The sequence below is a fragment of the Streptomyces sp. CB01881 genome, assembly GCF_002953255.1.
In the GTDB taxonomy this organism is placed as follows: Bacteria; Actinomycetota; Actinomycetes; order Streptomycetales; family Streptomycetaceae; genus Kitasatospora.
Genome location: NZ_CP026498.1, coordinates 5,416,740 through 5,474,410 on the forward strand (window position 1 = coordinate 5,416,740; position 57,671 = coordinate 5,474,410).

The 57,671-nt window shown below is 72.2% G+C and carries 45 protein-coding genes and 1 pseudogene (1 of these 46 only partly in view); 26 read left to right on the forward strand and 20 right to left on the reverse strand.

The features are described from left to right. Positions 1–237: pseudogene (locus tag C2142_RS39765) on the forward strand (L-serine ammonia-lyase, iron-sulfur-dependent, subunit alpha); the annotation flags it as partial. Positions 238–306: 69 nt separating this feature from the next. Here the strand turns inward: C2142_RS39765 and C2142_RS13450 are convergent. From C2142_RS13450 to C2142_RS13465, 4 genes are all read right to left on the reverse strand, one after another. Next, a complete protein-coding gene (locus C2142_RS13450; RefSeq protein WP_148642854.1) occupies positions 307–714 on the reverse strand; it encodes a PIN domain-containing protein in 408 nt (135 codons plus the stop codon). Next, positions 699–941, reverse strand: a complete 243-nt coding sequence (locus tag C2142_RS13455) for a type II toxin-antitoxin system prevent-host-death family antitoxin (protein WP_148642855.1) — start codon at positions 939–941, stop codon at positions 699–701. The genes C2142_RS13450 and C2142_RS13455 overlap by 16 nt, the downstream gene beginning before the upstream one ends. Before the next feature lie 104 nt (positions 942–1,045). Next, complete coding sequence (locus tag C2142_RS13460; protein WP_148642856.1) at positions 1,046–1,801, reverse strand: trypsin-like serine protease; 756 nt, start codon at positions 1,799–1,801, stop codon at positions 1,046–1,048. 104 nt (positions 1,802–1,905) lie between these two features. Then, positions 1,906–2,157, reverse strand: a complete 252-nt coding sequence (locus tag C2142_RS13465) for a hypothetical protein (protein ID WP_148642857.1) — start codon at positions 2,155–2,157, stop codon at positions 1,906–1,908. Positions 2,158–2,304: 147 nt separating this feature from the next. Here C2142_RS13465 and C2142_RS13470 point away from each other — a divergent pair, with 147 nt between their 5' ends. The 3 genes from C2142_RS13470 to C2142_RS13480 are packed head-to-tail and all read left to right on the forward strand — an operon-like array spanning position 2,305 to position 4,322. Further along, positions 2,305–3,612 (forward strand): helix-turn-helix transcriptional regulator, encoded by a 1,308-nt coding sequence (locus tag C2142_RS13470; protein WP_148642858.1) that lies wholly within the window; start codon positions 2,305–2,307, stop codon positions 3,610–3,612. Positions 3,613–3,651: 39 nt separating this feature from the next. Beyond that, a complete protein-coding gene (locus C2142_RS13475) occupies positions 3,652–3,891 on the forward strand; it encodes a CopG family transcriptional regulator (RefSeq protein ID WP_148642859.1) in 240 nt (79 codons plus the stop codon). 2 nt (positions 3,892–3,893) lie between these two features. Continuing rightward, complete coding sequence (locus C2142_RS13480; RefSeq protein WP_346766377.1) at positions 3,894–4,322, forward strand: PIN domain-containing protein; 429 nt, start codon at positions 3,894–3,896, stop codon at positions 4,320–4,322. A 102-nt stretch (positions 4,323–4,424) separates the two neighbouring features. Here C2142_RS13480 and C2142_RS13485 read toward each other — a convergent pair whose 3' ends face one another. Further along, positions 4,425–5,924, reverse strand: a complete 1,500-nt coding sequence (locus C2142_RS13485; RefSeq protein WP_148642861.1) for an MFS transporter — start codon at positions 5,922–5,924, stop codon at positions 4,425–4,427. Positions 5,925–6,054: 130 nt separating this feature from the next. Here C2142_RS13485 and C2142_RS13490 point away from each other — a divergent pair, with 130 nt between their 5' ends. Then, positions 6,055–6,783, forward strand: coding sequence for a TetR/AcrR family transcriptional regulator C-terminal domain-containing protein (locus C2142_RS13490; RefSeq protein ID WP_148642862.1), 729 nt, complete (start codon positions 6,055–6,057; stop codon positions 6,781–6,783). Positions 6,784–7,162: 379 nt separating this feature from the next. Here C2142_RS13490 and C2142_RS13495 read toward each other — a convergent pair whose 3' ends face one another. From C2142_RS13495 to C2142_RS13510, 4 genes are all read right to left on the reverse strand, one after another. Then, the gene (locus tag C2142_RS13495; RefSeq protein ID WP_148644762.1) at positions 7,163–7,579 is read right to left on the reverse strand and encodes an ATP-binding protein; all 417 of its coding nucleotides are present in this window, start codon (positions 7,577–7,579) and stop codon (positions 7,163–7,165) included. A 258-nt stretch (positions 7,580–7,837) separates the two neighbouring features. Next, positions 7,838–9,091 carry an Ig-like domain-containing protein gene (locus C2142_RS13500; RefSeq protein WP_241002558.1) on the reverse strand — a complete coding sequence of 418 codons (1,254 nt, stop codon included), beginning with the start codon at positions 9,089–9,091 and terminating at the stop codon, positions 7,838–7,840. A 213-nt stretch (positions 9,092–9,304) separates the two neighbouring features. Continuing rightward, complete coding sequence (locus C2142_RS13505; RefSeq protein WP_241002559.1) at positions 9,305–10,582, reverse strand: Ig-like domain-containing protein; 1,278 nt, start codon at positions 10,580–10,582, stop codon at positions 9,305–9,307. 230 nt (positions 10,583–10,812) lie between these two features. Beyond that, entirely contained in the window at positions 10,813–11,997 is a 1,185-nt protein-coding gene (locus C2142_RS13510) for an Ig-like domain-containing protein (protein ID WP_241002560.1), read from the reverse strand. A 372-nt stretch (positions 11,998–12,369) separates the two neighbouring features. On the opposite strand from C2142_RS13510, the gene glgX reads away from it, so the two are divergent. From glgX to C2142_RS13525, 3 genes are all read left to right on the forward strand, one after another. Next, on the forward strand, positions 12,370–14,583 hold the full coding sequence (gene glgX, locus C2142_RS13515) for a glycogen debranching protein GlgX (protein WP_148642864.1): 2,214 nt from the start codon (positions 12,370–12,372) through the stop codon (positions 14,581–14,583). Positions 14,584–14,680: 97 nt separating this feature from the next. After that, positions 14,681–16,522, forward strand: coding sequence for an ABC transporter ATP-binding protein (locus tag C2142_RS13520; RefSeq protein ID WP_148642865.1), 1,842 nt, complete (start codon positions 14,681–14,683; stop codon positions 16,520–16,522). Further along, positions 16,519–18,363, forward strand: coding sequence for an ABC transporter ATP-binding protein (locus tag C2142_RS13525; RefSeq protein WP_148642866.1), 1,845 nt, complete (start codon positions 16,519–16,521; stop codon positions 18,361–18,363). The genes C2142_RS13520 and C2142_RS13525 overlap by 4 nt, the downstream gene beginning before the upstream one ends. A gap of 70 nt (positions 18,364–18,433) precedes the next feature. Here the strand turns inward: C2142_RS13525 and glgP are convergent, their stop codons facing one another. Next, on the reverse strand, positions 18,434–21,220 hold the full coding sequence (gene glgP / locus C2142_RS13530; RefSeq protein ID WP_148642867.1) for an alpha-glucan family phosphorylase: 2,787 nt from the start codon (positions 21,218–21,220) through the stop codon (positions 18,434–18,436). Positions 21,221–22,272: 1,052 nt separating this feature from the next. On the opposite strand from glgP, the gene C2142_RS13535 reads away from it, so the two are divergent. From C2142_RS13535 to pyk, 8 genes are all read left to right on the forward strand, one after another. Further along, complete coding sequence (locus tag C2142_RS13535; protein WP_148642868.1) at positions 22,273–24,228, forward strand: alpha-1,4-glucan--maltose-1-phosphate maltosyltransferase; 1,956 nt, start codon at positions 22,273–22,275, stop codon at positions 24,226–24,228. Beyond that, positions 24,225–25,949 (forward strand): maltose alpha-D-glucosyltransferase, encoded by a 1,725-nt coding sequence (gene treS, locus C2142_RS13540; RefSeq protein ID WP_148642869.1) that lies wholly within the window; start codon positions 24,225–24,227, stop codon positions 25,947–25,949. The genes C2142_RS13535 and treS overlap by 4 nt, the downstream gene beginning before the upstream one ends. A 265-nt stretch (positions 25,950–26,214) precedes the next feature. Next, positions 26,215–27,702, forward strand: coding sequence for a phosphotransferase (locus C2142_RS13545; RefSeq protein WP_148642870.1), 1,488 nt, complete (start codon positions 26,215–26,217; stop codon positions 27,700–27,702). Between the two features lie 203 nt (positions 27,703–27,905). Then, positions 27,906–30,299, forward strand: a complete 2,394-nt coding sequence (gene glgB / locus C2142_RS13550) for a 1,4-alpha-glucan branching enzyme (RefSeq protein WP_241002561.1) — start codon at positions 27,906–27,908, stop codon at positions 30,297–30,299. A gap of 114 nt (positions 30,300–30,413) precedes the next feature. Beyond that, the gene (locus C2142_RS13555) at positions 30,414–31,097 is read left to right on the forward strand and encodes a hypothetical protein (protein WP_162002467.1); all 684 of its coding nucleotides are present in this window, start codon (positions 30,414–30,416) and stop codon (positions 31,095–31,097) included. Between the two features lie 131 nt (positions 31,098–31,228). Beyond that, positions 31,229–33,391, forward strand: a complete 2,163-nt coding sequence (gene pta, locus C2142_RS13560) for a phosphate acetyltransferase (RefSeq protein WP_148642872.1) — start codon at positions 31,229–31,231, stop codon at positions 33,389–33,391. Further along, positions 33,388–34,602 carry an acetate kinase gene (locus C2142_RS13565; RefSeq protein ID WP_148642873.1) on the forward strand — a complete coding sequence of 405 codons (1,215 nt, stop codon included), beginning with the start codon at positions 33,388–33,390 and terminating at the stop codon, positions 34,600–34,602. The genes pta and C2142_RS13565 overlap by 4 nt, the downstream gene beginning before the upstream one ends. A gap of 108 nt (positions 34,603–34,710) precedes the next feature. Further along, positions 34,711–36,138 carry a pyruvate kinase gene (gene pyk, locus C2142_RS13570; protein ID WP_148642874.1) on the forward strand — a complete coding sequence of 476 codons (1,428 nt, stop codon included), beginning with the start codon at positions 34,711–34,713 and terminating at the stop codon, positions 36,136–36,138. 83 nt (positions 36,139–36,221) lie between these two features. Here the strand turns inward: pyk and C2142_RS13575 are convergent, their stop codons facing one another. From C2142_RS13575 to C2142_RS13590, 4 genes are all read right to left on the reverse strand, one after another. After that, entirely contained in the window at positions 36,222–37,619 is a 1,398-nt protein-coding gene (locus C2142_RS13575) for a hypothetical protein (protein WP_148642875.1), read from the reverse strand. Continuing rightward, positions 37,616–38,200: a DUF6114 domain-containing protein gene (locus C2142_RS13580; protein WP_194235778.1), complete on the reverse strand. Its 585-nt coding sequence runs from the start codon at positions 38,198–38,200 to the stop codon at positions 37,616–37,618. Before C2142_RS13580 ends, C2142_RS13575 begins: the two co-directional genes overlap by 4 nt. A gap of 133 nt (positions 38,201–38,333) precedes the next feature. Further along, positions 38,334–38,999: a DUF6230 family protein gene (locus C2142_RS13585; protein ID WP_148642876.1), complete on the reverse strand. Its 666-nt coding sequence runs from the start codon at positions 38,997–38,999 to the stop codon at positions 38,334–38,336. A 722-nt stretch (positions 39,000–39,721) separates the two neighbouring features. Continuing rightward, positions 39,722–40,717, reverse strand: coding sequence for a tetratricopeptide repeat protein (locus tag C2142_RS13590; RefSeq protein WP_148642877.1), 996 nt, complete (start codon positions 40,715–40,717; stop codon positions 39,722–39,724). A 366-nt stretch (positions 40,718–41,083) separates the two neighbouring features. Here C2142_RS13590 and C2142_RS13595 point away from each other — a divergent pair, with 366 nt between their 5' ends. Beyond that, the gene (locus C2142_RS13595) at positions 41,084–41,779 is read left to right on the forward strand and encodes a TetR/AcrR family transcriptional regulator (RefSeq protein ID WP_241002562.1); all 696 of its coding nucleotides are present in this window, start codon (positions 41,084–41,086) and stop codon (positions 41,777–41,779) included. Positions 41,780–41,870: 91 nt separating this feature from the next. On the opposite strand, the gene C2142_RS13600 is transcribed toward C2142_RS13595, so the two are convergent. From C2142_RS13600 to C2142_RS13610, 3 genes are all read right to left on the reverse strand, one after another. After that, a complete protein-coding gene (locus C2142_RS13600) occupies positions 41,871–43,556 on the reverse strand; it encodes a methylmalonyl-CoA mutase family protein (RefSeq protein WP_148642879.1) in 1,686 nt (561 codons plus the stop codon). 194 nt (positions 43,557–43,750) lie between these two features. Beyond that, positions 43,751–44,092: a DUF3817 domain-containing protein gene (locus C2142_RS13605; protein WP_148642880.1), complete on the reverse strand. Its 342-nt coding sequence runs from the start codon at positions 44,090–44,092 to the stop codon at positions 43,751–43,753. 122 nt (positions 44,093–44,214) lie between these two features. Further along, complete coding sequence (locus C2142_RS13610; protein ID WP_148642881.1) at positions 44,215–44,742, reverse strand: MarR family transcriptional regulator; 528 nt, start codon at positions 44,740–44,742, stop codon at positions 44,215–44,217. Between the two features lie 492 nt (positions 44,743–45,234). Here C2142_RS13610 and C2142_RS13615 point away from each other — a divergent pair, with 492 nt between their 5' ends. Both C2142_RS13615 and C2142_RS13620 read left to right on the forward strand, forming a co-directional pair. Beyond that, positions 45,235–46,872 carry a M4 family metallopeptidase gene (locus C2142_RS13615; RefSeq protein WP_241002563.1) on the forward strand — a complete coding sequence of 546 codons (1,638 nt, stop codon included), beginning with the start codon at positions 45,235–45,237 and terminating at the stop codon, positions 46,870–46,872. A 449-nt stretch (positions 46,873–47,321) separates the two neighbouring features. Further along, positions 47,322–48,935 (forward strand): M4 family metallopeptidase, encoded by a 1,614-nt coding sequence (locus C2142_RS13620; protein ID WP_148642883.1) that lies wholly within the window; start codon positions 47,322–47,324, stop codon positions 48,933–48,935. A 100-nt stretch (positions 48,936–49,035) separates the two neighbouring features. On the opposite strand, the gene C2142_RS13625 is transcribed toward C2142_RS13620, so the two are convergent. Continuing rightward, positions 49,036–49,374, reverse strand: coding sequence for a DUF3817 domain-containing protein (locus tag C2142_RS13625; protein ID WP_148642884.1), 339 nt, complete (start codon positions 49,372–49,374; stop codon positions 49,036–49,038). 267 nt (positions 49,375–49,641) lie between these two features. On the opposite strand from C2142_RS13625, the gene C2142_RS13630 reads away from it, so the two are divergent. From C2142_RS13630 to C2142_RS13650, 5 genes are all read left to right on the forward strand, one after another. Next, the gene (locus C2142_RS13630; RefSeq protein WP_148642885.1) at positions 49,642–50,424 is read left to right on the forward strand and encodes a DUF2127 domain-containing protein; all 783 of its coding nucleotides are present in this window, start codon (positions 49,642–49,644) and stop codon (positions 50,422–50,424) included. 86 nt (positions 50,425–50,510) lie between these two features. Beyond that, complete coding sequence (locus C2142_RS13635; RefSeq protein WP_148642886.1) at positions 50,511–51,149, forward strand: AIM24 family protein; 639 nt, start codon at positions 50,511–50,513, stop codon at positions 51,147–51,149. Then, positions 51,149–51,799, forward strand: a complete 651-nt coding sequence (locus C2142_RS13640; protein WP_148642887.1) for an AIM24 family protein — start codon at positions 51,149–51,151, stop codon at positions 51,797–51,799. Before C2142_RS13635 ends, C2142_RS13640 begins: the two co-directional genes overlap by 1 nt. A gap of 299 nt (positions 51,800–52,098) precedes the next feature. Next, positions 52,099–52,881, forward strand: coding sequence for an AIM24 family protein (locus tag C2142_RS13645; RefSeq protein ID WP_174315698.1), 783 nt, complete (start codon positions 52,099–52,101; stop codon positions 52,879–52,881). A gap of 144 nt (positions 52,882–53,025) precedes the next feature. Then, positions 53,026–53,541, forward strand: a complete 516-nt coding sequence (locus C2142_RS13650; protein WP_148642889.1) for a MarR family transcriptional regulator — start codon at positions 53,026–53,028, stop codon at positions 53,539–53,541. Between the two features lie 100 nt (positions 53,542–53,641). Here C2142_RS13650 and meaB read toward each other — a convergent pair whose 3' ends face one another. Together meaB and C2142_RS13660 are read right to left on the reverse strand one after the other, a co-directional pair. Next, positions 53,642–54,598 carry a methylmalonyl Co-A mutase-associated GTPase MeaB gene (gene meaB, locus C2142_RS13655; protein ID WP_148642890.1) on the reverse strand — a complete coding sequence of 319 codons (957 nt, stop codon included), beginning with the start codon at positions 54,596–54,598 and terminating at the stop codon, positions 53,642–53,644. Between the two features lie 71 nt (positions 54,599–54,669). Continuing rightward, positions 54,670–55,863, reverse strand: a complete 1,194-nt coding sequence (locus C2142_RS13660; RefSeq protein WP_148642891.1) for an acetyl-CoA C-acetyltransferase — start codon at positions 55,861–55,863, stop codon at positions 54,670–54,672. A 265-nt stretch (positions 55,864–56,128) separates the two neighbouring features. Here C2142_RS13660 and mce point away from each other — a divergent pair, with 265 nt between their 5' ends. Continuing rightward, positions 56,129–56,572, forward strand: a complete 444-nt coding sequence (gene mce / locus C2142_RS13665) for a methylmalonyl-CoA epimerase (RefSeq protein ID WP_148642892.1) — start codon at positions 56,129–56,131, stop codon at positions 56,570–56,572. A gap of 527 nt (positions 56,573–57,099) precedes the next feature. Then, positions 57,100–57,671, forward strand: the 5' portion of a protein-coding gene (locus C2142_RS13670) for a hypothetical protein (protein ID WP_148642893.1). It continues 3,889 nt past the right edge of the window; only the first 572 of its 4,461 coding nucleotides appear in the window; the start codon lies at positions 57,100–57,102; the stop codon falls past the right edge of the window.

Below are 57,671 nucleotides of genomic sequence, written 5' to 3' on the forward strand. Positions count from 1 at the left end.
ACAACCTCGGCCTGCGACCCGGTCGGCGGCCTGGTCCAGATCCCCTGCATCGAGCGCAACGGCATGGCGTCCGTCAAGGCCGTCACCGCCGCCCGGATGGCCCTGCGCGGCGACGGCCGCCACCACGTCTCCCTCGACAAGGCGATCAAGACCATGAAGGAGACCGGCGCCGACATGAAGATCAAGTACAAGGAGACGAGCCGCGGCGGCCTCGCCGTCAACGTCATCGAGTGCTGATCCCCCTCCCGCCCACGCCCGGGCCCCCGGAACGGTCGCGTTCCGGGGGCCCGGGCGTTGTGCGGGGCCTCAGCCGGACGGGCGTAGCGTGATCGCCTGCACACCCGGCAGGCCGGCGAACGCGGCGGACAGATCGGCCGTCACCACGGTTCGCGCAGTGGCCACCGCCGTCGCCGCGATGATCAGATCGTGCGCGCCACGGGGCTTGCCCTGTCGTCGGACGTACGCCATCAGCCGCGCGTGGATGCGGGCCGTGTCGGGCGTGTAGTCCTCCACCGGAATGACCGCCAGGATCGCGTCGACGAAGTTCTGCCGCCCCGGCCGGCGCAGGTCGTCGGCCAGTTCCACGCCGAGGTGGAGTTCGGCCGCGGTGACCGCGGCGATGGCCACGTCGTCGGCAGGATCGAAGAGATCCGCCCCCGGTGAGCGTTCGGCCCGGATCAGGACGCCGGTGTCGAGAATCAGTCGCCGGGCCACTCGGTCACCTTGTCCTTGAGCAGGGTGCGCGCGGATGACACGTCCGCCGCGAAGGTGTCGTCGGCCCGGAAACTTCTCAGGACGTCGTTTATGGCGGCACCGTTACCCGTGGGGGCCGGGCCGATCACGGCGATTCGCCGGCCGCCGCGGGTGACCACGATCGTCTCCCCGTGCTCGGCCGAGTCCAGCACGGCGGCAAAGCTCCGCGACGCCTCTGTTGCAGTCATCAGCCTCATGGAATCAGATTATCTGAGACAGTCCACGGCGTCGACGGCCGGAGCCGACCCGCCGTGGCACCTGTCCCGCGCCCGTCTCGCGCCAGCTCTTCGCCCTAGCGCAGGATCTCCGCCGGGACGTCGGTGGCGCGGGTGAAGACGGAGAGCGGCTGCTGGTCGTCGCAGTAGTGGTTGCCGGTCGTGACGATGCCGAGCACCACGCCGTTCACGACCAGCGGCCCGCCCGAGTCGCCCTTGCAGACGCTGTCGCTCTTCCCCGGCTTGGGCACGCCGCAGGCCTTGAGGGCCGGGGTGTCGCCGGGCCAGGTGTAGGGGCCGCAGTCGGCGAGCGGCGCGAGGGCGAGCGTCGCCTGCTTGAGGCGCGTGCCCGGCCCGTCGGTGCCGGTGCGGCCGAAGCCGTAGACGGTGGCCGTGGCGCCGTCCCGGTACAGCCCCTCGTCGCGCTGCCGCGCCACCCGGACCGTGCGGTGGGGAAGCGGCCGGTCCAGGGTGATGACGGCCGAGTCGTGCTGGAGGCCGTCGGTGTACCGGGGGTCGAGCTTGTAGCTCTTCACGTGCCGCACCTGCCCGGTGGAGCTCGTCAGGTCGGTCCGGCCGGCGATCACCCGCAGCCCGGCCGGGTTGCCCGCCTCGGCGATGCAGTGGCCGGCGGTGAGCACCTTGGTGGGCGCGATCAGGGCCCCCGTGCACCACTGCTCGCCGGCCGGGGTCTCCAGCGCCACGACGAACGGGTTGGCCGCGGTGGTGGTGTGGGAACCACCGTGCACGGCGGCGGCCGGCGAGGCGGCGGCGGCCACCAGACCGGCGGCGACCAGCGGGATGCTCATGTGGATTCGCTTCGGCTTGCGCATGCGGACGGACTCGCCTTCTCTTCTTCGCTTCGGATGACTGCTGAGGGTTGCTGTCGGGATTGCCGCCGGGGCGGCCGGTCGAGGTTGCCGCCGGGGTCCCGGGGTCACTGCCGGACGGCGTCGGCCGCGGTCGGCCGCCACGTGCCGACCGAGGGGCCGCGGACGAAGACCTTGGCGTTGACGGTTACCGTGGTGCCGCCGTCGAACGTGACCATGAGTTTCAACGCGTTGGCGCCGCTTCCGGGTGCACCGGGCCGGACCAGCTCGACCGCCTCGTAGCCGGACTCCCCCGGCTTGAGGATGTTGGGCCCGCCGCCGAGGGCGTGGTCGGTTCGGGCGCCGCACCGTCGGGCCACGGGCTGCCGCTGACCGCAGACTGTCTCCCGGTCCGTCCCGGCCGCCAGCCCCGGCGGGCAGTTCGGGACGCTGGAACGGCGGCAGGTACCGTGAGCTGCGATTTCGGGGCAGCCTGGAACGCCTGGCCGGGACGAGGGGATGCCGACATGAGCGTGGAGACGGACGAGTTCGCGGCGATGCTGCGTGCGCTGAAGGACCGTTCGGGCCGCAGTTACGGCACGCTCGCGGCCCGGCTGCACGTCAGCACCTCCACGCTGCACCGCTACTGCAACGGCGCCGCCGTCCCCACCGAGTACGCGCCGGTGGAGCGGCTCGCGCGGGTCTGCGGGGCGGGCGCCGACGAACTCGTCGAGCTGCACCGCCGCTGGATCCTCGCGGACGCGTCCCGCCGCAAGGAGCCGTCCGCGCCGGCCCCCGCCCCCGATCCCGCGCCCGCTTCCGGGGCCACCCCCGGGCCCGCGTTCGAGGCCTCGCCCGATCCCGCGCCCGCACCGGCAGACGACCACCCCGACCGCGCGGACCACGCCGACCTCGACCGTGCCGACGACCGGCGGCCCCGCCGGCTGCCCAGGACCCGCGTCCTGCTGAGCGCGGCCGCCGTGGCCGCCGTCGCCGCCGCGGTGATCCCGGTCGTCGCCCTGACGACCGGCACCGATTCCCCGCACGCGAGCCTCCCGCCGTCGGCCGCCACGCCCGCGCCCGCCCTCGCACCGACGCCGTCACTCACGCCCACGCCCACGCCCACGCCCCAGGCGCCCGCCCCGACGGCACAGACCCCCGAGGCCACCGCCACCCCCTCGGCGACGCCGACCCCCGAGGACGACAAGCCGCCCTTCCACGTGAGCGTCCTGACGGACAACTGGGGCAGCGCCTGCGGTCAGTGGTTCCTCAGCCCGAAGTCCCCGCGCTCCGTGCCCGCTCCCCCGGAGAACCAGCAGACGGACAGCTGGGCCGCCGCGCAGAACGCCCTCCCCGGCGGGCACCTGCGCCTGCAACTGACCGCCCAGGGCTCCGAGGCCAAACCGGTCGTCCTCCAGGCCTTGTACGTGCACGTGGTCGACGTCAGGCCGGCCCCGAAGTGGAACGCCTACATGATGGGCTCGGGCTGCGGCGGCGAGCTGACCCCGGCGGCCTTCGCCGTGGACCTCGACGCGGCGGCCCCGCGTTCGGTGCCAGTCCCGGCCATGGAGGGCAACGTCAAGGGCAGGACCACCAACTTCCCCTACACCGTCTCGGCCACCGACCCCCAGGTGCTGAACATCGACGCCGGCACCGTCTCCCAGGACGTCTCCTGGTACCTGGACGTGGCCTGGAGCAGCGGCGACCGCCAGGGGAAGTTGCGGATCGGCGACCGCCAGGACAAGCCCTTCCGCACCGCCGGCCTGAAGGGCGCCCCGGCCTACTTCTACAAGGACGACCACACCGGCTGGTCCCCCACCACCACCGACCGGTGATCCGGGCCGACCTCGTGGTACATGTGTTAGCGTCGGTACATGTCTATGAAAAGGACGAACGTCTACGCTGATGCAGAGGATCTCGCCCTGATCAAGGAAGCCGCGCTTCGTCGCGGCATCCCGGAGGCCGAGATAATCCGCGAGGGGATTCACCTGGCAGCCATGGCGAATCGCGTCTGGGACGAGCCGTTCGACTGGCCCACCTTCGAGGGCAGCGGCTCACCCGTCACCGGCCAGGATGTGACCGACGCCGTCGTGAAGGGCGCCGCCGAACAGTGATCGTGATCGCCGACACCTCCGGCATCATCGCGGCATCCGACCGCAACGCGCCCGAGGCCGCCGCGTGCCGGGAAGTGCTCCGTCATGCCGGGACGGTGATCGTCTCCCCGCTTGTGCTCGCCGAGGTCGACCACCTGGCCAAGGTCCGGTTCGGCCCTTCCGCCCGAAGCGCGATCAACACCTTCGTGCTGGAGCAGGCGCGCCATCTCCGGTTCCAGATTCCGCACACCGGCACCGAAGTGCTGGAAACAGCGCATGCGGTCCAACGCCGGTACGCAGACCTCGATCTGGACCTGGCCGATGCGGTGAACGTCGCCCTTGCGGCCGAGTACCGCACGGACGCGGTAGTGACACTTGACCGGCGCGACTTCCGGGCGCTCCGCCCGCTCACCCCGCACAAGGCCTTTCGGCTGCTCCCGGACGACATGTAGCGACGACTCCCCGCCCCTGGACGGCTCAGGGGGCCGCCCCCCGGCGGACGACGGAAGGCCGGCACCCCTCCCCGGGGTGCCGGCCTTCCGTCGGGCTGGGGCTCAGGCGACCAGCTCCGCCTCCTCCGCCGCGAGCTCCGCGACCCCGGGCTTCTTGTCCCGCATCACCAGGGCGGCCAGGACGGCCGCGGCCAGGATGCTGACCGCGCTGATGGTGAAGGTGGTGGACATCGAGGAGGTGAAGGCCTCCCGGGCGGCGTGGACGAGACCCGCGTCGCCGTTGGCGGCGGCCAGCGCGTCGCCGATGGAGCGCTTGGCCTGCTCGGACGAGCCGGCGGGCATCTCGTGGGCGAAGCGGCTGGAGAGCAGCGAGCCGAGGATGGCGATGCCGAGCGCGGTGCCGGCCTGCTGGATGGTGTCGTTGAGGGCGGAGCCGACGCCGGCCTTCTCGGCGGGGATGGTGCCCATCAGGGCGCCGACGGCGGCCGGCATCGCGAGGCCGGCGCCGAGGCCGAGCAGACCGAGGGCGACGGCCGGGAGGGCGAAGCCGCTGTCGGCGGAGACGGTGGTGAGCAGGGCGAACGAGCTGGCCATGACCAGCATGCCGGCCAGGATCAGGAGCCGGTGGCCGGTCTTCGCGGCGAGCCCGGCACCGGCACCGTTGCCGATCAGCGCGGCGACGGCGAGCGGGACGAACGCGAGGCCGGCCTTGACGGGCGAGTAGCCGAGGACGAACTGCAGGTACTGGGTGAGGACGAGCAGCAGGCCGCCGTTGCCGATCTGGACCAGGGTGAGGGAGAGCGAGCCGCCGCTGAAGTTGCGGTGCTTGAAGAGGACGAGCGGGACCATCGGGGACTCGGTGACGTTCTCCCAGATCACGAACCCGCCGAGGGCGACCACGGCCACGGCCAGGGTGATCAGCGACCTGCCGGTGAAGGCGCCGTGCTGCGGGATCTCGATGATCCACCAGACCAGTGCGGTCATGCCGGCGGCGGAGAGGACCGCGCCCAGCGGGTCGGCCTTCTGCCACGGGCCCTTGGACTCCGGCATCAGGGTGAGGGCGGCGAGGACGGCCAGGACGACGACCGGGACGTTGATGAAGAAGATCGAGTGCCACGAGAAGTGGTCGATCAGGACGCCGCCGAGCACCGGGCTGCCGACCAGGCCGAGCATCGACACCGACCCCCAGGCCGCCATCGCCTTGCCGCGCTCGTCCTCCTCGAAGACGGTGATCAGGATCGAGAGGGTCGACGGCATGATCAGCGCGCCGCCGACGCCCATCGCGATCCGGGCGGCGACGACCTCGCCCGGGTCGGTGCAGAGGGTGGCGCCCAGTGAGGCGGCTCCGAAGAGCAGCAGGCCGATGACCATCACCTTCCGGCGGCCGAACCGGTCTCCGAGGCTGCCCGAGGTGAGCAGGAGTCCGGCGAACACCAGGATGTAGGAGTCGAGGATCCACTGGGTGTCCTGGGCGCTCGCCTTGATGTCCTCCGTCATGGACGGGACGGCGACGGTGAGCGCCATGCTGTCGATCACCAGGACCAGCGTGCTGAGGCAGAGCACGACGAGGATCCACCAGCGACGTGGGTTGCGGGTTTCCATGGTTCTTCCTTCCGGCTGCGCACGCTGTTCCTTCGTTGCGCACACTGTACGCACGGCGGAACAGTGTGCGCAACCCCTTGCACATGTACGCTGGATGCGCACGGTGTACGCAGCAGAGTGGAGGACGACCATGCCCGCAAAGGCGCAGCAGAAGCCGATCCCGTCCGTGTGGGCCCGGCAGCAGCGCGAGCCCGACCAGCCCGCGCTGAGCCGGACGGCGATCGTCCGGGAGGCCGTCGTCATGCTGGACGCGGACGGCGTCGAGTCGCTCAGCATGCGCAAGCTCGGCGCCCGCCTGAACGCCGGCGCGACCTCGCTCTACCGGCACGTGGCCACCAAGGAGGAGCTGATGGAGCTCGCGGTGGACGAGGTCTTCGGCGAGATCGACATCCCGCCGGCCGACAGCCCGGACTGGCGGGCGGCGGTCACCCGGGCCGCCGAGTCCTTCCGCGCGACGACGCTGCGCCACCCCTGGCTGTCCTCGGTCCTCGGCCAGGCCGGGCTCGCCTACCTGGGCCCCAACCTGATGGCCTACTCCGAGCAGGTGGCCGCGCTGTTCACCGCCGCCGGCTTCCCCGAGCCGGCGCGCGCGATCGAGACCGTGCTCTCGTACGCGATCGGCATGAGTACGACGGAGGCCGCCTGGCTGACCACGGTCGCCCGCTCCGGCGAGACCGAGGCCGCGTTCATCGCCCGCCTGATGCCCGCGGCGCAGGAGGCGGTGGCCGGCACCGAGCACCTCGCCTCCGCGTACGAGGCCGTGGTGGGCACCGACCCGGAGGCCCTGCGCAACTCCAAGTTCACCTACGGCCTGGACGTCATCCTCGACGGACTCGCCCTGCGCCTGCCCAGTGCATAGCGGGCGCCCCGCACTTTGCATCGATCATGAATAATCTCAGGCCACAGCGTTAACCTATGCAAATTCCAAAGGTGAACCAGGTTACAAACCTTGCAATCAAAGACGCTCGGTTTGCCCACATGCTGAGATCCGTGCGATAGTCGAGGTGTCCAAGGGCGGACGCCAACGAATCCGCCGTGGGCACCGGAACCACGGCCGGCCCGACCTGGCACGGCCGTCGCCCATCGCGCGGCACGCACCCCCTTGGCCGGCGCGATGACTTGCAGGGGCCCCCAGCTGCCGGACCACGGCGCATCGGGGGCCCTGCGTGTTTTTCCGGCCCGCAGCATGCGCCGCACGCGCCCGCCGGGCCCCGCGCACGCCGGCGCCCCGGCGGCCCTCAGTGCCGCTCGCGCACCTTCAGCTCGAACCAGACGCCCTTGCCGCGGGGCATCAGGTCCGCGCCCCAGCGGTCCGCCAGGTCGTCGACGACCTTGAGACCGCGCCCGCGCTCGTTGACCGGCAGCGGCTCGGCCAGGATCAGACAGGGCATCGCCCGTGAGGAGTCCCGCACCTCGACCCGGAGCCAGCCCGGCTTGCGCGACACCTGGAGGCCGATGGTCCGCCCGGCCGCGTGCCGCACCGCGTTGGCGACCAGCTCGCTGGTGAGCAGCTCGCCGACCTCCAGCTGCTGGTGGAGGTCCCAGGATTCGAGGACGGAGAGCACCAGCCGGCGGGCCACCGGACCGGACTCCGGCCGGGACGGCAACCGCACCTCCCCGGGGTCCGTCTGGTCGCACAGCCTGCCGGAGTACATGTGTTCCAGCTCCTCGGAGCTGAGTCGCTCCAGGGCCGCGAGAGTGCCCTGGAAGCACATCCACGACGCGTCAGCAACCAAGCTGGACCCAGGAAGTGATGACTGATCTGTTTCGCCCCAACCCGCCATGCGGACCATCATTGCGGAACGCAAGCGGCCGCGTACGGACAATGAGCAAACGATCACCACTCGATCGGCATATGCCGCGTGCAACCCGGACCCGCACGCCGTCAAGCCCGGGTTGCCGCGAACCGGCTCCTACCAGGCACTCCAGGCCAGGTTCCAGCCACTGAGGCCGTTGTCCGGCTCCACCTGGCCGCGCGAGGAATTCTGCACGGTCACGATGTCGCCGATCAGCGAGTCGTCGTAGAACTTGCCCGCCGAGGTGGCGTCGCCACCGCCCTTGACGTCCTTGAGGCCCACGCAGCCGTGGCTGACGTTGTCCTCGCCGAAGGCGTTGCTCCAGTAGTTTCCGTGCACGTACGTGCCGGACGTGGTCAGCCGCATCGAGTGCGGCACCTGGAGGTCGTACGGCGCACCGGTCATGCCGGGCATGCTGCTGGACTGCATCCGCACCACACCCTCCTTCGACATCACGACCATGGTGCCGTTCCAGGTCGGGTGCTCCGGCGAGCCGGAGGTGATGTCGATGGTGGAGGTCGCCCCGTCGCGGACCACCGTCATCTGGTGGGTCTTGGCGTCAACCGTCGAGACCTGCGATCGCCCGATCGTGAAGGGCTCGTCCCGGTCCACGCCGCCGTACACGCCGGGGGCGATCTCCACGCTCTTCAGGCGGTACTGGACGGTGACCTTGGTGCCGGGCTTCCAGTACGCCTCCGGGCGGAAGTCCAGCCGGCGGTCGCCGAACCAGTGGCCCTTCACGACCGTGCCGTTGTCGGTCTTGACGGCGATGCCCTGGGCGACGGCGTCCTTGTTCTTCACGTCCTTGTCGAAGTCGACCGAGACGATCATGCCGACGCCGTACGTGGTGTTGTCCTCGACGTTGTCGCTCGCCTTCGCCTCGCGCTCGGGCGTCAGCGTGGTGAAGCTGCTGTCCGCCGTGGCGACCACGCCGTTGGCGTCCGCCGCCATCGCGCTCACCTGGTAGGCGGTGCCGACCGCGAGGCCGGCGGACGGGGTCCAGCTGCTCCCGTCGGCGGCGATCGTGCCGGCCACCTCCTTGCCGGTCTTGTCGCTCACCTTGACGGTGGTGAGCTTGCCGCCCGCCACCCCGACCTTCAGCGCGCCGCTGGGCGCCACGTCCACCGAGCCGCTCTTCGGCTGGATGTCCACCACCGCGGCCGAGGTCTTCGGCGTCGCGGCCGCCGGGGCCGTACCGGAGCCGGAGGCGGCCGCCGAGGCGGTCGACGCGGCCCCCGCGGCCGCGCCGCCCCCCAGCTCGGCCTTGGCCGCGCTCCCACTCCCGCTGCCGCCCCCGCCGCCACAGGCGCTGGTCAGCACCATCACGCCACCGAGACAGCCGGCGGCCACCATCCTGCGTATCGACCTCACGTCGACTCCCTCCCTCGATCCCGTCCCTGATCCCGCGGGATCCGACAGATACACGCCGCAGCCAACGGAAAGGTTGCGCCATTCGAGGGGCAATTACCCCACGAACGAGGACCGGCCCGACCCCAACGAGTGAGGATCGGGCCGGTCGTTACCGAACCGGGACTACCAGGGCCGTCAGCGGGGTAAAGCGCCTCCCCGGGACGGCCGGCCGGTCTACCAGTTCGCCCAGGCGATGTTCCAGCCGCCCAGCCCGTTGTCGGGCGCGACCGCCTTCTCCTTGGTGTTCACAATCTTGACGACGTCGCCGACCAGCGAGTCGTTGAAGAACTTGCCCGCCACCGAGGAGTCGCTGCCGCCCTTCTCGTCCTGCATCGAGACGCAGCCGTGGCTCGCGTTGGTCTTGCCGAAGGGGTTGGCCCAGTAGTTGCCGTGCACGAAGGTGCCCGAGGTGGTCAGCCGCATCGCGTGCGGCACGTCCTGGATGTCGTACTCGCCGCCGAGACCGACGGTCTGCGAGTTCATCCGGGTGACCTTCTCCTTGGACATGATCACCATGGTGCCGCCCCAGGAAGGCGTCGCGTCCGCCCCGAGGGTGACCGGCACGGTCGTGCTCTGGCCGCCCCGGACGATCGTCATCTTGTGCGCCGCCGCGTCCGCGGTGGAGACCTGCGAGCGGCCGATGGTGAACGGCTCGTCCTTGTCCACGTCACCGTAGACGCCGGGCGCGACCTCGACGTTCTTCAGCCGGTACTTGATGGTGACCTTGGTGTCCGGCTTCCAGTACTCGGCCGGGCGGAAGTCCAGCCGGCGGGCGCCGAACCAGTGGCCCTTCACCTCGGTGGCGGCGCCGTCGCTGGTCTCGAACGTGATGCCCTTGAGCACGGCGTCCTTGTTCTTGACGTCCTTGTTGAAGACCACCGAGACGATCATGCCGACGCCGTAGGTGGCGTTGTCGGCGATGTTGTCGTTGGTGGAGATCGTCTTCGCCGGCGTCAGCGTGGTGAACGAGGTCGTCGACGCGGCCACCAGGCCCTCGGCGTCCTGGGCCTGCGCGCTCACCTTGTACGCCATGCCGACGGCCAGCGCACCGCTCGGCTTCCAGCCGCTGCCGTCCGCCGTGATCGCCCCCGCGACCGGCTTGCCCTCCTTGTCGGTCACCTCGACCGTGGTGAGCTTGCCGTTGGCCACCGACACGTTCAGCCCGTTGGTCGGCGCGACGTCCTGGGCGCCGTCCTTCGGGTCGACGGTCAGCACCGCGGCCGAGGTCTTCGGCGTCCCCTGGCTCTGACCGCCCGCCGGGGCGCCACTGGCCCCCGCCGTCGCGGCCGCATCACCGCCGCCGGATTTGCTGTCACCGCCCTTGTCGTCGTTGCAGGCCGCAGTGAACAGCAGCACCCCACCCATCGCCAGCGCCACCGCACTGCGGCGCAGGCCACGGTTGCGACGGTTGGTGGTGCGTATTGCGGCCTCGGCCGCCCTAACCGGCTTCACGGTTTCTCCCCTCCCGGTGTCCACCCTGATGGACGCGCATCGACCCGGACGGGTTGCACCTGACCGGCGATCTTTCTGCGCCGGGCTTCCGGCGCGGAAGCAGGATAGCTAAGCCGAATGAGTGAATCCTGGGGGGAGGTCCGTGGACCGGGGGTGGACCCGGGGTGAAGACGGGGCCCCGGGAGCCGGCCGGGCCGCCCTCCCCGACCGGCCGGCCGGCGCCCGCCGGGTCAGTGCGCCTCCTGCGGGACGGCGCTGCCGGCCAGCCACTGGCCCCAGGGCAGGTTCCAGCCGTTCAGGCCGTTGTTCGGCGGGACGACGTCCCCCGCGGAGGCCTTCACCTCCAGCACGTCCCCCGGGACGGTGTGCTCGAAGAGCCAGCCCGCCGGGGTCTCCGTGCTCGCCCCGCCCTTGGCGTCGGCCAGGCCGATGCAGCCGTGGCTGGTGTTGGCGGTGCCGAACACCTCCGGGTCGGCCCAGTAGTTGCCGTGGATGAACGTGCCCGAGTTGGTCAGCCGCATCGCGTGCGGGACGTCCTTGATGTCGTACTCGTCGCCCATCCCGACGGTCTGCGAGTTCATCCTGGTCACCTTGTACTTCTCGGAGACCACCAGGACGCCCCGGTACGTCGAGTGCTTCGGGTCGCCGCCGGACACCTTCAGCACCTTCACCACCCTGCCGCCCTGCCCGGCCCGGACGGTCAGGGTGTGGGCGTCCAGGTCCACCGTGGAGACCTGGGCCCGGCCCACCGTGAAGCGGACGTCCTTCACCTGGGTGCCGAACTCGCCCGGCGCGCCCTGCACGCCCTTCAGCCGCAGCGCCACCTCCACCTTGGTGCCCGCCGCCCAGTACTTCTGCGGCCGGATGTCCAGCCGCTGGTTGCCGAACCAGTGCGCGGCCACCTCGACCGGCGGGTCGGCGGTCACCGCGACGGCCTTCTCCACGGCCGCCCGGTCGGCGACCGGCCGACTGAAGCGCAGCGAGACCGGCATGCCGACGCCGACCGTGGAGCCGTCCTCCGGGGTGAAGAAGGCCACGAAGGTGTGGGCCCGCACCGCCGTCGAGAAGTCCGTGTGCTGGGCCGCCTTCTGGCCCTGCTCGTCCTCGGCCACCGAGTCCAGGGTGTAGGCGGTGCCCAGCGGGAGCAGGCCGTCCGGCATCCAGGTCGAGCCGTCCTCGGAGATCGTCCCGGCCACCTCGGCGCCCTTGGAGTCGGCCAGCCGGACGGAGACCAGCCGCCCCTCGGTCACCGTGACCCGGACGGGGCCCTCCGGCGGGACGTCCTGCGTGCCGTCGGCGGGCAGCGCGGTGATGGCCGCCCGCGAGACGGGCGGCGGCGCGGCGTGGGCCGGGCCCGACGACGCCGCGCCGCCGCCGGCCGGGGTGCCGCCCCCGCCGGTGCAACCCGTCAGCATCGCCAGGCACCAGGCCAAGGCCCCCGCTCGCCGTGCCCAAACCCGTCCTCGGGGCCGCATTCCGGGGCCTCCCGCCTCTTCCGTCCGATACCCCCCACAACGAGGGCGAGGGCGGCAGGACACGCGGAAACCCCGGAAACCGCACACCGGGGGAGCAATCGCGGGGCGGGCACCCTGACGCGCTCCGCACAGGAAGTCGGCCGGTCGACTTCCCGTGCGCGCCGCCGTGCGGGCCCCGGCGGCGCCCGGGCACGGGAGGGCCGGGAGTTCGGGCCGGCGTAAGCCTCCGTTCAGCGGGCTTCCGCTCCGTGGGATCAGGGAAAGAGAAGGTGAACGGGGTCCGGGACACCCCGGTTCAGGGAGGGTACGGCCATGGCGTCAGGGCAGGAGCTGGAAGCCGGAGTGCGGCCGCGCGGCGGGCCGGCCGCCGAACAGCCGTGGCCCGGCAGCTGGCAGCCGCTCGGCGCCCGCTTCCGGACCGACGCCCACGGGCGGCAGGGCACCAACTTCGCGCTCTGGGCGGCCGGGGCAGAGGCCGTCGACCTCTGCCTGTTCGACGAGGACGGGCGGGAGAACAGACACCGCCTCACCGAGCAGGACTTCCAGACCTGGCACGGCTTCCTGCCCGGTGTCCGCCCGGGCACCCGGTACGGCTTCCGCGTCCACGGCCGCTGGGACCCGTGGACGGGCGCCCGCTGGAACCCGGCCAAGCTGCTGCTCGACCCGTACGCCCGCGCCATCGACGGCTGTTACACCTCCCACGACGCGGTCTGCGCCGCCGTCCGCAACTGGCCCGAGGCGGACGTCGCCGACACCGTCCGGGACAACCGCGACTCGGCCCGGTACGTGCCCAGGTCCGTGGTCGTCCACGACGACGACGACTGGTACGACGACCACCGCCCCAAGACCCCGTGGGCCGAGACCGTCCTCTACGAGCTGCACGTACGCGGCTTCACCATGCGCCACCCGGACGTCCCGCCGCACCTGCGCGGCACCTACGCCGGCCTCGCCCACCCCGCCGCCGTCGCCCACCTCACCGCGCTCGGCGTCACCGCCGTCGAGCTGCTGCCCGTCCACCAGCACGCCAGCGAGGACCACCTCCAGGCGCGCGGGCTGGTCAACTACTGGGGCTACAACACGATCGGCTACTTCGCCCCGCACGCCGGCTACTCCTCCTCGGGCGGTCTCGGCGGCCAGGTCGGCGAGTTCAAGCGGATGGTGCGCGCGCTGCACGCCGCCGGGATCGAGGTGATCCTCGACGTGGTCTACAACCACACCGCCGAGGCCGCCGAACTCGGCCCCTCCCTCTCCCTGCGCGGCATCGACAACGCCGGCTACTACCGCCTCCCGCTGAACCGCCCGCGCGGCTACGCCGACTACACCGGCTGCGGCAACACCCTGGACACCCGCCGGCCGCACGTCGTCCGGCTGGTCACCGACTCGCTGCGGTACTGGGTGACCGAGATGGGCGTGGACGGCTTCCGCTTCGACCTCGCCGCCGCCCTCGCCCGGGGCAACGACGGCGTCGACATGGACCACCCGTTCCTCGCCGCCGTCTCGCAGGACCCGGTGCTCAGCCGGGTCAAGCTCATCGCCGAGCCGTGGGACGTCGGCGCGGGCGGCTACCAGGTGGGCGGCTTCCCGCCGCTCTGGGCCGAGTGGAACGACAAGTACCGCGACACCGTGCGGGACTTCTGGCGCGGAGCCCGTCCCGACGTGCGCGAGCTGGGCTACCGGCTCTCCGGCTCCTCCGACCTCTACCAGCGCGGCGGGCGGCGCCCGTACGCCTCGGTCAACTTCGTCACCGCGCACGACGGCTTCACCCTGCGCGACCTGGTCTCCTACAACCGCAAGCACAACGAGGCCAACGGCGAGGCCAACCGGGACGGCACCGACGACAACCGATCCTGGAACCACGGCGCCGAGGGCGAGACCGCCGACCCGGCCGTCAACTCGCTGCGGCTGCGCCAGCTCCGTAACCTGATGGCCACCCTGCTGCTCTCCACCGGCGTGCCGATGATCACCGCCGGGGACGAGTTCGGCCGCACCCAGGGCGGCAACAACAACGCCTACTGCCAGGACGGCGAGGTCAGCTGGCTGGACTGGTCCCTGCTGGAGGACCGGCGCTGGGCCGGGCTGCGCGATCTCACCGCCCGCCTCGTCCGGCTCCGCCGCGCCCACCCGGTGCTGCGCCAGCGGGCGTTCTTCTCCGGCCGGGCCGCAGTGCCCGGTGGCCAGCCGGACCTGGCCTGGTTCACGCCGCGCGGGAAGGAGATGACCGAGGCCGACTGGTTCGGCCCGACGGCCTGCCTCGGCATGCTGCTCTCCGGCGCCGCGATGTCCGAACGCGACCAGCACGGCAGCCCGTTGCGCGACGACAGCTTCCTGCTGCTGCTCAACGCCGGCCCCGACCCCGTCCCGTTCACCCTCCCCGGCGAACCCTGGGCCGCACCCGACGCGCAGTACACGACCGTCCTCGACACGGCCGCGGACGAGACCGGCAACGGCACCCACACCCACCACCCGCAGGACGCCGTCACCCTGGGCGGGCGCTCGTTGCGCCTGCTGCGCACACCCGCCGCCTGACATCCGCCGGAGCGCCCCCGCGCACGTGGCCGGTTCTCGCCGACAGGTCCGAAAAACCGGATGAGAAATGACGCGGTCACGACCTACCCTCACGGCGATGGCCGAGAACCAAGCCCCCACGCCCGTGCCCGCCCGGCGGTCGACGGTCCGCTCGCTGCTGCGCCTGTGGCCGTACGTCCGCCCGATCCGCTGGCGGCTGGCCGCCTCGGTCGGCTCCGCCCTGCTCGCCGCGCTCAGCCTGCTGCTGGTACCGGTCGTGCTCGGCCGGATCGTCGACGGACCGATCGCCGACCACGACCTCGACGCGCTCTGGCCGCTGATCGCCCTGCTGCTGGCCCTCGGCCTCTTCGAGGCGGGGCTGTTCTACACCCGGCGGGTGATTCTGGCCAGACCGCTCGCCGGGGTGGAGACCGCGATGCGCGGCGACCTCTTCGCCAGGCTCCAGCGGCTTCCGGTCGCCTTCCACGACCGTTGGGGCTCCGGCCAGTTGCTCTCCCGGGCCACCTCCGACATGTTCACCATGCGGCTGTTCCTGACCTTCCCGCTGGTCTTCCTGATCGTCAACTCGGTGACGTTCCTGGCCGGCACCGCGCTGATGTTCACCCAGGACTGGCGGCTCGCACTGATCGTGCTGCTCCCCGCCGGGCCGCTGCTGCTGCTGACCCGGCGCTTCGAGACCGGTTACTCGGACGCCGCCCGCCGCGCCCAGGACCAGAACGGCGACCTCGCCACCGTGATCGAGGAGTCCATCCTCGGCATCCGCATCCTCAAGGCCTTCGGCCGCCACCGCTCGATGGCCGAGCGGTTCCGCGGGCAGGCGCACCAGCTGCGCCGCACCGAACTGCGCAAGGCCGGCCTGCTGGCCAACCTCTGGGCGGTGATCGTCGGCCTGCCCGAGCTGGCGCTCGGCTGCGCACTCGCGGCCGGCTGCTACCTGGTCGCGCACGACGAGCTGACCACCGGCACCCTGGTCGCCTTCCTCTCCACCGCGCTGGCGCTGCGCTGGCCCGTCGAGTCGCTCGGCTGGCTGCTCGCCTACGCCAACGAGGCCGCCACCGCCACCGACCGCTACTTCGAGGTGCTCGACGAAGAGGTGCCGGACGAGCAGGTTCGGAGCGAGAAGGTACCGGACGAGAAGGTGCCGGACGAGCGGGCGACGCCCCTTCCCGGGAGCTCCCCCGACGGCATCCGCCTCACCGGCGTGCGCTTCCGCTACCCCGACGCCCCGCCCGACACCCCCGACCTGCTCCGCAGCATCGACCTGCACATCCGCAGCGGCGAGACGATGGCCCTGGTCGGCGCCACCGGCAGCGGCAAGACCACGCTCACCGCCCTGCTCCCCCGGCTCTACGAGGCCACCGCCGGCAGCATCACCCTGGACGGGCGGGACATCCGCGAGCTGTCCCGGGAGCGGCTGCGCGAGCTGGTCGCCGTCGCCTTCGAGGAGCCCACGCTGTTCTCGGCCACCGTCCGCGAGAACGTCCTGATGGGCGCGCCCGGCGCCGACGCCGGGCAACTCGCCGCCGCCCTCGCCACCGCCCAGGCCGGCTTCGTCGAGAAGCTGCCCGACGGCGTCGAGACGGAGGTCGGCGAGCAGGGCCTCAGCCTCTCCGGCGGCCAGCGCCAGCGGCTCGCCCTGGCCCGCGCGGTGGTCGGCGACCCGGCCTTCCTGGTGCTGGACGACCCGCTCTCCGCCCTGGACGTGCACACCGAGGCACTGGTCGAACAGGCGCTACGGCAGGTGCTCGGCTCCACCACCGCCCTGGTGGTGGCCCACCGGCCGAGCACCGTGCTGCTCGCCGACCGGGTCGCCGTGCTGGCGGACGGCCGGATCGAGGCCGTCGGCACCCACCACGACCTGCTGCGCACCTCGACGCGCTACCGCGAACTGATGTCGGGCGAGGCCGCCCTCGTACCGGAGGGGAGCCCCGCCCGATGACCACCACGATCGAGCCCGACGAGAAGTCCGCCGCGGAGCCGGAGGACGATCTGCCGCCCCCGCCGGCCGACGAGGAGGACATCCCCGTCCCGCCCGGCGCCCCCCGCGCGCTGCTGCGTGCACTGCTCGGCCCGCACCGGACCCGCATCACGATCGCGATGGTGGTGATCCTGGTCCAGCAGGCGGCGCTGCAGTCCGGCCCGCTGCTGGTGGCGATCGCGATGGACCGGGGCATCCCGGCCCTGCGCGACCACGACGCCGGCCCGCTGATCGCGGTGATCTCGGCCTACCTGTCGTTCGCGCTGCTGAGCACCGTCCTGCAGTGGACGTTCATCAAGATCAGCGCGCGGATCAACCAGGACATCCTGCTGGAGCTGCGCGGCCGGATCTTCCGGCACGCCCAGCGGCTCAGCCTGGACTTCCACGAGCGCTACACCTCGGGCCGGATCATCTCCCGCGCCACCAGTGACGTGGACGCGCTGCGCGAGCTGCTCTCCGAGGGCCTCCAGGAGCTGCTGACCGTCTTCCTCTCGGTCTGTTACATCTCGGTGCTGCTGCTGGTGATGGACTGGCGGCTCGGCCTGGTCTCGCTGGGCTCCTTCGTGCCGCTCTTCCTGATCGCCCGCTCGTTCCGGCGGCGCTCGCGCCTGGTCTACCGCCGCTCGCGCACCTCGGCCGCGTCGCTGATCGTCCGGTTCACCGAGACCATGAACGGCATCCGCCCGGTCAAGGCGTTCCGCCGCGAGCGGGCCAACGACGCCGCGTTCGGGGTGGTGAACCGGCAGTCCGCCACCGCCATGGCGGACGGCCTGCTGGAGATCGCCCGGTACGTCGGCCTCTCCCGCACCACCGCCAACGTCTGGACGGCCGGCGTCGTCCTGCTCGGCGCCTTCCTGGTCACCGACGGCGCGGTGGAGCTGGGCGTGCTCACCGGTTTCGTGCTCTACCTGCGCCGGCTGTACGACCCGATCGACCAGCTGGCGATGTTCCTGAACAGCTACCAGTCGGCCGCCGCCGCCCTGGAGAAGATCGCCGGCCTGCTCGCCCACGAGCCGACCGTCGCCGAGCCGGCCGAGCCGAAGGGGCTGCCGAAGTCCCTCACCAAGGGGCGGGAGGTGCACTTCGAGAAGGCCCGGTTCGGCTACCGCACGGGGAAGGAGGTGCTCCCCGCCTTCGACCTGGTGCTGCCCGCCGGGCAGACGGTGGCCGTGGTCGGTGCGACCGGCGCGGGCAAGTCGACCGTCGCCAAGCTGCTGGCCCGCTTCTACGACCCGACCGGCGGGCGGATCTCCCTCGACGGGATCGACCTGCGCGACCTCGCCACCCCCGAGCTGCGGCGCGGGGTGGTGATGGTGACCCAGGAGTCCTTCCTGTTCTCCGGCACCGTCGCCGAGAACATCGCGCTCGGCCGGCCCGGCGCCACCCGCGAGGAGGTCGAGGAGGCCGCCCGGGCGATCGGCGCGCACGAGTTCGTCGCCGCCCTGCCCGAGGGCTTCGACACCGACGTGCGCAAGCGCGGCGGCCGGATCTCGGCCGGGCAGCGCCAGCTGGTCGCCTTCGCCCGCGCCCTGCTGGCCGACCCGGCGGTGCTGATCCTGGACGAGGCGACCAGCTCGCTCGACGTACCGGGCGAGCAGGCCGTCCAGCGGGCGATGCGGACGGTGCTGGCCGGGCGGACGGCGGTGATCATCGCCCACCGCCTCTCCACCGTGGAGATCGCCGACCGGGTACTGGTGATGGACCAGGGCCGGATCGTCGAGGACGGCACCCCCGAGGAGCTGATCGCGGGCTCCGGCCGGTTCGCCGAGCTGCACCAGGCGTGGCGGGACAGCCTGGTCTGACCGCGGCCCCGCCCGTGGCGCACGGGTGGGGAGGGCCGGCCGGGCCGGTCCTCCCCACCTCACCGGCCGCTCAGCGCAGCAGCCCCGCGTCCATCCCCGCCGACTCGGCCGGCAGCGCGACCAGCCCCAGCTCGGCCGGCGAGGCCAGCCGCGGATGGGCCGGCAGCACCCGGACGGTGTAGCCGAACGGGCCCGTCCGGCAGAGCTCCAGCGAGCCCTCGTACCGGGTGCGCCCGTCGAGGTCCGGCCCGCCGACCGGCTTCAGGGCGAGCACGCAGGCGTCCGAGATGCCGTCCGCCTCGTCCACCCGGCCGGAGACCGCCTGCACCTCGACGTCGCCGGGCTCCAGCGTGCCGAGCGCGACCTGCACCCGGAGCGCCAGTGAGCTGCCCAGCTCCTGCGCCTCGTCCGGGCAGTCCGCCTCGACGTGCTCGACCCGGACGGCCGGCCAGGCCTCCCGCACCCGGGTCTTCCAGGCGGCCAGCTCACGCGCCCCGGCGTAGGGGCCCGTCACGCGCTGCCCCTCGTCGCTCCCGGCACCGGCGCGCCCGTCGGCCCGGACCGGGCCCGGTACCGCGGCCGCCAGCTCCCGCTGGGCCTGCGCGGCGGGCGTGTACAGCCGCTCCACGTACTCGCGGACCATCCGCCCGGCCAGCACCTTGGGCCCGAGGGTCACCAGGGTGTGCCGGACCATGGCGATCCAGCGGTGCGGCAGGCCGTCCGCGCCCCGGTCGTAGAACCGGGCGGCCACCTGGTGCTCGATCAGGTCGTACAGCGCGGCGGACTCGATGTCGTCCCGCCGTTCGGCCTCGCCGCTCTCCGGGTCGAGGACGCCGCCGCTCTCGTCGGCGGTGGGGATCGCCCAGCCGTTCTGGCCGTCGTACCACTCGTCCCACCAGCCGTCGAGGACGGACAGGTTGAGGCAGCCGTTGAGCGCGGCCTTCATCCCCGAGGTTCCGCAGGCCTCCAGCGGGCGGAGCGGGTTGTTCAGCCAGACGTCGCAGCCCGGGTAGAGGTGCCGGGCCATCGCCATGTCGTAGTCCGGCAGGAAGACGATCCGGTGCCGGACGGCCGGGTCGTCGGCGAAGGCGACCATCTGCTGGATGAGCCGCTTGCCGCCGTCGTCGGCCGGGTGGGCCTTGCCGGCGACCACGATCTGCACCGGCCGGGTGGGGTGCAGCAGCAGGGCGCGCAGCCGCTCCTGGTCGCGCAGCATCAGGGTGAGCCGCTTGTAGGAGGGGACCCTGCGGGCGAAGCCGATGGTCAGCACGTCCGGGTCGAGCACCGAGGAGACCCAGCCCAGCTCGGCCTCGCCGGCGCCGCGCTGGCGCCAGGAGGCGCGCAGCCGGCGGCGGGCCTCGTCCACCAGCTGGGCGCGCAGGGTGCGGCGCAGCTCCCAGATCTCGGCGTTGCCGATCCTCCCTCCTTGCCCGCCGTCGGACAGGAGGGGCCCACGCCCCGTCCAGCGCTTGGCGTCACCGGTGGTCATCGCGTCCTCGGCGCGGTCGGCGCCGAGCTCCGCGGCGCCGAGCCGGACGACCGCCGGGTCGATCCAGGTGGCGGCGTGCACGCCGTTGGTGACGGAGGTGATCGGCACGTCCGCGGAGTCGAAGCCCGGCCAGAGGCCGTTGAACATCGACCGGCTGACCTCGCCGTGCAGGGTGGAGACCCCGTTGGCGCGCTGGGCGAGGCGCAGGCCCATGGCGGCCATGTTGAACAGCTTCGGGTCCCCGCCGCGCCAGGTCTCGGCCCCGAGCGCGAGCACCTGTTCGACCGGGACGCCGGGCAGTGCGGCGTCGCCGCCGAAGTGCCGGGCCACCAGGTCCCGGTCGAAGCGGTCGATGCCGGCCGGGACGGGGGTGTGGGTGGTGAAGAGGGTGCCGGCCCGGACGGCCTCCAGGGCGGCGGCGAAGTCGAGGCCGGGGCCGGCCGAGCCGTCGGCGATCAGCTCGCGGATCCGCTCGACGCCGAGGAAGCCGGCGTGGCCCTCGTTGGTGTGGAAGACCTCGGGGGCGGCGTGGCCGGTGAGCCGGCTGTAGGCGCGCACCGCGCGGACGCCGCCGATCCCGAGCAGCATCTCCTGGAGCAGCCGGTGCTCGCTGCCGCCGCCGTAGAGGCGGTCGGTGACGTCGCGCTCGGCCGGCGAGTTGGCCTCGATGTCGGAGTCGAGCAGCAGCAGCGGGACGCGCCCGACCTGGGCCCTCCAGATGTGGGCGCTCAGGGTGCGGCCGCCGGGCAGCGCGAGGTCGATCCGGCAGGGCGTGCCGTCACCCTCCCGGAGCAGGGTGACGGCCAGTTCGTCCGGGTCGAGGAGCGGGTAGCGCTCCTGCTGCCAGCCGTCCCTGCCGAGGGACTGCCGGAAGTAGCCGTGCCGGTAGAACAGCCCCACGCCGATGATCGGGACCCCGAGGTCGCTGGCGGCCTTGAGGTGGTCGCCGGCCAGGATGCCGAGCCCGCCGGAGTACTGGGGCAGCGCCGCGGCGATGCCGTACTCGGGCGAGAAGTAGGCGATGGCGGCGGGCTGCGGGGCGACGGCGGCCTGCTGGCCGGGGCCGTGCGGGGCGGCCTGGTACCAGCGCGGACCGGAGAGGTACTCCCGCAGGTCGTCGGCGAGGTCGCCGAGCCTGCGCAGGAACCGCCGGTCTCCGGCGAGCGCGGCGAGCCGGGCGACCGGGACCTCCCCCAGCAGGCGCACCGGGTCCTCCCCGGTCGCGGCCCAGACCTCCGGGTCCACGGACCGGAAGAGGTCCCTGGTCTCGGGGTGCCAGGACCAGCGCAGGTTGAGGGCCAGCTCGTGCAACGGCTGGAGTTGTTCGGGCAGGACGGTGCGGACGGTGAATCTGCGGATTGCCTTCACGGCGTGAAGCGTAGCCCCGGCGACTGTCATGATGGTGCGTCAAGTGGGCTATTGGGCCTCCGTTCGGCCTATTGGTGAGATCGCATTCGGCGCATTGGACTGCACAGGGGGCGCGCGAGGCGCACTTTCCCGGGGGCCGCGCTACCAATACGTGAACATCGCGGAACAGCTCCATTTCCAGCCGTGGCTCCGCCCCCTCAATGGCCCGAAACTACTGTCGTACCGCTGCGAAAGTCTTGTCCCCGGTGCGACTATGAACCAAGGTCGTTGATGCTGTGGGGAGTGCGGCGACGGGTGGCGCCCCCTTGAAGCAGCACGTCCGAATCCTTTTCGCGTTGATCGTTCCTCAACCTCCTTAGCCCATTCGGCGCCCACGGCGCACCGATGCGTGTCCTCGAACTCGGCCTGCTCGTTCACGGGTGGGTTGGGTCGCCCAGGGGCGTGCCCCGAGAGGCGTGCGCCGGGACGCGCGCGGGCTCTCGGGCTCCCCGCCACGGGCTTGGCGGGCGCGGGGCAGGTTGCCGGGGACGGCGGCGCGGGCAGGCTTCCGGTCGCACGGCCTCCCCACCCAGCAGTCCTCCCGGTACTCCCCCCGGCCCGTGCGGCCCGCGGGAGCTGCCGCCGATCTCGGGCAGGAGTTTGGCATGCACGGCGACACGCGGGACCAGTCCACACCGGTGGCCGACACCGTCGACGCGGGGGTCGCGGAATCCGCCGGACGGATGGATTCTGACACCCGGACAGACGCGCCGATGCCGGCACCCCGGGGTGCCGGGGCTATCCGTACGGAGCATCAGAGCGAACCGGCCCGACAACCCGGGGCCGAGGAGATCCGCCCCGCGGCACCGCGCAAGCGCACCACCACCCGGCGCAGCGCGACCGCCGCCACCACCGGCAAGGCCGCCACCACGGCCGCCGCCACCGCGAAGGCCGCCACCAGGGTCGCCGCCGGAGCCGACGCCGCCGGGGCCGACGCCGCCCCCCGCAACGCTCCCGCCCGGACCGCGACCACCCGCAAGCCCTCCGCCCGCAAGACGACAGAGAGCGACACCGTGATCGGCCGCATCCCCGTCCTGGACGTCAGCCCCCTCGTCGACGCCGGCCGCCGCCCGGCCAAGGCCGTGACCGGCGAGGCCTTCCTGGTCACCGCCACCGTGTTTCGCGAGGGCCACGACGCGGTGAACGCCAACGTGGTGCTGCGCGACCCGCGCGGCCGCAGCGGCCCGTGGACGCCGATGCGCGAACTCGCCGAGGGCACCGACCGCTGGGGCGCCTTCGTCACCCCGACCGCGCCCGGCCGCTGGTCCTACCTGGTGGAGGCGTGGAGCGACCCGCTGGCCACCTGGCGCAAGACCGCCGCGGTGAAGCTGCCCGCCGGGATCGACACCGCGCTGGTCCTGGAGGAGGGCGCGCTGCTGCTGGAGCGGGCCGCCGGCGGCGTGCCCAAGAAGGAGGGCCGGGCGCACGTCCTGGCCGCGGTGGACGCGCTGCGCGACACCGGCCTGCCGCCGCTCTCCCGGCTCGCGGCCGCGCTCGCCCCCGAGGTGCTGGACCTGCTGGCCCGTTACCCGCTGCGCGAGCTGGTCAGCGCCTCCCGCCCGCTGCCGCTCCAGGTGGACCGCGAGCGGGCGCTGTACGGCTCCTGGTACGAGTTCTTCCCCCGCTCGGAGGGCGCGGTGGTCGACCCGGCCGGCGTCGAGCCGCCGCGTTCGGGCACCCTGCGCACCGCCGCCGAGCGGCTGCCGGCCGTCGCGGCGATGGGCTTCGACGTGGTCTACCTGCCACCCGTCCACCCGATCGGCCGTGCCTACCGCAAGGGCCCGGACAACACCCTGACGGCCGGCCCGCACGACGTCGGCTCGCCGTGGGCGATCGGCTCGCCCGAGGGCGGCCACGACGCGGTCCACCCCGACCTCGGCACCATCGAGGACTTCGACCACTTCGTCGCCGAGGCCGGGGCGCTGCACCTGGAGGTGGCGCTGGACTTCGCGCTGCAGTGTTCGCCGGACCACCCGTGGGTGAACAAGCACCCGGAATGGTTCAGCCACCGCGCCGACGGCTCCATCGCCTATGCCGAGAACCCGCCGAAGAAGTACCAGGACATCTATCCGATCAACTTCGACCAGGACATGGACGGAATCGTCAAGGAAACCGTCCGCATCCTCCGGTTCTGGATGTCCCACGGCGTGCGGATCTTCCGGGTCGACAACCCGCACACCAAGCCGGTGCTGTTCTGGGAGAAGGTGCTCGGCGACATCGCCCGCACCGACCCCGATGTCGTGTTCCTGGCGGAGGCGTTCACCCGCCCCGCGATGATGCACACCCTGGGGAAGATCGGTTTCCACCAGTCGTACACGTACTTCACCTGGCGCACCACCAAGCAGGAACTCACCGACTACCTCACCGAACTCAGTGGTGACGCCGCCGCCTACATGCGGCCCAACTTCTTCGCCAACACCCCGGACATCCTGCACGGCTACCTGCAGACCGGCGGCCGGGCCGCGTTCGCGATCCGCGCGGTCCTGGCCGCCACCCTCTCCCCCAGCTACGGCGTCTACGCCGGCTACGAGCTGTTCGAGAACGAGCCGGCCCACCCGGGGTCCGAGGAGTACCTGCACTCCGAGAAGTACGAGCTGCGCCCGCGCGACTGGAGCCGCACCGACACCCTGGCCCCGCTGCTCACCGTGCTGAACCGGCTGCGCCGCCGGCACCCGGCCCTCCAGCAGCTGCGCGGCCTGCGCTTCCACGCCACCGACAACGACCAGGTGCTCGCCTTCTCCAAGACGGCCACCACGGCCGAGGGCCTCACCGACCACGTCCTCACGGTGGTCAACCTGGACCCGCACCACGTACAGGAGGCCACCGTCACCCTCGACGGGGACGGGCCGTTCGCGGTGCACGACGAGCTCACCGGCGCCGCCTACACCTGGGGCCGGCACAACTACGTCCGGCTCGATCCCTCAGCCGAGCCGGCTCACCTCCTCACGGTTCGGAGGAACCCAGCGTGACAGTGAACGAGCCCGTCCCCGACACCTTCCCCGAGACCTCGAAGAAGAACCTTGACCCCGAGTGGTTCAAGCGTGCGGTCTTCTACGAGGTGCTGGTGCGGTCCTTCCAGGACAGCAACGGCGACGGGGTCGGGGACCTCAGGGGGCTCACGTCCAAACTCGACTACCTCCAGTGGCTCGGGGTCGACTGCCTCTGGCTGCCGCCGTTCTTCGCCTCACCCCTGCGCGACGGCGGTTACGACGTGGCCGACTACAAGTCGGTCCTGCCGGAGTTCGGCGACCTCGCCGACTTCATGGAGTTCGTGGACGCCGCGCACGCCCGCGGCATGCGCGTGATCATCGACTTCGTCATGAACCACACCAGCGACCAGCACCCGTGGTTCCAGGCCTCCCGGGAGGACCCGGACGGCCCGTACGGCGACTTCTACATGTGGGCCGACGACGACAAGCAGTACCCCGACGCCCGGATCATCTTCGTCGACACCGAGACCTCCAACTGGACGTACGACCCGGTGCGCAAGCAGTACTACTGGCACCGGTTCTTCTCCCACCAGCCGGACCTCAACTACGACAACCCCCGGGTCCAGGACGAGATGATCGCCGGACTCCGGTTCTGGCTCGACCTCGGCATCGACGGCTTCCGGCTGGACGCCGTGCCGTACCTGTTCGCCCGCGAGGGCACCAACTGCGAGAACCTGCCGGAGACCCACGAGTTCCTCCAGCGGGTCCGCAAGGAGATCGACGCCGACTACCCCGACACCGTGCTGCTCGCCGAGGCCAACCAGTGGCCGGAGGACGTCGTCGACTACTTCGGCGACTTCGCCTCGGGCGGCGACGAGTGCCACATGGCGTTCCACTTCCCGGTGATGCCGAGGATCTTCATGGCGGTCCGGCGGGAGTCCCGCTACCCCGTCTCCGAGATCCTCGCCAAGACCCCGAAGATCCCCGGCGGCTGCCAGTGGGGCATCTTCCTGCGCAACCACGACGAGCTGACCCTGGAGATGGTCACCGACGAGGAGCGCGACTACATGTACGCGGAGTACGCCAAGGACCCGAGGATGCGCGCCAACGTGGGCATCCGCCGCCGGCTCGCCCCGCTGCTGGAGAACGACCGCAACCAGATCGAGCTGTTCACCGCCCTGCTGCTCTCCCTCCCCGGCTCGCCGGTGCTCTACTACGGGGACGAGATCGGCATGGGCGACAACATCTGGCTGGGTGACCGGGACGGCGTGCGCACGCCGATGCAGTGGACCCCGGACCGCAACGCGGGTTTCTCCTCCGCCGACCCGGGCAGGCTCAGTCTGCCGCCCATCATGGATCCGGTGTACGGCTACCAGGTGACCAACGTCGAGGCGCAGCAGAGCAGTTCGAGTTCGCTGCTGCACTGGACGCGTCGCATGATCGAGATCCGAAAGCTCAACCCGGCCTTCGGCCTGGGCACGTACACCGAACTGCCCTCCAGCAACCCCGCGGTGCTGGCCTTCGTGCGCGAGCACGAGGGTGACCTGGTCATGTGCGTGAACAACTTCTCCCGGTTCGCGCAGCCGACCGAACTGGACCTGCGGCAGTACGGCGGGCGGTATCCGGTGGAGCTGATCGGCGGGGTGCGCTTCCCCTCGATCGGCGAGTGGCCGTACCTGCTCACGCTCGCCGGGCACGGCTTCTACTGGTTCCAGCTCCGCCAGCCCCCGCGGCTGAGCGGAACCAGGCGATCGAAGTAACGATCCATCAGGCGCCGCCCCCCGTACCCGGGCGCTCCGGCGCCACCCGCACCACCAAACCCTCCGGGGGCGCGAGTTGAACCCGACGCGCCCCCGGAGGTCTCTGCACCACCGCGTACGGAGAACAGCCCAACGGCCACCCACACGAAGGCGTGACACCTGAGCACCGCTCGCGTGCCGTCGCCGCCGCGCCGCCGAAATCCGGAAGACTGACGGACCCGGCCAGACCCGTCGGGCACCCGCCCGCTTCCGGGGAAAGGGAGTCATGTCCGAAACCTCCCGTTCTCAAGCCCACGTGCACCGCGACACCCCCGCCGGCCCCGTGCCGGTGGGCACCCGCGGTGCCGGGGCCCGGAGAACCGCTCTGGGGGTCAGCGAACTCGTCCAGGCGGCCCTGCCGCTCATCGCCGAGTGGCTCCCCACCCAGCGCTGGTACGCCGGCAAGGGGCGGCCCATCACCGGCCTCACCCTGGTGGTCGGCACCCCGCTCCAGGTCGGCGACCCCGCCCTGCTCCACCTGCTGCTGCGGGTCGAACACGCCACCACCGCCGGCGCACCGCACGGGGACATCTACCAACTGCTGCTCGGCATCCGCTCCCAGGGGCCCGCCGGCATCGAGCCCACCGCGGTGCTCGGCCGGCTCACCCAGGGCCCGTACGACGGCGCCGCGCTCTACGACGCGGTGCACGACCCCGAGCTCACCGGGCGGCTGCTGGAACACCTGGCCACCGGCGACCGGTTCGGCTCCCTGTCGTTCCGCCGCACCCCCGGCTCCGGGCTTCCCGCCAACCTGCCCGGGCGCGCCTCCACCGCCGAGCAGTCCAACAGCTCGGTCATCTACGGCACCTCGTACATCCTCAAGCTGTTCCGCCGCATCCACCCCGGCACCAACCCCGACCTGGAGCTCTCACTGGCGCTCTCCCGCGCCGGCTCCACCCGGATCCCCCGGGTCGCGGCCTGGTTCGAGAGCCGGCTGGAGCGCGCCGAGCCGGCCACCCTCGGACTGCTCCAGCGCTACCTCCCGGAGGCCGAGGACGGCTGGGAGCTGGCGCTCGACCAGGTCGGCCGGCTCAAGGGCGACCCGTCGCCCGGCAACTTCGCCATCGAGGCCCACCGGCTCGGCCGGGCCACCGCCGAGGTGCACCGGGTACTGGCCCGCTCGATGCCGGTCGCCCGGCTGGACCGCACCCAGACCCGGCAGCTGGCCACCGCGATGGCCGACCGGCTCGACAGCGCGGTGGCCGTCGTCCCCGGGCTGATGCGCTACCGGGCCGCGCTGCGCACCGCCTTCCAGCAGCTCGCCGACGCCCACCCGGACGGCATGCCGGTCCAGCGGATCCACGGCGACCTGCACCTCGGCCAGGCCATGCGCACCCCGCACGGCTGGGTGCTGCTGGACTTCGAGGGCGAGCCGGCCAAGTCCGTCGCCGAACGGCGCGAACCGCAGACCGCGCTGCGGGACGTCGCCGCGATGCTCCGCTCCTTCGACTACGCCGCCGCCCACCTGCTGGCCGGCGGCCCGCACGACCCGGAGCTGGCCCACCTGGCCGCCGCCTGGGCGCAGCGCAACCGCACCGCCTTCTGCGCCGGCTACACCGCCGGCGGCGGCACCGACCCGGCGGCCTCGCCGGAGCTGATGCGCGCGCTGGAGATCGACAAGGCGGTCTACGAGGTGGTGTACGAGGCCCGGCACCGGCCCGGCTGGCTGCCGATCCCGCTGGCCGCGATCAACCGGCTCGCGCTCACCGTCTGACCCCGCCCTCCGCCTGTCCCTCCCTCCCCTCTTGCTCCCCAGCCCCTGTTCCTTGATCCCCCTCTTGCCTCCTTCCCCGCCCGCCCCTCGTCCCCGTCCGACCCGCTCCGCCCCGCTCCCGCCCTGCCCCGCTCCCGCCCCGGAGCGGACCCACCCCGCCGCCGACGATCCGCGGCCACCCCGAATCCGCAGGAGGACCAGCCGTGACGCCGATCGACCCGCCCGGCCGCACCACCCGCACCGTGCCCGCCACCTTCCTCGCGGACGCGGACTCCCCCCAGCGCGAGCCCGCATCGCCCCGACGGGCCGGGCCGCGCGCGGCGGCGCGCCCCGCCCCCGCCCCGGGCGGCGAGCCCGGCGGGGTGCCCGGCGGGGTGCCCGGCGGCGTCCTGCGGCTGCCCGAGGCGCCGCTGCCGCCGTCCGAGGTGGACCGGCTCGTCGGCGGGCAGCACCACGACCCGCACGCCCTCCTCGGTGCCCACCCGGTGCACGGCGGCACCGCGATCCGGGTGCTGCGCCCGTTCGCCGAGCGGGTCGTGGTGGAGACCGCGCACGGCCCGGCCGAACTCACCCACCAGCAGGGCGGCCTGTTCACCGGCCTGCTGGCCGGCGCCGAGCTGTACGAGAGCGGCCCGGCCGACTACCGGCTGCTGGTGACGTACGCCGACGGCGAGCCGGTCGCCCAGTACGACGGCTACCGCACCCCGCCCACCCTCGGCGAGCTGGACCTCCACCTGATCGCCGAAGGGCGGCACGAGAAGCTCTGGCAGGCGCTCGGCTCCCACGTGCGCACCGTCGACGGGGTGAGCGGCACCGCCTTCGCGGTCTGGGCACCGAACGCGGCCGGCGTCCGGCTGATCGGCGACTTCAACCACTGGGACGGCACCGGCCACCCGATGCGCTCGCTCGGCTCGTCCGGCGTCTGGGAGCTGTTCGTACCGGGCCTGGCCGAGGGCACCCAGTACAAGTACGAGATCCACACCCGGCAGGGCTGGGTGCTCGACAAGGCCGACCCGCTGGCCCGGGCCGCCCAGTGCCCGCCCGGCACCGCCTCGGTGGTCACCTCCTCCTCGTACCGCTGGGAGGACGACGACTGGATGGCCCGCCGGGCCCGCACCTCGCACCACCGGGCACCGATGTCGGTGTACGAGCTGCACCTGCCGTCCTGGCGGCCCGACCTCACCTCCTACCGTGCGATCGCCGAGGAACTCCCCGGCTACCTCAAGGGGTTGAACTTCACCCACGTGGAGTTCATGCCGGTGATGGAGCACCCCTTCGGCGGCTCCTGGGGCTACCAGGTCTCCGGCTACTACGCCCCCACCGCCCGGCTCGGCAGCCCCGACGACTTCCGGCACCTGGTCGACACCCTGCACCGGCACGGCATCGGCGTGATCGTCGACTGGGTGCCCGCGCACTTCCCCAAGGACGACTTCGCGCTCGCCCGCTTCGACGGCGAGCCGCTGTACGAGCCCGCCGACCCGCGGCGCGCCGAACACCCCGACTGGGGCACCCTGGAGTTCGACTACGGCCGCACCGAGGTGCGCAACTTCCTGGTCGCCAACGCGGTGTACTGGTGCGAGGAGTTCCACATCGACGGCCTGCGGGTGGACGCCGTCGCCTCGATGCTCTACCTCGACTACTCGCGCGAGGGCGGGGACTGGACGCCCAACCAGTACGGCGGCCGGGAGAACCTGGACGCCGCCGCGTTCCTCCAGGAGATGAACGCCACCGTCTACCGCCGCTGCCCCGGAGTGGTCACCATCGCCGAGGAGTCCACCGCGTGGGACGGCGTCACCCGGCCCACCGACAGCGGCGGCCTCGGCTTCGGGCTGAAGTGGAACATGGGCTGGATGCACGACTCGCTGGTCTACATGTCCAAGGAGCCGGTGCACCGCAAGTACCACCACAACGAGATCACCTTCTCGATGGTGTACGCGTACTCGGAGAACTACGTCCTGCCGATCTCGCACGACGAGGTGGTGCACGGCAAGCAGGCGCTGGTCTCCAAGATGCCCGGCGACTGGTGGCAGCAGCGCGCCAACCACCGCGCCTACCTCGGCTTCATGTGGGCCCACCCCGGCAAGCAACTCCTCTTCATGGGGCAGGAGTTCGCCCAGGGCTCGGAGTGGGACCACGAGCACGGCCCGCAGTGGTGGGTGCTCGACGAGCAGTGGCCGGCGGCCGGCGACCACCTCGGCGTGCGCCGCCTCGTGCGCGACCTCAACCGGCAGTACCTCGACGCCCCCGCCCTCTGGGAGCAGGACACCACCCCGGACGGCTTCCGCTGGCTCGACGGCGGCGCCGCCGAGGACAACCTGCTCTCCTTCGTCCGGTACGCCGCCGACGGCACCCCGCTGGTCGCCGTCTGCAACTTCTCGCCCGTCGTCCGCCACGGCCACCGGGTCGGCCTGCCCGCCCTCGACGGCCGCGAACAGCTCTGGGAGGAGGTGCTGAACACCGACGCCGAGACCTACGGCGGCGCCGGAATCGGCAACTCCCGCCCCGTGAAGGCCGAGCCCGTCAAGTGGAACGGCCAGCCGCGCAGCGCCGAACTGGTCCTCCCCCCGCTCGCCACCCTCTGGCTCCGCCCGGCCTGAGCGGCCCGACCGGCACCGCGGCGGATCGGCCGCGGCCGGACCATTGCGTCCGGCCGCGGCCCGCCCCTAGGCTCCCCTCGCGAGATTGATCGTCAGCAGGCGGGGGCCTGACACGTGTTGATGCTTCTGGGGTGGGTCTACCTCCTGCTGCCACTGGTCTGCTGGGCGGTGGTGATGCGCACCCGGGTGGTCGGAGTGGCGGTGTTCGCCGTCCTGGCGGGCCTGGCGATGGTCCTGGTCGGCCTGGAGTGCGACTGGTACTTCACCCGCGCCACGGCCGAGATCGAGGCCGGGTACCCGTTCGCGGCCGGCCTGGTGATCCTGGTGGGCGTGCTGATCGAGCGGCGACTGCGGGGCCCCCGGCCGAAGGGGGAGTTCTTCACCCCCACCGGCGGGGCGGCCGTCGCGATCTGCGCCCATGCCCTGATCGGGACCGTCATCTGCTTCGTCTACGGCCCCTTCCTCTCCTACGAGGCCTTCCTGCCGAGTGCCGAGGAAGTGTCGATGCCGCCCGGACTGACCGCGCAGAGCACCGACGGCTACTGCGGCTCCAACTTCTGCTCCCGCACTCTCACGATCGTCAGCATCACCGGCCTGCCGCCCGCCGAAGTGGCCAACCGCCTGCGGAAACACCTCGTCACCGACGGCTGGCGCCCCGGGGGCAGCAACACCCTTCTGCGCCGGCACGGCTGGCTGGTGGACACGCGGCTGTCGGAGATCTGGATCAGCGAGAGCCCCCTCGGGGTGTCGGTGGAACTGGCCGGTTCGGAGCTGACCAACACGGACACCCGACCCTGACCTCCCGCCCCTCTTGGCGTGACCTTCGTCCCTTGCACCGACGGGGCCCTCCTGCTCGCGAACGGCTGTTCCCGGTGCGAAGGTATGGTCGATATGACCATCCTCTGAGACGACGGGACGGAGAGAGCCACGTGGCGCGCAGCGTGTACGTGACCGGGATCAACCGAGGCGACGGCCGGCAGGCGGTCGAGCTCGGGGTCATGGAACTGCTCACCCGCCAGGTGGACCGGGTCGGGGTGTTCCGCCCCCTGGTGCACGCGCACGCACCGGGCGAGCCGGGTTCGGACCACGTCGTCGAGCTGCTCCGCACCCGCTACCGGCTGGACCTCGGGCCCGCCGAACTGTACGGCCTCACCTACGAGGAGGCCGCCGCCCTCCAGGCCGCCCAGGGGCAGGACGAGCTGGTCTCCGTCCTGGTCGACCGGTTCCGGGCGGTGGAGCGGCACTGCCAGGCGGTCCTGGTGCTCGGCACCGACTTCGCGGACACCAACATCCCGGACGAGCTGGCCTTCAACGCCCGGCTCGCCAACGAGTTCGGCGCCGCCGTCCTCCCCGTGGTCGGCGGGCACGCCGAGGACGCCCAGGCCGTGATCGCCGAGGTCCGCAACGCCCACCGCGCGTACACCGACCTCGGCTGCGCGGCCCTGGCGATGATCACCAACCGGGTCGCCCCCGGCGCCAAGCAGCGGATCCAGCGCACGCTCACCGAGAAGCTGCCGGTCCCCGCGTACGTGATCCCCGAGGAGCCGGCGCTGGCCGCTCCGACCGTCGCCCAGCTGGTCGAGGCGACCGGGGCCGAGGTGCTGATCGGCGACGCGGCCGGCCTGGCCCGGGACGTCCGCGGCTTCGTCTTCGGCGGCGCCATGCTGCCGACCTTCCTCGACGCGCTGACCGAGGGCGCCCTCGTCGTCACCCCCGGGGACCGTGCCGACCTGGTGATCGGCTCGCTGGCCGCGCACGCCGCCGGCGCCCCGCCGATCGCCGGCGTGCTGCTGACCCTCGGCCAGCACCCCGGCCCGAACGTGATGGCGCTGGCCGCCCGGCTCGCCCCGGGCACGCCGGTCGCGGTCGTCCCCGAGGGCAGCTGGCCCACCGCCGCCGCCCTCACCCACCTGGAGGGCAAGCTCTCCGCGGCCAGCCCCCGGAAGGCCGAGATAGCCCTCGGGCTCTTCGAACTGCACGTGGACACCGCCGAGTTGACCACCCGGATCGAGGTCGGCCGGTCCGAGCGGGTGACCCCGATGATGTTCGAGCACGAGCTGCTGGAACGGGCCCGCTCGTCGCGCCGGCACGTCGTCCTGCCCGAGGGCACCGATGAACGGGTGCTGCGCGCCACCGAGATCCTGCTCCGCCGCAACATCTGCGACCTCACCCTGCTCGGGGACGCGGACGCCGTACGCCGCAAGGCCGCCGCGCTCGGCATCGGCCTGCCCGCCGAGGCGGCGCCTCCCGGCCGCCCGGCCGGGGGAGATCCGGCCGCCGACCGCGCCCAGGTCCGGATCGTCGACCCGGCCACCAGCCCGCTGCGCCGCCAGTTCGCCGAGCTGTACGCCCGCCTGCGCGCGCACAAGGGGATGACCGTCGAGCGGGCGCTGGACGTGGTGACCGACGTCAGCTACTTCGGCACCCTGATGGTCCAGGAGGGCATCGCCGACGGCATGGTCTCCGGCGCGCAGCACTCCACCGCCGCCACCATCCGGCCCGCCTTCGAGGTGATCAAGACCTCGCCGGGCGCGGCCATCGTGTCGAGCGTCTTCTTCATGTGCCTCGCCGACCGGGTGCTGGTCTACGGCGACTGCGCCGTCAACCCCGACCCGGACGCCCGGCAGCTCGCCGACATCGCCATCCAGTCCGCCGCCACCGCCGCCCAGTTCGGCGTCGAGCCGCGGGTCGCGATGCTCTCCTACTCGACCGGCACCTCGGGCTCCGGCGCCGACGTCGACAAGGTCCGCAAGGCCACCGAGATCGTCCGCGAGCTGCGCCCCGACATCCTGGTCGAGGGCCCGATCCAGTACGACGCGGCGGTGGACGCCCACGTGGCGGCCGCCAAGCTGCCCGGCTCACCGGTGGCCGGCCGGGCCACCGTGCTGATCTTCCCGGACCTCAACACCGGCAACAACACCTACAAGGCGGTCCAGCGCTCGGCCGGCGCGGTGGCGGTCGGCCCGGTCCTCCAGGGCCTGCGCAAGCCCGTCAACGACCTGTCGCGCGGCGCGCTGGTCGAGGACATCGTCAACACGGTCGCGATCACCGCCATCCAGTCCCAGGAGCGCGCCGAAGGAGTGCAGGCATGAGCGAAGGTACGCGGGTCCTGGTCCTGAACGCCGGCTCGTCGTCGGTGAAGTACCAGCTGATCGACATGCTCGACGGCACCAGACTGGCCTCCGGGCTGGTCGAGCGGATCGGCGAGGCCGGCGGCCGGCTGCTGCACACGCCGCGCGGCGGGGAGCGGCGGGAGGCCGTCCAGGTCTTCGCCGACCACTGCGCCGCCCTGAAGGCCGTCGCCGAGGAGCTGGCCGCCGACGGCGTCGGGCTGGACTCCCCCGAGCTGGCCGCGATCGGCCACCGGGTGGTCCACGGCGGCCTGCGGTTCACCGAGCCGACCGTGATCACCGACGAGGTGCTCCGGGAGATCCGCCGGCTGATCCCCGTCGCCCCGCTGCACAACCCGGCCAACATCACCGGCATCGAGGTGGCCCGCGCGCTGCGCCCGGACCTGCCGCAGGTGGCCGTCTTCGACACCGCCTTCCACGCCTCGATGCCCGAGCACGCGGCCCGGTACGCGGTGGACAAGGCGGTCGCGGACGAGCACCGGGTGCGCCGCTACGGCTTCCACGGCACCTCGCACCAGTACGTCTCGCGGGCCACCGCCCGGCTGCTCGGCAAGGACCCGGCCGAGGTCAACGTGATCGTGCTGCACCTGGGCAACGGCGCCTCGGCCTCGGCGGTGGCCGGCGGCCGGTGCGTGGACACCTCGATGGGCCTCACCCCGCTGGAGGGCCTGGTCATGGGCACTCGTTCGGGTGACATCGACGCGGGCGTGGTGTTCCACCTGCACCGGGTGGGCGGGCTCTCCGTCGACGAGATCGACGACCTGCTCAACCGCCGCAGCGGCCTGCTGGGCCTGTGCGGCGACAACGACATGCGCGAGATCATGCGCCGGGCGGAGGAGGGGGACGCCGACGCCCGGCTAGCGTTCGACGCCTACGTCCACCGGCTGCGCAAGTACATCGGCGGCTACTACGCGATCCTGGGCCGGGTGGACGCGATCGCCTTCACGGCGGGTGTCGGCGAGAACGCGGCGCCGGTGCGGGCGGCGGCCACGGCCGGACTGGAGGCGCTGGGCATCGCGGTGGACCCCGAGCTGAACTCGGTGCGCTCCGGCGAGGCCCGGATCGTCTCCCCCGCCTACTCACGGGTGGCGGTCGCCGTGGTGCCCACCGACGAGGAACTGGAGATCGCGCGACAGGCCTTCGCCCTGGTGCACCGGCAGTCGGGCCGGTGACGTCGGGGCGGTGACGCACCGTCGTCTCGCCCCTCGGAATCCTTCGTCGGCGATTCCTCTCGATTCGTGCCGAATGCGCCTATAACACGAACGGATAGACTGATCCATATGCGCCGAGCGAAAATTGTCTGCACCCTGGGTCCCGCGACGGACTCCTACGAACAGCTGAAGGCCATCGTCGAGGCGGGCATGAACGTCGCCCGACTGAACATGAGCCACGGCACCCACGCGGACCACGAGGAGCGGTACCGCAAGGTCCGCCAGGTCTCGGAGGACACCGGCAAGGCCATCGGCGTCCTGGCCGACCTCCAGGGTCCCAAGATCCGTCTGGCGACCTTCGCCAACGGTCCGGTGACCGTCGACAACGGCGACGAGTTCACCATCACCACCGAGGACGTCCCCGGTGACCAGCACATCTGTGGCACCACCTACAAAGGCCTGCCCGGCGACGTCAAGCCCGGCGACCCGATCCTGATCAACGACGGCGTCATCGCCCTGGAGGTCGTCAGCGTCGACGGCCCCCGCGTGAAGACCGTCGTCGTCGAGGGCGGCGTGCTCTCGAACAACAAGGGCATCAACCTCCCCGGCGCGGCCGTGAACGTGCCCGCCCTGTCCGAGAAGGACAAGGACGACCTGCGCTTCGCGCTGGCCCTGGGCGTCGACATGGTCGCCCTCTCCTTCGTCCGCAACGCGGCCGACATCAAGGACGTCCACGAGGTCATGGACGAGGTCGGCATCCGCGTGCCGGTCATCGCCAAGATCGAGAAGCCGCAGGCCGTCGAGGCGATGGAGGAGATCGTCCTCGCCTTCGACGCCATCATGGTGGCCCGTGGCGACCTGGCCGTCGAGTACCCGCTGGAGCGGGTGCCGCTGGTCCAGAAGCAGCTGATCACCCTGGCCCGCCGCAACGCGAAGCCGGTCATCGTCGCCACCCAGATGATGGAGTCGATGATCCACGCCTCGCGCCCGACCCGCGCCGAGGTCTCCGACGTCGCCAACGCCATCCTGGACGGCACCGACGCGGTGATGCTCTCCGCCGAGTCCAGCGTCGGCAAGTACCCGATCGAGACGGTCCGCACCATGAGCCGGATCGCCGAGAAGGCCGAGGAGGAGCTGCTCTCCCAGGGCCTCCAGCCGCTGAACCCGGGCCGCAAGCCGCGCACCCAGGGCGGCTCCATCGCCCGCGCCGCCTGCGAGCTGGGCGACTTCCTCAACGGCAAGGCACTGGTCGCGTTCACCAAGTCCGGTGACACCGCGCGCCGGCTCTCCCGGTACCGTTCGCCGATCCCGGTGATCGCGTTCACCCCGGACAACGCCACCCGCAACCAGCTCTCGCTGAGCTGGGGCGTCGAGGCGCACGTCACCGAGCAGGTCGGCTCCACCGACGCGATGGTGGCCCAGGTCGACGGCGAGCTGCTCCGGATCGGCGAGCTGAACGAGGGCGACACCGTCATCGTCACCGCCGGCTCCCCGCCCGGCGTCCCCGGCAACACCAACATGGTCCAGGTGCACCACCTGGGCACCCGGAGCGAGTAACCACCCGCGCCGGAAGACGCCCGTGGGGCGGTCCCTCCTCACCGGAGGGGCCGCCCCACGGGCGTCTGCACGACCTGGTGCTCCTACTTGTCGCTGTACGGCTCGTCGTCGTTGTACATCCGCATGCCGGGGATCTTGAGCGTGCCGCCGAACTGGCCGGCCTGCTTGGCCGTGACGCCGGTGAGCTCCAGGTCCAGCGGGATCGGGATCGCGCCGATCAGGTCGTAGAGCCAGCGCGGCAGGGTGTCCGGCGTGAGGGTGATCTCGCCCAGGTCGATCGGGACCGGCAGGCCGAGCACCTTCGAGAGGTGGCCGGAGAGCCGCTCCACGTACATCGTGACCTGGCCGTTGCGCATCGTCGAGGTCGAACCCGGGGCGCCCTTGACGTGGAAGGTCTTGCCGTTGCCCTCCAGTGTCGACATGTCGAGGTTCTCGATGTCGACGCTGTTGACCACGAACTTCAGCACCCGCTTGGTGCCGGTGGGCGTCCGCACGTCGTAGACGCCGTGGAAGGCCGCGCCGTGCAGACCGAGGCGACTGCTCTTCAGCGTCCAGTTCTGCTCCGGGACGACGTGCCCGGGCGCGGGCGCCCCGGCGGTCAGACCGCGGGCGTCCACGTCGCAGTTCGGATTGGCGGTCGGCGTGCCGGTGGCCGACGGGGTCGCGGTGGCGCCCGCGGACGGCGTGGCCTTCGGGGTCGCCCTGCCGCCGGTGGACGCCTTCGGGGAGGGCGTGGTCTGCGCGGTCCCCGTGGGCTGCGCGGCCGTGGTGGGCTGCGCGGCCGTGGTGGCTCCCGGCGCGGGGGCCTGCGGCGCGGCCGGGGCCTGCGCGGGCTGCGTCTGGACGGCCTGCGTCTGGACGGCCTGCGGGGCCGGGGCCTGCGGCGCGGCCGCACGGGCGCCGGCGGCGGCCGACGGCGAGGCCGAGGCGCTCGGCGAAGCGCTCGGGTGGATCAGATTGGTGACGCCGCCGACCAGGTCGTCGATGAGCCCGGCCTGCACCACGCCCCCCTGGCCGCCGGTGGCGCCGGAGCGGACGGCGGGCGGCTGGGTCGCGGCACCGGTCGGCTTCACCGGCGCGGTCGTCGCGGCCGGGGCGGCGGGCGTCGTCGGAGCGGGCGCCGTCGGGGCGGTCGTCGGCGCACCGGTCGGCACGGTCGTCGGCGCGGTCGTGGCGGCCCCGGTGGGCGCCTCGGACGGGCCGGGCAGCGGGGTCAGCTCGCTCTTGGGAACGGGCGTCTCCTCCACCGGCGTCACGTCCGGGACGGACTCGGGCGCGGAGGCGCACGGCTTGCCCGCGGCGGGCTCGGCTATCGCCGGGTTCGGCGTGTAGGCGGCGGCCATCAGCAGTGCGGTCGGCACCGCGGCCATCGCCAGCGCGCGTCCTCTCAGCCGGACCCGGACGGGCGTCCGGGGGGCCGCGTGCCGGCCGGAGCGCTGCTCCGGCAGGACGGGCCGGCCCTGCTGGTCCTGCGAGGTCACCGCGCCTCCCCGTGGTCACCGGCCGGCTGCGGGGCGGTGCCCTCGGCGGGGGCCTGGGCCTTGTCCAGGACCGGCGGCTCGGCCTGGCCCGGGACGGCCGGCAGCGGGGCCGTGGCGGCCTCGGCGGTGGCGGGAGCGGCGACGGCCTCGGCGGTGGCGGTGGCCGCCTCGGGCGGATTCGGCGCCCAGGCGAGCATCAGCCCGCCGCCGATCAGGCCCGGCAGCAGCGACATGCCGAAGCCGGACAGGTTGGAGACCGGGATCGAGACCAGCGTCAGCAGCATGGTGGCGACGCCCGCGAAGAACCGGACGGCCGGCTGGAACCAGGCGGTCAGACCCAGCACGATCAGAAGGACGCCGATGATGAGCGATCCGGCACCGGCCGTCGTCGCCATGGTGACCGTCATGCCGTTCAACGACAGCTTGGCGTAAGGGAAGTACATGACCGGGACGCCGGCGATCATGGCCATCAGGCCGCCCCAGAACGGGCGGGACCGGCGGAAGTGACGGAACACCCGAAGCACCCAGTGGACGGTGTTCTCGTGCTCGACGGGCCGCAGCTCGGCAAGGGCGCTGGACACGGTGCAGCTCCTCGATGGTGTGAACGAGGGGAAAAACGGGAGGGGGAGGGCCGGGGGCGGCGCATGCGCCGTCCCCGACCCCCCGGGTGCCGTGGTCGGAGGCGGGTCCGCGGACCTGCCTCCGGTCAACGGCCTAGTAGCACTCGTGCCCGCCGTCGGTGTGCAGCTGGAGCTTCAGGCCCTGGAGCTTGAAGGTGCCGGCCGAGGTGGCCCACGCGGTCTGCTTGACGTCGGTCAGGTCGGCCTTGTCGGCGGCCTGGGCGAAGCCGACGCCGCCCGAGGGCAGGCCGGTGCCGAGCTTGGACTTCCAGCCCTGGGTGGCGGTGCCCTTCAGGGTGGAGGCGTCCTGGCCGATGTTGATGTTGGTGAAGGTGGCGTCCGCGCTCAGCTGGTCGAGGTCGATCAGCAGGTTCTTCGCGGAGACCTGCTTCGCGACGTCGTCGCTCTGGCCGGCCTCGAGGCGCAGGGTGATCTTGGGCAGCTTCCACGGCAGGCCGGGGATGATGTTCGGGTCGGTCACCACCGACTGGCAGAGACCCTTGATCGTGGCGTCGTCGAACGCCGAGACGGCGACCGGGTGCGGCGTGCCGTTGGTCTCGGCGTCGATCGAGCCGAACTGCGCGAAGTTCGTGCCGTGCAGCTCCTGCGCGGTGACCTTGAAGTTCTGGCCGGAGACGCTGAACGAAGCCGCCAGCGCGTTGTTGGCCATCGCGACGCCGACCGCGGCGGTGGCGGCGATGCCCGGCACCATCACGAGGGCGAAGCGCTTCCAGCGGGTCTTGCCGTAGGTCTGGGACATGCGAGTCCTCCTTCTAGGACGTACATCTCCGGCGCCCGGCGGTGCGTCCCGCACCGGTGGGGGCCTGGGATGGGAGAGAGCTACGTCCTCGGTAGCGGAGAGCGCCTTGGGCGTCGTCGGACGCGGGAGCGGCCGGCACACAGCGGCACTCCCGTCCCTTCACCGGCCACCCTTGCGGGGCGGCGGGCAGGACCGACGACATCGGCGATCACCCCCGAGCGACAACCAGCGACCGCGCGGGCCGCGCGGCCGGATCGAAGGACAGGAACCGCCGTGGGACCGCGGATACCCCCCTGCCCTCCCTGCCGCCGGCCAGGGCCGACGGCTCACCCGGTGGGGATCCCTCGCTCCGTCGCGCCGACCGGCTGTCGGCGGGGTGGAGTCTGGGACCGGGCGTCGCCGATGCTGCTTGAATCCCGGGCGAAGCACAAGGGGTTCATTACTGACGGGTAATCCAACATCCAGTGCCGACGATCATGAAAATTTCCGCTTGCGCACCCTGAGTGACGAATTGAAGGAATCGTGACGGCGAAATCCGCCGGAAACAGCAGCGAAACACCCGTGGGTGGTCACGCGAAGTGACCACCCACGGGCGTTGTCAAGATTTGGTAAACCTCTGACGCGATGACCGGATTGTCGCCAAATCTCCAGCGACACCGCAGGTCACCCGCCGTGCCAGTACGGACCGGCGAAAGGGTTACGGACCGTGATCCGAAACCGGGTCAGAACAGGACGCGGGCCAGCGCGGTGCGCGCCGCCGTCACCCTCGGGTCGTCCGCGCCGATCACCTCGAACAGCTCCAGCAGCCGGAGCCGGACGGTGTCGCGGTCCTCGCCGAAGGTCCGTCCGACGGTGTCCACCAGACGCCCGAAGGCGTCCTCGACGTGCCCGCCGACGAGGTCCAGGTCGGCCGCCTGGAGCTGGATCGCGACGTCCTTCGGGCTCGCCGCGGCCGCGGCCCGGACAGCCTGCAGGTCCAGCCCCTCCACCCGGCGCAGCAGCTGCGCCTGGGCCAGGCCGAGCCGGGCCTCGGTGTTGCCCGGCTGGTCGGCCAGCACGTTCTGGTAGGCCTGGATCGCGCCGCCGAGGTCCCCCCGGTCGAGCGCCTCGTGCGCGGCGGCCAGCGCCGGGTCCTCCGGCACGTACGGCGCGGCCTCGCCCGGCTCTCCGGCCGGCGCGCCGCTGCCGCCGGCCACGCCGAAGCGCTGCTCGGCGACCAGGATCAGCTGGTCCAGCACCTTGCGGACGTTGGCCTCGCTCTCGGCGCCCTGGAACAGCGGCACCAGCTGGCCGGCCACCACGGCCATCACGGCCGGGATGCCCTGGATGCCGAACTGCTGCGCGATCAGCTGGTTGGCCTCGACGTCGATCTTGGCGAGCACGATCCGGCCGGCGTACTCCTCGGCCAGACGCTCCAGGATCGGGCTGAGCTGCTTGCAGGGCCCGCACCACTCGGCCCAGAAGTCGATGACCACCGGCACTTCGGTGGAACGCTGGACGACCTCGGCCTCGAAGGTGTCCTCGGTGACGTCGATGACGAGCTCGTACGGGGCCTGGGGGGCCGCCACACCGGACGCTTCGGCGGCGGCCGCCTGACGGGCCCGCTCGGCCCGGGCCTGCTCGGCCTTCTGGGCAGCCTCGCCGGCTGCCTTCACTGCGGCGAGGTCGACCGCACCGCGCAGGGCGGAGCTGTTGAGACGCGAATTCCGTGGCTGCATGGCACTATCCTCCCCCGTCCGCGCCGCCGACGGGCACCAACCTCGGGGAAAGTCGCCCCGCGCGGGCTGCGCGGCACCCGATCCCCGGGCGGACGGCCCGTCCCCCGGTAGCCTGAACCGTTCGGCGCGGATCCCCACCCGCGCCCGCGCCGCCCCGTCCCACGGGTCACGGCGCCTGGTCGTCACTGCTTTCGCTACGAGTCGTAGCGTAACTGGACCGAGGCCCCCTGTCGCAACCCCCTCCGGCGTTCCCGGGACGTGAGCTGCCCCACTTTCCCGGGTGGCCTGGCTGACCGGGACGGCGAGGAGTCGCTACCGTTACCGGTCCCACCCATGTTACTTACCAGTAAACCGCAAGGAGACCCGGTGTCGGCCCCCCAGCCCCCCGTGACCCCGGCGCGCCCGGACCACCGGGAAGACCCCCCACAGGCCCCGGAGGGCACCGACGGCACCACCACCCGGGCCAAGGGCAGACCGCGCAGCGCCGCCGCCGACCTCGCCATCCTGGACGCCACCCGCGAGGCCCTCGCCGAACTCGGCTGGGGCGGGCTGACCATGGGTCACGTGGCCACCCGCGCCAAGGTCGCCAAGACCACCCTGTACCGCCGCTGGCCGTCCAAGAACGAGCTGGTGGTGGACGCCGTCGCCAGCCTCTTCGACGAGCTGGTGATGCCCGACCTCGGCAGCCTGCGGGCCGACATCGAGGCGGTGGTCACCCAGTTCGCCGACCTGCTGGCCCGGCCGGAGACCCAGGCCGCGCTGCTCGCGCTGTTCGCCGAGGGCACCCGCGACCGTCAGCTGCGGCGGCGGATCCGGGAGGCGATCGTCGACCCGCAGAAGCGGCTCGTCCGGCAGGGCCGGGCGGCCGCGCAGGCACGCGGCGAGCTCGCCCCGGACGCCGACGAGGCGACCGCCGGCGAGGAGATCGACATCATCTTCGACACCATCGCCGGGACGGTCGAACACCGGGTGCTGGTCAGCGGCGAGCCGATCACCGCCGACTGGACCCGGCGCTTCACCAGCCTGCTGCTCGGGCCGTTCCCGAGCCTGCTGGCGGGCTGAGCGCGGGCCGGCCCCCGGGCCGGCTGCGGACAGCACGGAGCCGCCCCGCACGTCGGTACGTGCGGGGCGGCTCCCGTGTGCCGGGAGGGCCTCAGAAGCGGGCCGTCTCCCGGTAGATCCCCCACTCCTCGCGCAGGGCGTTGCAGATCTCGCCCAGGGTGGCCTCGGCCCGCACCGCGTCCAGCATCGGCGGGATCATCGACTCGCCCGAACGCGCCGCCGCCAGCATGGCCTCCAGGCCGGCCCGCACCGCCGCCTCGTCCCGGCCCGCCTTCCGCTCGGCCAGCACGCGCACCTGCTCGCGCTCGACCTCGTGGCTGACCCGCAGGATCTCCAGCTCGGGGGTGACGCTGCGCGGGTGGCAGTTGACGCCGACGACCCGCTTCTCGCCCTTCTCCACCGACTGCTGGTACTGGAAGGCCGCCTCGGCGATCTCCCCGGTGAACCAGCCCTCCTCGATCCCGCGCAGGATGCCGGAGGTGATCGGGCCGACCTCGTGGTCCTCGCGGCCCTTGTCCAGGATCCGCTGGAAGATCGCCTCGGCCTGCTCCTCGATCCGGTCGGTGAGCGCCTCGACGTACCAGGAGCCGCCCAGCGGGTCGGCGACGTTGGTGACGCCGGTCTCCTCCATCAGCACCTGCTGGGTGCGCAGGGCGATCTCGGCGGCCTGCTCGGACGGCAGCGCGAGCGTCTCGTCCAGGGCGTTGGTGTGCAGCGAGTTGGTGCCGCCGAGCACCGCGGACAGCGCCTCGACGGCGGTGCGGACCACGTTGTTGTACGGCTGCTGCGCGGTCAGCGAGACACCCGCGGTCTGGGTGTGGAACCGCAGCCACTGCGCCTTGTCGGTCTTGGCGCCGAAGCGGTCGCGCATCCAGCGGGCCCAGATCCGGCGGGCGGCGCGGAACTTGGCGATCTCCTCGAAGAAGTCCAGGTGCGCGTCGAAGAAGAAGGAGAGGCCGGGCGCGAAGACGTCCACGTCCAGACCGCGGGAGAGGCCGAGCTCGACGTAGGCGAAGCCGTCCGCCAGCGTGTACGCCAGCTCCTGCGCGGCCGTCGCCCCGGCCTCGCGGATGTGGTAGCCGGAGACGGAGAGCGGCTTGTACGCCGGGATGCCCTCGGCGCAGTACGCCATCAGGTCGCCGATCAGGCGCAGGTGCGGCTCGGGGGCGAAGAGCCACTCCTTCTGGGCGATGTACTCCTTGAAGATGTCCGTCTGCAGGGTGCCGTTGAGCACCGCCGGGTCGACGCCCTGGCGCTCGGCGGCGACCAGGTACATGCAGAAGATCGGGACGGCCGGGCCGCTGATCGTCATCGAGGTGGTGACGTCGCCGAGCGGGATGCCCTTGAACAGGACCTCCATGTCGGCGGCCGAGTCGATGGCCACGCCGCAGTGGCCGACCTCGCCGAGCGACTTGGCGTCGTCGGAGTCGTAACCCATCAGGGTCGGCATGTCGAAGGCGACCGAGAGGCCGCCGCCGCCCGCCTCCAGGATCATCCGGTAGCGCTCGTTGGTCTGCTCCGCGTTGCCGAAGCCGGCGAACTGGCGGATGGTCCACGTGCGGCCGCGGTAGCCGGTGGCGTGCAGACCGCGGGTGTACGGGTACTCGCCCGGCCAGCCGATCCGCTCGAAGCCCTCGACGGGCTGCCCGGCGGGCGGGCCGTAGACCGGCTCGACCTCGTCGCCGGAGAGGGTGGTGAAGTCCGCGTCCCGCTTGCGGGCGCTGTCGTACCGCTGCTGCCAGCGCTGCCGCCCGCGCTCGATCTCCTCGGCGTCCATGGCCAAGAACTCCGCTCCGTACGGCCGCCACGGCGTCGGGGCGGCACAGCTATTAGGACGTCCTACTAATTTACTCGGACGTCCTAGTACTTGTCGATGGAGACGGTACGCGCAGGACGGGCCGCAGGGGCGGGGCGAAACGCCGGGCGCCCCTCCCCGGAATCGGGAAGGGGCGCTCGCACGGGCCGGTGCGGTCAGACGCCGGCGGTCTGCCGGGCGGCGCCGCCGGCCGGGAGCCGCTCGGCGGCCTCGCGGACCACCCGGCGCTCGGCGACGAAGGAGGCGAACGGGATGCAGCCGGCGGCCAGCGTCAGGATCATCCGGCCGAGCGGCCACTTGAGCTTCTGGCCGAGCAGGAAGGTGACCACGAAGTACCCGATGTACAGGTAGCCGTGCAGCATCGCGACGTAGGTGGTGAGGTCCTCGGCGGTGTCGAAGCCGTACTTCGCGACCATGAAGCCGCAGAACACCAGCAGCGCCACACCGGTCGCAATGGCCAGGGCCCGGTACCAGCCCAGCAGGGGGTTCGCCTTCATACTCTTCATCGCCTCGCTCGGCAGGGATCGGCCGGTACGCCCGGATCCGCGCACCGCTCCCACGAGGGTAGCCGCCGCTTACGGGTGCGCCGCGCAGCGCCCTGCCCGGCCGCGGGCGCGCCCTACCCGGCGGGGGCCGCGTCCGGCCCGGTGAAGTCGCCGGCCGCCACCCGCAGCGGGCGGAGCAGCTCGAAGACCTCGCGGCACTGGTCGGCGTCGTACTCCTCCAGGCCGAACTCCATCGCCATCAGCTCCCGGGTGGCCTCCTCCACCACCTCGCGGCCGCGGCCGGTGATCGAGGCGAGCACCCCCCGGCCGTCCAGCGGGTTGGGCCTGCGGGCGACCAGGCCGGCCCGCTCCAGGCGGTCGACGGTGTTGGTCACGCTGGTCGGGTGGACCATCAGCCGCTCGCCGATCTTGGAGAGCGAGAGCTCGCCGGTCCGGCTGAAGGTGAGCAGCACCAGCGCCTCGTAGCGGGCGAAGGTCAGGCCGTACGGCTTGAGCACCGTGTCCACCCGCGAGAGCAGGATCTGGTGGGCGCGCATGATCGAGGTGATCGCCGCCATCGAGGGGGCTCCGCCCCAACGACGGGTCCAGAGCTCGTCGGCGCGGGCGATCGGGTCGAAGTCGAGTGCGAGGGGCTTGGCCACCTCCTAACCGTACCGGCGGGCGGGAGCGCCGCTATCAGGCGTCCTGATGGTGGACAAGCGCAACACGTGGCGGGATCCCGCCAGCGGGGCGGCCAGGTCCGTACCAGGACATTGCCGCGATGTGAACGGAAGCCAACCCCGCACGCCCCACAGGTCGCTGACCACCGACCAGGCGTTCGGCCCGCTATCAGGCCTCGGTTCGGGCGGTAACCCGCTGAAAGACGGGGTGATTCGCCCCTTTCGTCACTCTGTTCACAATCCGCCGGGCTGGCGAGACCTGGCCAATTGGTGAACCAGACCTGTCATTTCACTTGTTGGATTGTCATGCTTTCGGCCAGCCCCGTCCGGCAGCCACCGCCCCACTCACCGGTGGCCCGCCGCTCGACCGCACGGAGCAGCCCGTCAGCGCCCGTTCCGCCCCTCAGGTGCCAACCCCGGCACCCCGGGACGAGGTGCGACCGCGCACACGCGGTTTTCCGGAAGGACCTGTACGTGAAGCGAAAGCTCGCAGCCGGCGCCGTACTCTCCGCCACCGCACTCCTCACCGGCGTCATCCAGGTGAGCACCGCCGCCCAGGCGACCCCCGCCCCCTCGGCCCAGGCGCAGGCATCGCAGCAGCGCGAGGCCGTCCTCGCCGTGGCGAAGGGTCAGGCCGACCCGCTGGCCAAGGCGCTGGCGCTCGGCGGCCAGGAGAAGCTGGTCGCCAAGGACGCCGTGGTGGACGCCAACGGCACCCGTCACCTCCGCTTCGAGCGCACCTTCGCCGGCCTGCCCGTCCTCGGCGGCGACCTGGTGGTCCACCAGGCCGCCGACGGTGCCGTCAAGGCCGTGGACAAGGCCGTCGGCGCGACCATCTCCGTGCCCAGCCTCACCCCGGAGATCCCCGCCGACAAGGCGGCCGCGCAGGCCTCCGGCGCCGTGCAGGCCACCGTCGGCATCACCGCCGACAAGGACGAGTCGCCGCTGAAGGAGGTCCACCAGACCGGCGCCGCCGAGCTGGTGGTCTGGGCCGCGGACGGCAACCCGCGCCTGGCGTACCGGACGACCGTCGAGGGCGTCCGCGCCGACGGCACCCCGAGCAGCCAGCTGCTCGTCACCGACGCCGCCAGCGGCGAGGTGCTCTCCACCCACGAGCAGGTCCAGACCGCGGCCGGCAGCGGCAACGGCGTCTTCGTCGGCAACGTCCCGCTGACCACCACGCTCAGCGGCTCGACCTACCAGCTGAAGGACGCCACCCGCGGCGGCCAGTCCACCGTCAACTTCAAGAACCGGACCTCCGGCTCGGGCACCCTCTACACCGACGCCGACAACGTCTGGGGCACCGGCGCCGCCTCCAACACCCAGTCCGCCGCGGTCGACGCGCAGTACGGCGCGGCCGCGACCTGGGACTTCTACAAGAACACCTTCGGCCGCAACGGCATCAAGAACAACGGCGTCGGCGCCACCAGCCGGGTCCACTACGGCTCCAACTACGTCAACGCCTTCTGGAGCGACTCCTGCTTCTGCATGTCGTACGGTGACGGCGCCGGCAACACCCACCCGCTGACCGAGATCGACGTGGCGGGCCACGAGATGACCCACGGCGTCACCTCGGCCACCGCGGGCCTCAACTACTCGGGCGAGTCCGGCGGCCTCAACGAGGCCACCTCGGACATCTTCGGCACCATGGTCGAGTTCTACGCCAACCTGGCCACCGACAAGCCGGACTACCTGATCGGCGAGCAGATCGACCTCAACGGCGACGGCACGCCGCTGCGCTACATGGACAAGCCCTCCAAGGACGGCGGCTCGGCCGACTCGTGGTCCTCCGGCGTGGGCAACCTGGACGTCCACTACTCCTCGGGCGTGGCCAACCACTTCTTCTACCTGCTGGCCGAGGGCAGCGGCGCCAAGACCATCAACGGCGTCAGCTACAACAGCCCGACCTCCAACGGCTCCACCCTCACCGGCATCGGCCGGGACAAGGCCGCGGCCATCTGGTACCGCGCCCTGACCGTCTACTGGACCTCCACCACCAACTACAAGGGCGCCCGCACCGGCACCCTGAGCGCGGCGGCGGACCTGTACGGCGCGGGCAGCGCCGAGTACAACGCGGTGGCGGCCGCGTGGAGCGGTGTCAACGTCAGCTGACGTGACCCGCTGGGGGCCTGAGGGCCCCGCGAGCGCCCGGGGCCCTCACTGGGAGGGGAGGCCCCGGGCGCTCGCGCGTCCGCGGGCCCCCGGCGCCCTCGCCCGGGCCCGCGTAGCAAGGGCCGACGGGCCGGGCAAGGCCGGCCGCTGGCGGGATCCCGCCAGCGGGGCGAAACGCCCGAACCGGGCATCCGCCGCACCCGGACCACCCGTACCGGCGACTGGCGAGACCTGGCCAATCCCCGGCGGCGCCCTGTCCTTCCCCCCTGTCGGGTTGTCATGCTTGCGTCCAAGCCCCGTTCGACGGCCGTCGCCCCCACCCACCGACCAGCCGTCCTGGACCGCACGGGAGCAGCACGTCAGCGCCCTACCGCCCCAAGGCGCCACCCCCGGCGCCCCGGTATGCGGCGTGACCGCGCACACGCGGTTTCGTGGAAGGAACCCCGTACGTGAAGCGAAAGCTGACAGCCGGCGCCGTACTCTCCGCCACCGCCCTGCTGGCCGGCGCCATCCAGGTCGCCGCGGCCCCCGCCCAGGCCTCCGCGCCCTCCGTCGCCCAGCAGCGCGACGCCCTGATCGCCCTGGCCGGCGGCGAGGCCGCCCCGGTGGCGCAGTCGCTCGCGCTCGGCGGCCAGGAGCGGCTCGTCGTCAAGGACGCGGTGCTGGACGCCAACGGCGACCGCCACCTGCGCTACGAGCGGACGCTCGGCGGCCTGCCGGTGATCGGCGGCGACCTGGTGGTGCACCAGAAGTCCAACGGCTCGATCACCTCGGTGGACCGGGCCTTCACCGGGCAGCTGTCGCTGCCGAGCCTCACCCCGGCGCTCTCCGCCGACAAGGCCTCCGCCCAGGCGCTCGGCGCGGTCCGGGCCACCGTCGGCATCACGGCGGACAAGGACGAGGCGGCGATCAGCCGGGTCGACGGCGCGGGCACGGCCACCCTGGTGGTCTGGGCCGCCGACGGCAGCCCGCGGCTGGCGTACCAGACGGTGGTGCAGGGCCAGCGGGCCGACGGCACCCCGAGCAGCCAGCGGCTGGTCACCGACGCGGCCACCGGCGAGGTGCTCTCCACCCACGAGGAGTTCCAGACCGCGACCGGGAGCGGCAAGGGCGTCAACGTCGGCTCGGTGACCCTGACCACCACCCAGAGCGGCTCGACCTACCAGCTCAAGGACGGCTCGCGGGGCAACCAGTGGACCGGCAACGCCGCGTCCGGCAACGCGCTCTACACCGACGCGGACAACGTCTGGGGCAACGGCCTCGCCTCCAACACCCAGTCCGCCGCGGTCGACGCGCAGTTCGGCGCCGGTGCGACCTGGGACTACTACAAGAACACCTTCGGCCGCAGCGGCATCAAGAACAACGGCGTCGGCGCGAGCAGCCGGGTCCACTACGGCTCCAACTACGTCAACGCCTTCTGGAACGACTCCTGCTTCTGCATGACCTACGGCGACGGCTCCGGCAACACCCACCCGCTGACCGCGATCGACGTGGCGGGCCACGAGATGACCCACGGCGTCACCTCCGCCACCGCCGGCCTGGTCTACTCCGGCGAGTCCGGCGGCCTCAACGAGGCCACCTCGGACATCTTCGGCACCATGGTCGAGTGGTACGCCAACCTGCCGGTGGACGTGCCCGACTACCTGATCGGCGAGAAGCTCAACATCAACGGCAACGGCACCCCGCTGCGCTACATGGACAAGCCCTCCAAGGACGGCGCGTCCAAGGACTCCTGGTACTCCGGGGTCGGCAACGTGGACGTCCACTACTCCTCGGGCGTGGCCAACCACTTCTTCTACCTGCTGGCCGAGGGCAGCGGCGCCAAGACCATCAACGGGGTCAGCTACAACAGCCCGACCTCCAACGGCTCCACGGTCACCGGCATCGGCCGGAACAAGGCGGCCGCGATCTGGTACCGCGCCCTGACCGTCTACTTCACCTCGACCACCAACTACAAGGCCGCGCGCACCGCGACCCTGAAGGCGGCCTCCGACCTGTACGGCGCCACCAGCACCGAGTACAAGACGGTGGCCGCGGCCTGGAGCGCGGTCAACGTCAACTAGCCACGGCGGACCACCCCCGGAAAAGACGGCAGGCTGCCGGGGCCCTCTGGGAGAGGAGGCCCCGGCAGCCTGTCGGCCGTCCGGCGGTCCAGGCCGCGGGTCAGGCGGCGGCGGGCTCGCGGGCCGGGGCCGCCACGCCGAGCTCCTCCTTCTTGAGCAGACGCTCGGCGAAGAACCCGCCGGTGGGCAGCACCGAGAGGACGAAGAGCAGGGCGCCGCGCTTCACGTCCCACTTCTGCGCCTGCCACGCCATGATCCAGAACACCACGTAGAGGATGAACAGGATCCCGTGGACCATGCCCATCACCGGGACCGCGTCGAAGCTCGTCTTGCGCTTGAGCACCGAGCAGACCAGGAGCAGGAGGAAGGAGAGGCCCTCGGGGCCCGAGACCAGGCGCAGGCGGTGGACGGCACTGCTGTTCACGATGGCGTACCTCATACCGGAGTCGAAGATCGCTTGTGAACCGGCTCACAAGCATCCCCGCCATTATCGCCGAGCACATGTCCGAGCCCCCGGCCGGGGTGCACCCCCGTGCCGGACGTCACAGCCCGGACGCCACGGCCCCCGACGCCACGGCCCCGGATGTCACAGCCCTGCAGCAGATCGCCCCCGGTCGCGGCGCCGGGCCGTCCGGCGCCCTATCCTGCTGCCGCGCCCCGGCGATCCGGGAGCCGTCCGCATCGCAGCACCACGGGGGTACCACCGATGTTCAAGCTGGACTGGGACCGAAGGACCTGCGCCCGGCGCGGGCACGTCACCTACGCGCCGGCCGAGCCCGAGCTGAACCGCCGCCTGCACGCGGCGACCGCGCTCGGCGACGCCTGGCGCTGCCTGCGCTGCGGCGACTTCGCGCTCGGCGCCCCGCACGGCTCCGGACCGGCCGAGGAGGCACCGCTGGTGCCGCGCGGCAAGGCCCTGCGGGACCTCTTCATCCTCCGCTTCCTGGCCGTCGAGCGGCTGCTGCGCGGGCTGCTGATCGTCGTGGTCGCCTGGGGTGTCTGGAAGTTCTCCAACAGCCAGGACGCGGTGCGCCGGGTCTTCGACGAGAACCTGACGGTGTTCCGGCCCGTGACCGAGCACTTCCACTGGGACCTCGAACACTCGCCGATAGCCGACACCATCCGCAAGACCTTCGACTACAAGCACAGCACCCTGCTGATCGTCGCGGGCGCGCTCCTGGTCTACGCGCTGATCGAGATCGTCGAGGCGTACGGCCTCTGGCTCGGCAGGCGCTGGGCCGAGTACCTCACGGTGGTGGCCACCGCGGCCTTCCTCCCGCTGGAGGCGTACGAGCTGACCGAGCACGTCAGTGCGCTGAAGGTCGCCACCCTGGTGCTGAACATCGTCGCCGTGCTCTGGATCCTGCTCTCCAAGCGCCTGTTCGGGCTGCGCGGCGGCGTGGTGGCCTTCGAGGCCGAACGCCACTCGGCCTCGCTGCTGGAGGTGGAGCTGGCCGCCGGGGCGGTCCCGCACGGTGCGCACACCTGAGCCCGATCCGGGCATTTGTCGCAGAGCGGTACCAGAACGCCGCCGCCCCCTCCCCGGCGGCGGCCCGATGCGGCTACATTGCGGCGGTGGCACAGTTTCGACTCCAGGGGTCCAAGACGCTCGCCGTCGACATGACGGGCGACGGCGTGAAAGCCAGAAACGGCTCGATGGTCGCGTACAGCGGCCAGATGAGCTTCAAGAAGCTCAGCGGCGGTGGTGACGGCCTGCGCGGCATGGTCACCCGCAGGCTGACCGGCGAGCAGATGACGGTCATGGAGGTGAAGGGGCAGGGCACCTGCTACTTCGCCGACAAGGCCACCGAGATCAACCTCGTCCGGTTGAACGGCGAGACGCTCTACGTCGAGTCGGACAACCTGCTCTGCACCGAGGGCACGCTGCGCACCGGCACCACCTTCACCGGTCTGAACGGCATCTCGTCCGGCAACGGCCTGTTCACCACCAAGGTCGAGGGCAGCGGCTGGGCCGCCGTCACCTCCAAGGGGCCGGCGATCATCCTGCGGGTCACCCAGGGCATGCCGCTGCGGGTGGACCCGGGGGCGTACGTGGCGCACACCGGCAATCTGAGCCGCAGCCTCAAGTCGGGGGCCGGCTGGACGACGTTCATCGGCGAGGGCGGCGGCGAGGCCGTTCAGGTGGAGTTCTCCGGCGAGGGCCTGGTGTACGTGCAGCCGTCCGAGAAGCTGACCGTCGGGGGCGACGTCTGATGCCGTTCACCAGGATCAACAACAAGATGATCGAGGCCCGGGTCGTCCCCGGGCAGCGGCTGTTCAGCCAGCGCGGCGCGATGCTCGCGTACACCGGCGAGGTCCGGTTCACGCCGAACATCACCGGCGGGCAGGGCGGGGTCATGTCGATGATCGGCCGCCGGGTGGCCAACGAGGACACCCCGCTGATGACGGTCGAGGGCCAGGGCACCGTGATGTTCGGCCACGGCGGCCACCACGTGCACGTGATCGAGCTGGCCGGCGACACCCTGTACGTCGAGGCGGACCGGCTGCTGGCCTTCGACGGCTCGCTCCAGCAGTCCACCATGTTCATGGGCTCGCAGGGCGGCGTAATGGGCATGGTCCGCGGCCAGGTGACCGGCCAGGGCCTGTTCACCACCAAGCTGGACGGCCACGGATCGGTCGCGGTGATGGCCCACGGCGGCGTCTTCGAGCTGCCCATCACCCCGCACCAGCCGGTGCACGTCGACCCCCAGGCCTACGTCGCGCACCGCGGCCAGGTCCAGAACAAGCTGTCCACCGCGCTGGGGTGGCGCGACATGATCGGACGCGGCTCCGGCGAGGCGTTCCAGCTGGAGCTGTCCGGCAACGGCACCGTGTTCGTGCAGGCGAGCGAGGAGAAGCTCTGATGTCCTACCCGCCGCAGCCCCCGTACGGACAGCCGAACGACCCGTACGGCCAGCAGCAGCCGTACGGCCAGCCGTCGCCGTACAACCAGCCCACCCAGCCCGGTTTCCCGGCCGCCCCGCCGCCGCCCGGCTACGGCCCGCCGCCCGGCCAGGGCTACCCGCCGCCGCCGCCGCCGGGCCACCCCCAGCAGGGCTATCCCCAGCAGGGCTACCCGGCGCAGCCGCCGCAGCAGTACGCCCAGGAGCAGTTCGGCGGCGCGCAGGCCCCGCTCCCCAAGGCGCAGGACGGCTCCGGCCCGGTGGTGCACGACGCGCACAGCCTGCCGGTCAACGACAACGTCAACCCGTACGCCTTCTCGGTGGACCTGAACGGGTCGTACTTCCTCCAGAAGGGCAAGATGATCGCCTACTACGGCGACATCTCCTTCAAGGGCGTCGGCGCCGGCGCGATCGACCGGATGCTCGGCCAGCACTTCAACTCGCCGATGCACGCGGCGGACTGGGTGGTCGCCGAGGGCCGGGGCAAGCTGCTGCTGGCCGACCGGGCGTTCGACCTCAACTCCTACGACCTGGAGGAGGGGAACCTGACCGTCCGTTCGGGCAACCTGCTGGCGTACGAGCCGACGCTGCGGCTCAAGCAGTCGATCATCCCCGGCTTCCTGACCCTGATCGGCACCGGCAAGTTCGTGGCCGCCTCCAACGGCCCGGTGCACTTCGTCGAGCCGCCGATCCGGGTCGACCCGCAGGCACTGGTCGGCTGGGCCGACTGCCCGGCGCCGTGCCACCACTACGACCACGACTACATGCACGGGGTGATCGGCGGCATCCGCCGGCTGACCGGGCTGGGCGGGGCGTCCGGCGAGGAGCACCAGTTCGAGTTCATCGGTGCCGGCCAGGTGCTGCTGCAGTCGACCGAGGTCCTGATGGCCGAGCGCGCGGTCGGCCAGGTGCACGCCGAGGCGGGCGTGCCGATGGGCGGGGTGCCGTCGCAGCACGCGTCCGGCCACGGCAGCCAGCTGCCCAACGTCAACGTGCCGGGTCTCGGTAACCTGGGCGATCTCGGACGGCGCTTCGGGCTGTGAACCTCCACCGGCCCGCGAGTCCGTCCAGGTCCGTGGCCCTCCACGGGTCCGCGGGCCGGATGCGCCGGACGGGCCGGTGGGCCGGTGGGCCGGTGGAGCCCCGCAAGTTGTACAAGATTTAACTAAATGCGGTATGCTCTCTCCATGGATACGCACACAGCCGACGCCGCGGACGTCTCCCCCCCGGGCCCCGAGGAGGAGACTCCCTGGCTGACCGCCACGGAGCAGCGGCTGTGGCGCGCCCACCTGGAGGTCGCCAAGCTGCTCGACTACCAGCTCGGCCGCGAACTCCAGCCGCACGGCCTCGCGATCAACGACTACGAGATCCTGGTCGTGCTCTCCGAGGCACCCGAGCGGCGGATGCGGATGACCGACCTGGCCACCGCCACGCTCCAGTCCAAGAGCCGGCTCTCGCACCAGATCACCCGGATGGAGACGGCCGGGCTGGTCCTGCGGCAGGAGTGCCCGGGCGACCGCCGCGGCCTCTACGCCCACCTCACCGAGCAGGGCTGGGCGACCATGCAGAAGGTCGCCCCGGACCACGTGCGCAGCGTCCGGGCGCACTTCATCGACCGCTTCACGCCCGAGCAGCTGGACGCGATGTACGAGGCGCTGGCCCCGGTCGCCGAGCACCTGCGCGGTCTGCGCGGCCGCTCGTAGCCGTCACCCCCGCCCCTCTCCGGGCCGGGGGCGGGGGACGCCCGCAACGCCCGAGGGCCGGTCCCCCGCACCCGACGGGGACCGGCCCTCCTGCGTGCGTTCAGCCCCGGGTGAGCCCGGCGACCAGCTCGTCGGCGGCCCCGTACGGGTCCAGCTCACCGGCCACCACCCGCTCGGCCAGGGTGACCAGGTGGCGGTCGCCGTGCAGGTCGCCGATCCGGGCCCGCAGTGCGGCCAGCGCGATCGCCTCGACCTCGTCGGCCGCCCGGCGGCGGCGGCGCGCGGCCAGCTCGCCGTGCTCCTCCAGCCAGGCGCGGTGCTTCTCCAGCGCCTCGACCACCTCGTCCACGCCCTCGCCGCGGGCCGCGACCGTCTTGACGATCGGCGGGCGCCAGTCCCCCGCCTCGCGGGCCTCGCCCAGGCCGAGCATGTGGTTCAGCTCCCGGGCGGTGGCGTCGGCGCCGTCCCGGTCGGCCTTGTTGACCACGAAGAGGTCGCCGATCTCCAGGATCCCGGCCTTGGCGGCCTGGATGCCGTCGCCCATCCCGGGGGCGAGCAGCACCACCGTGGTGTCCGCCTGGGCGGCGACCTCCACCTCGGACTGGCCGACGCCGACGGTCTCGACCAGGATCACGTCGCAGCCCGCCGCGTCCAGCACCCGCAGCGCCTGCGGGGCGGCCCAGGAGAGACCGCCGAGGTGGCCGCGGGTGGCCATCGAGCGGATGAAGACCTCCGGGTCGGTGGCGTGGTCCTGCATCCGGACCCGGTCGCCCAGGAGAGCACCGCCGGAGAACGGCGAGGACGGGTCGACGGCCAGCACCCCGACGCGCTTGCCGAGCCGGCGGTAGGCGGAGACCAGCGCCGAGGTGGAGGTCGACTTGCCCACGCCCGGCGACCCGGTCAGCCCGACGGTGTAGGCCCGGCCGGTGTACGGCGCCAGCGCCGCCATCGCCTCGCGCAGCTGCGGGGCGGCGTTCTCGACCAGCGAGATCAGCCGGGCGACGGCACGCGGACGGCCCTGCCGGGCCTGCTCGACCAGCGTCGCGACATCGATCATCGGGATCTCCTTACGAGTCGGGGCCGCGGACCGCTTGTGGCGGTCCGCAGCCCCGAAGATATGTCGGACGATCAGGCCTTCGGAACCCTGACGATCAGCGCGTCACCCTGGCCGCCACCACCGCAGAGGGCCGCCGCGCCGACGCCGCCGCCGCGCCGCTGGAGCTCCAGCGCCAGGTGCAGCACCACGCGGGCGCCGGACATGCCGATCGGGTGGCCGAGCGCGATCGCGCCGCCGTTGACGTTGACGATGTCGGAGGAGACGCCCAGGTCCTTCGTCGACTGGTGGGCGACGGCCGCGAAGGCCTCGTTGATCTCGATCAGGTCGAGGTCGGCGGCCGTCAGGCCCTCCTTGGCCAGCGCGTGCTTGATCGCGTTGGACGGCTGCGACTGCAGCGAGTTGTCCGGGCCGGCGACGTTGCCGTGCGCGCCGATCTCGGCGATCCAGGTCAGGCCCAGCTCCTCGGCCTTGGCCTTGCTCATCACGACCACGGCGGCGGCGCCGTCGGAGATCTGCGAGGAGGTGCCGGCGGTGATCGTGCCGTCCTTGGTGAAGGCCGGGCGCAGCTTGGCCAGGCCCTCGACGGTGGTGTCCGCGCGGATGCCCTCGTCCTGGCTGAAGACGACCGGCTCGCCCCTGCGCTGCGGGATCTCGACCGGGACGATCTCGGCGTCGAAGACGCCGTTCTGCTGCGCCTTGGCGGCCCGCTGGTGCGAGGCGGCGGCGATCTCGTCCTGGACATCGCGCGGGATGCCCAGGCGGGTGTTGTGCTTCTCGGTGGACTCGCCCATCGGGATGTTCTCGTAGGCGTCGGTCAGGCCGTCGTGGGCCATCGCGTCCAGCAGCTCGATCGCGCCGTACTTGTAGCCCTCGCGGGACTTCGGCAGCAGGTGCGGGGCGTTGGTCATCGACTCCTGGCCGCCGGCCACCACGATGTCGAACTCGCCGGCGCGGATCAGCTGGTCGGCCAGCGCGATGGCGTCCAGGCCGGAGAGACACACCTTGTTGATGGTGAGCGCCGGGACGTTCATCGGGATGCCGGCCTTGACGGCGGCCTGGCGGGCCGGGATCTGGCCGGCGCCGGCCTGGAGCACCTGGCCCATGATCACGTACTGGACCTGGTCACCCGCGATGCCGGCCCGCTCGACGGCGGCCTTGATCGCGAAGCCGCCGAGGTCGGCGCCGGAGAAGCCCTTGAGCGAACCGAGCAGGCGACCCATCGGGGTCCGCGCACCGGCAACGATCACAGAGGTGGTGTTGGTCATGGGACGAGCCCCTTCGCACGTCGTGGCCAGGTGTGGATGCCGCTCAATGTACTGACCTGTAACCCGCCCGTCACCGGAGCGACGGTGTGATCGAGCGCACTGGCACTGTCCAGTCAACACCGTGTCAAGCCGGTCCGGGTGAACCCTGCCCCGACCGGCCGCGTCCGCACCGTGTGAGCAGGCTCGCACCCCCATCGCTGGCGCGCTCCGGCCGCATGCGCTGCACTGTTGCCGTCCCGTTGCCCGCCCAGACCCGGAGGCCACCGTGCTGACCCGCATCGACCACATCGGCATCGCCTGCCGCGACCTCGACAAGACGGTCGAGTTCTACCGCGCCACCTACGGCTTCGAGGTGTTCCACAGCGAGGTGAACGAGGAGCAGGGGGTGCGCGAGGCCATGCTCAAGATCAACGACACCGGCGACGGCGGCGCCTCCTACCTCCAGCTGCTGGAGCCCACCCGGCCCGACTCGACCGTCGCCAAGTGGCTGGAGAAGAACGGCGAGGGCGTTCACCACATCGCCTTCGGCACCGCCGACGTGGACGGCGACTCCGAGGACATCCGCGCCAAGGGCGTCCGCGTCCTCTACGACCAGCCGCGGATCGGCTCGATGGGCTCGCGGATCACCTTCCTGCACCCGAAGGACTGCGGCGGCGTGCTGACCGAGCTGGTCACCTCGGCCGAACCGGGCGATCACACGGCCCACTGAAACCCCCCGGCGGGTGCCGCCGACGGGCGGCACCCACTGGTGACCCGTCAGTAATGTCGCCCTCTGCCCGGAAAACCCCCACGCGGCCATTCCCCCGCAGGGCGCTCCCACTACAATGCCCAGGTGCGCGAAGACTCCGGGGGACGGGGACGACGAGCACGGCCGATGACAGGCCCGTCCGCCCTCCGGTGGCCGGCCCGTCAGGGGAGTCCATTACGCGGGCACGGCTGAACAGTCGCATCGGATCTGTCACCATTCTCCACAGGCAAGAGTTCGCCCAGAAGTCCACCCGGACGGGGGAACGCGGAACCACCGCGCTCCCGGCCAGGGCTTCGACGACCGCGGCGGACGCCCCCTGCTGAACAAGGGGTCGTCCACCGGCTGCGGATGCAAGGACCAGTCGGACCGGGGCCCCGGACAGCGGGTGCCCGGGAACGGCCGGGTCGAGGACGCAACCAGGAGATGGATGGGACCGCGGAGTGCGGGGCTACGAGGCTGACGATCACCTCTCCCAGTTCGAGGCCGACATGGATCGGACGCGGAAGGAGCGGGACAAGGCGGCCGAGCATGCCGAAGACCTCGCCTACCAGGTGGAGGTGCTCCGGGCCAAGCTGCACGAGTCCCGCCGCATGCTCGCCCAGCCGCGCGCCTTCGACGCGGTGTCCGGGCAGGCCGAGCAGATGCTCCGCACCGCGGAGATGCAGGCCCAGCAGCTGCGCGCGGACGCCGAACGGCACCTGCGCGACTCCCAGGCGGCCACCCAGCGCCTGATGGCCGAGGCCGCCGAGCGGACCGCCCGGCTGGAGGCCGAGCTCGCCGCCCGCCGGCGCCAGCTGGAGGACGAGCTCACCGAGCTGCGGCGCAGCGCCGAACAGCACGTCAACGAGAACGTCAACTGGGCCGAGCAGACCCGCGCAGGCACCGAGCAGGAGGCCCAGCGCCTGCTCCAGGAGGCCCGCGGCGAGGCCGACCGGCTGATGGCCGCCGCCCGCGCCGAGGCCGCCGCCCTGTCCGACCAGGCCCGCGCGCAGACCGCGGCCGACGTCGACGCCGCCCGCGGCGAGGCCCAGGCCGCCGCCGAGGCCGCCATCCAGCGCGC

Coding starts and splice junctions, on each gene's coding strand:
- C2142_RS13455 (WP_148642855.1), bottom strand. CDS start 941: ATGACTGCAACAGAGGCGTCGCGGAGCTTTGCCGCCGTGCTGGACTCG.
- C2142_RS13460 (WP_148642856.1), bottom strand. CDS start 1,801: ATGCGCAAGCCGAAGCGAATCCACATGAGCATCCCGCTGGTCGCCGCC.
- C2142_RS13470 (WP_148642858.1), top strand. CDS start 2,305: ATGAGCGTGGAGACGGACGAGTTCGCGGCGATGCTGCGTGCGCTGAAG.
- C2142_RS13475 (WP_148642859.1), top strand. CDS start 3,652: ATGTCTATGAAAAGGACGAACGTCTACGCTGATGCAGAGGATCTCGCC.
- C2142_RS13485 (WP_148642861.1), bottom strand. CDS start 5,924: ATGGAAACCCGCAACCCACGTCGCTGGTGGATCCTCGTCGTGCTCTGC.
- C2142_RS13490 (WP_148642862.1), top strand. CDS start 6,055: ATGCCCGCAAAGGCGCAGCAGAAGCCGATCCCGTCCGTGTGGGCCCGG.
- C2142_RS13495 (WP_148644762.1), bottom strand. CDS start 7,579: ATGTACTCCGGCAGGCTGTGCGACCAGACGGACCCCGGGGAGGTGCGG.
- C2142_RS13510 (WP_241002560.1), bottom strand. CDS start 11,997: ATGCTGACGGGTTGCACCGGCGGGGGCGGCACCCCGGCCGGCGGCGGC.
- glgX (WP_148642864.1), top strand. CDS start 12,370: ATGGCGTCAGGGCAGGAGCTGGAAGCCGGAGTGCGGCCGCGCGGCGGG.
- C2142_RS13520 (WP_148642865.1), top strand. CDS start 14,681: ATGGCCGAGAACCAAGCCCCCACGCCCGTGCCCGCCCGGCGGTCGACG.
- C2142_RS13525 (WP_148642866.1), top strand. CDS start 16,519: ATGACCACCACGATCGAGCCCGACGAGAAGTCCGCCGCGGAGCCGGAG.
- C2142_RS13545 (WP_148642870.1), top strand. CDS start 26,215: ATGTCCGAAACCTCCCGTTCTCAAGCCCACGTGCACCGCGACACCCCC.
- C2142_RS13565 (WP_148642873.1), top strand. CDS start 33,388: ATGAGCGAAGGTACGCGGGTCCTGGTCCTGAACGCCGGCTCGTCGTCG.
- pyk (WP_148642874.1), top strand. CDS start 34,711: ATGCGCCGAGCGAAAATTGTCTGCACCCTGGGTCCCGCGACGGACTCC.
- C2142_RS13585 (WP_148642876.1), bottom strand. CDS start 38,999: ATGTCCCAGACCTACGGCAAGACCCGCTGGAAGCGCTTCGCCCTCGTG.
- C2142_RS13590 (WP_148642877.1), bottom strand. CDS start 40,717: ATGCAGCCACGGAATTCGCGTCTCAACAGCTCCGCCCTGCGCGGTGCG.
- C2142_RS13600 (WP_148642879.1), bottom strand. CDS start 43,556: ATGGACGCCGAGGAGATCGAGCGCGGGCGGCAGCGCTGGCAGCAGCGG.
- C2142_RS13605 (WP_148642880.1), bottom strand. CDS start 44,092: ATGAAGGCGAACCCCCTGCTGGGCTGGTACCGGGCCCTGGCCATTGCG.
- C2142_RS13625 (WP_148642884.1), bottom strand. CDS start 49,374: ATGAGGTACGCCATCGTGAACAGCAGTGCCGTCCACCGCCTGCGCCTG.
- C2142_RS13630 (WP_148642885.1), top strand. CDS start 49,642: ATGTTCAAGCTGGACTGGGACCGAAGGACCTGCGCCCGGCGCGGGCAC.
- C2142_RS13640 (WP_148642887.1), top strand. CDS start 51,149: ATGCCGTTCACCAGGATCAACAACAAGATGATCGAGGCCCGGGTCGTC.
- C2142_RS13650 (WP_148642889.1), top strand. CDS start 53,026: ATGGATACGCACACAGCCGACGCCGCGGACGTCTCCCCCCCGGGCCCC.
- meaB (WP_148642890.1), bottom strand. CDS start 54,598: ATGATCGATGTCGCGACGCTGGTCGAGCAGGCCCGGCAGGGCCGTCCG.
- C2142_RS13660 (WP_148642891.1), bottom strand. CDS start 55,863: ATGACCAACACCACCTCTGTGATCGTTGCCGGTGCGCGGACCCCGATG.